41 protein-coding genes are annotated in these 43,980 nt (G+C 70.5%); 15 read left to right on the forward strand and 26 right to left on the reverse strand.

Annotation, left to right across the window (positions count from 1 at the left end):
- The 3 genes from ACWGJB_RS45745 to ACWGJB_RS45755 form a co-directional block, all read left to right on the forward strand.
- The coding region (locus ACWGJB_RS45745; RefSeq protein WP_453385960.1) for a sugar phosphate nucleotidyltransferase at positions 1-527 on the forward strand (527 nt) is incomplete at its 5' end.
- 289 nt (positions 528-816) lie between these two features.
- Positions 817-1,977 carry a 4-hydroxybenzoate 3-monooxygenase gene (locus ACWGJB_RS45750; protein WP_453385961.1) on the forward strand — a complete coding sequence of 387 codons (1,161 nt, stop codon included), beginning with the start codon at positions 817-819 and terminating at the stop codon, positions 1,975-1,977.
- A gap of 57 nt (positions 1,978-2,034) precedes the next feature.
- Positions 2,035-3,645, forward strand: a complete 1,611-nt coding sequence (locus ACWGJB_RS45755) for a methyltransferase (RefSeq protein WP_453385962.1) — start codon at positions 2,035-2,037, stop codon at positions 3,643-3,645.
- 302 nt (positions 3,646-3,947) lie between these two features.
- Here the strand turns inward: ACWGJB_RS45755 and ACWGJB_RS45760 are convergent, their stop codons facing one another.
- From ACWGJB_RS45760 to ACWGJB_RS45795, 8 genes are all read right to left on the reverse strand, one after another.
- Positions 3,948-5,633: a pyridoxal phosphate-dependent aminotransferase gene (locus ACWGJB_RS45760; RefSeq protein WP_453385963.1), complete on the reverse strand. Its 1,686-nt coding sequence runs from the start codon at positions 5,631-5,633 to the stop codon at positions 3,948-3,950.
- Positions 5,634-5,868: 235 nt separating this feature from the next.
- Positions 5,869-7,023 (reverse strand): aldose epimerase family protein, encoded by a 1,155-nt coding sequence (locus ACWGJB_RS45765; protein WP_453385964.1) that lies wholly within the window; start codon positions 7,021-7,023, stop codon positions 5,869-5,871.
- 161 nt (positions 7,024-7,184) lie between these two features.
- Positions 7,185-8,429 carry a multiple monosaccharide ABC transporter permease gene (gene mmsB, locus ACWGJB_RS45770; protein WP_453385965.1) on the reverse strand — a complete coding sequence of 415 codons (1,245 nt, stop codon included), beginning with the start codon at positions 8,427-8,429 and terminating at the stop codon, positions 7,185-7,187.
- The gene (mmsA, locus tag ACWGJB_RS45775; RefSeq protein WP_453385966.1) at positions 8,426-9,976 is read right to left on the reverse strand and encodes a multiple monosaccharide ABC transporter ATP-binding protein; all 1,551 of its coding nucleotides are present in this window, start codon (positions 9,974-9,976) and stop codon (positions 8,426-8,428) included. The genes mmsB and mmsA overlap by 4 nt, the downstream gene beginning before the upstream one ends.
- A 43-nt stretch (positions 9,977-10,019) precedes the next feature.
- On the reverse strand, positions 10,020-11,129 hold the full coding sequence (chvE, locus tag ACWGJB_RS45780; protein WP_453385967.1) for a multiple monosaccharide ABC transporter substrate-binding protein: 1,110 nt from the start codon (positions 11,127-11,129) through the stop codon (positions 10,020-10,022).
- A 105-nt stretch (positions 11,130-11,234) separates the two neighbouring features.
- The gene (locus ACWGJB_RS45785; protein WP_453385968.1) at positions 11,235-12,212 is read right to left on the reverse strand and encodes a hypothetical protein; all 978 of its coding nucleotides are present in this window, start codon (positions 12,210-12,212) and stop codon (positions 11,235-11,237) included.
- 112 nt (positions 12,213-12,324) lie between these two features.
- Positions 12,325-13,329, reverse strand: a complete 1,005-nt coding sequence (locus tag ACWGJB_RS45790; protein WP_453385969.1) for a zinc-dependent alcohol dehydrogenase — start codon at positions 13,327-13,329, stop codon at positions 12,325-12,327.
- On the reverse strand, positions 13,326-14,483 hold the full coding sequence (locus ACWGJB_RS45795; RefSeq protein WP_453385970.1) for a mandelate racemase/muconate lactonizing enzyme family protein: 1,158 nt from the start codon (positions 14,481-14,483) through the stop codon (positions 13,326-13,328). Before ACWGJB_RS45795 ends, ACWGJB_RS45790 begins: the two co-directional genes overlap by 4 nt.
- Before the next feature lie 201 nt (positions 14,484-14,684).
- Here ACWGJB_RS45795 and ACWGJB_RS45800 point away from each other — a divergent pair, with 201 nt between their 5' ends.
- Together ACWGJB_RS45800 and ACWGJB_RS45805 are read left to right on the forward strand one after the other, a co-directional pair.
- Positions 14,685-15,536 (forward strand): SCO2400 family protein, encoded by an 852-nt coding sequence (locus ACWGJB_RS45800; RefSeq protein ID WP_453385971.1) that lies wholly within the window; start codon positions 14,685-14,687, stop codon positions 15,534-15,536.
- A gap of 122 nt (positions 15,537-15,658) precedes the next feature.
- Positions 15,659-16,132, forward strand: a complete 474-nt coding sequence (locus ACWGJB_RS45805) for a carboxymuconolactone decarboxylase family protein (RefSeq protein ID WP_453385972.1) — start codon at positions 15,659-15,661, stop codon at positions 16,130-16,132.
- A gap of 43 nt (positions 16,133-16,175) precedes the next feature.
- Here ACWGJB_RS45805 and ACWGJB_RS45810 read toward each other — a convergent pair whose 3' ends face one another.
- Positions 16,176-16,625: a MarR family winged helix-turn-helix transcriptional regulator gene (locus tag ACWGJB_RS45810; protein ID WP_453385973.1), complete on the reverse strand. Its 450-nt coding sequence runs from the start codon at positions 16,623-16,625 to the stop codon at positions 16,176-16,178.
- A 90-nt stretch (positions 16,626-16,715) separates the two neighbouring features.
- On the opposite strand from ACWGJB_RS45810, the gene ACWGJB_RS45815 reads away from it, so the two are divergent.
- Positions 16,716-17,714 carry an NADP-dependent oxidoreductase gene (locus ACWGJB_RS45815; RefSeq protein ID WP_453385974.1) on the forward strand — a complete coding sequence of 333 codons (999 nt, stop codon included), beginning with the start codon at positions 16,716-16,718 and terminating at the stop codon, positions 17,712-17,714.
- A 94-nt stretch (positions 17,715-17,808) separates the two neighbouring features.
- Positions 17,809-18,228 (forward strand): organic hydroperoxide resistance protein, encoded by a 420-nt coding sequence (locus tag ACWGJB_RS45820; RefSeq protein WP_453385975.1) that lies wholly within the window; start codon positions 17,809-17,811, stop codon positions 18,226-18,228.
- 164 nt (positions 18,229-18,392) lie between these two features.
- Here ACWGJB_RS45820 and ACWGJB_RS45825 read toward each other — a convergent pair whose 3' ends face one another.
- Positions 18,393-19,553: a serine hydrolase domain-containing protein gene (locus tag ACWGJB_RS45825; RefSeq protein WP_453385976.1), complete on the reverse strand. Its 1,161-nt coding sequence runs from the start codon at positions 19,551-19,553 to the stop codon at positions 18,393-18,395.
- Positions 19,554-19,745: 192 nt separating this feature from the next.
- Between ACWGJB_RS45825 and ACWGJB_RS45830 the strand changes: the two genes are divergently transcribed.
- Positions 19,746-20,546, forward strand: a complete 801-nt coding sequence (locus ACWGJB_RS45830) for an EI24 domain-containing protein (protein WP_453385977.1) — start codon at positions 19,746-19,748, stop codon at positions 20,544-20,546.
- On the opposite strand, the gene ACWGJB_RS45835 is transcribed toward ACWGJB_RS45830, so the two are convergent.
- Complete coding sequence (locus tag ACWGJB_RS45835; protein WP_453385978.1) at positions 20,536-21,771, reverse strand: pyroglutamyl peptidase; 1,236 nt, start codon at positions 21,769-21,771, stop codon at positions 20,536-20,538. The two genes, ACWGJB_RS45830 and ACWGJB_RS45835, sit on opposite strands and share 11 nt — an antisense overlap.
- A gap of 76 nt (positions 21,772-21,847) precedes the next feature.
- On the reverse strand, positions 21,848-22,780 hold the full coding sequence (locus tag ACWGJB_RS45840; RefSeq protein ID WP_453385979.1) for a LysR family transcriptional regulator: 933 nt from the start codon (positions 22,778-22,780) through the stop codon (positions 21,848-21,850).
- 59 nt (positions 22,781-22,839) lie between these two features.
- Here ACWGJB_RS45840 and ACWGJB_RS45845 point away from each other — a divergent pair, with 59 nt between their 5' ends.
- Positions 22,840-23,223 carry a RidA family protein gene (locus ACWGJB_RS45845; RefSeq protein ID WP_453385980.1) on the forward strand — a complete coding sequence of 128 codons (384 nt, stop codon included), beginning with the start codon at positions 22,840-22,842 and terminating at the stop codon, positions 23,221-23,223.
- Between the two features lie 217 nt (positions 23,224-23,440).
- Here the strand turns inward: ACWGJB_RS45845 and ACWGJB_RS45850 are convergent, their stop codons facing one another.
- Positions 23,441-24,415: an aldose epimerase family protein gene (locus tag ACWGJB_RS45850; RefSeq protein ID WP_453385981.1), complete on the reverse strand. Its 975-nt coding sequence runs from the start codon at positions 24,413-24,415 to the stop codon at positions 23,441-23,443.
- 23 nt (positions 24,416-24,438) lie between these two features.
- Positions 24,439-25,338, reverse strand: a complete 900-nt coding sequence (locus ACWGJB_RS45855) for an SGNH/GDSL hydrolase family protein (protein WP_453385982.1) — start codon at positions 25,336-25,338, stop codon at positions 24,439-24,441.
- Between the two features lie 267 nt (positions 25,339-25,605).
- Here ACWGJB_RS45855 and ACWGJB_RS45860 point away from each other — a divergent pair, with 267 nt between their 5' ends.
- Positions 25,606-26,100 carry a DUF3145 domain-containing protein gene (locus tag ACWGJB_RS45860; RefSeq protein WP_123977426.1) on the forward strand — a complete coding sequence of 165 codons (495 nt, stop codon included), beginning with the start codon at positions 25,606-25,608 and terminating at the stop codon, positions 26,098-26,100.
- 222 nt (positions 26,101-26,322) lie between these two features.
- On the opposite strand, the gene fabF is transcribed toward ACWGJB_RS45860, so the two are convergent.
- The 5 genes from fabF to fasR form a co-directional block, all read right to left on the reverse strand.
- Positions 26,323-27,585 carry a beta-ketoacyl-ACP synthase II gene (gene fabF / locus ACWGJB_RS45865; protein WP_453385983.1) on the reverse strand — a complete coding sequence of 421 codons (1,263 nt, stop codon included), beginning with the start codon at positions 27,583-27,585 and terminating at the stop codon, positions 26,323-26,325.
- A 116-nt stretch (positions 27,586-27,701) separates the two neighbouring features.
- Positions 27,702-27,950: an acyl carrier protein gene (locus tag ACWGJB_RS45870; protein WP_453385984.1), complete on the reverse strand. Its 249-nt coding sequence runs from the start codon at positions 27,948-27,950 to the stop codon at positions 27,702-27,704.
- Positions 27,951-28,041: 91 nt separating this feature from the next.
- The gene (locus ACWGJB_RS45875) at positions 28,042-29,073 is read right to left on the reverse strand and encodes a beta-ketoacyl-ACP synthase 3 (RefSeq protein WP_453385985.1); all 1,032 of its coding nucleotides are present in this window, start codon (positions 29,071-29,073) and stop codon (positions 28,042-28,044) included.
- Between the two features lie 17 nt (positions 29,074-29,090).
- The gene (locus tag ACWGJB_RS45880; RefSeq protein ID WP_453385986.1) at positions 29,091-30,011 is read right to left on the reverse strand and encodes an ACP S-malonyltransferase; all 921 of its coding nucleotides are present in this window, start codon (positions 30,009-30,011) and stop codon (positions 29,091-29,093) included.
- A gap of 89 nt (positions 30,012-30,100) precedes the next feature.
- Positions 30,101-31,306: a fatty acid biosynthesis transcriptional regulator FasR gene (gene fasR, locus ACWGJB_RS45885; RefSeq protein WP_351731556.1), complete on the reverse strand. Its 1,206-nt coding sequence runs from the start codon at positions 31,304-31,306 to the stop codon at positions 30,101-30,103.
- 73 nt (positions 31,307-31,379) lie between these two features.
- Between fasR and ACWGJB_RS45890 the strand changes: the two genes are divergently transcribed.
- Complete coding sequence (locus ACWGJB_RS45890) at positions 31,380-32,033, forward strand: pirin family protein (protein WP_453386023.1); 654 nt, start codon at positions 31,380-31,382, stop codon at positions 32,031-32,033.
- A gap of 195 nt (positions 32,034-32,228) precedes the next feature.
- Here ACWGJB_RS45890 and ACWGJB_RS45895 read toward each other — a convergent pair whose 3' ends face one another.
- Together ACWGJB_RS45895 and ACWGJB_RS45900 are read right to left on the reverse strand one after the other, a co-directional pair.
- A complete protein-coding gene (locus ACWGJB_RS45895) occupies positions 32,229-33,053 on the reverse strand; it encodes a serine hydrolase domain-containing protein (RefSeq protein WP_453385987.1) in 825 nt (274 codons plus the stop codon).
- Between the two features lie 19 nt (positions 33,054-33,072).
- Entirely contained in the window at positions 33,073-33,543 is a 471-nt protein-coding gene (locus ACWGJB_RS45900) for a GNAT family N-acetyltransferase (RefSeq protein ID WP_453385988.1), read from the reverse strand.
- 106 nt (positions 33,544-33,649) lie between these two features.
- Between ACWGJB_RS45900 and ACWGJB_RS45905 the strand changes: the two genes are divergently transcribed.
- Positions 33,650-34,117: a MerR family transcriptional regulator gene (locus ACWGJB_RS45905; protein WP_453385989.1), complete on the forward strand. Its 468-nt coding sequence runs from the start codon at positions 33,650-33,652 to the stop codon at positions 34,115-34,117.
- Between the two features lie 7 nt (positions 34,118-34,124).
- Here ACWGJB_RS45905 and ACWGJB_RS45910 read toward each other — a convergent pair whose 3' ends face one another.
- The 3 genes from ACWGJB_RS45910 to ACWGJB_RS45920 form a co-directional block, all read right to left on the reverse strand.
- A complete protein-coding gene (locus tag ACWGJB_RS45910) occupies positions 34,125-34,985 on the reverse strand; it encodes a DUF4429 domain-containing protein (RefSeq protein ID WP_453385990.1) in 861 nt (286 codons plus the stop codon).
- 67 nt (positions 34,986-35,052) lie between these two features.
- Positions 35,053-36,270, reverse strand: a complete 1,218-nt coding sequence (locus ACWGJB_RS45915; RefSeq protein ID WP_453385991.1) for an alpha/beta hydrolase — start codon at positions 36,268-36,270, stop codon at positions 35,053-35,055.
- A 101-nt stretch (positions 36,271-36,371) separates the two neighbouring features.
- Entirely contained in the window at positions 36,372-37,007 is a 636-nt protein-coding gene (locus tag ACWGJB_RS45920; RefSeq protein ID WP_453385992.1) for a TetR family transcriptional regulator, read from the reverse strand.
- A gap of 66 nt (positions 37,008-37,073) precedes the next feature.
- Between ACWGJB_RS45920 and ACWGJB_RS45925 the strand changes: the two genes are divergently transcribed.
- Both ACWGJB_RS45925 and ACWGJB_RS45930 read left to right on the forward strand, forming a co-directional pair.
- Positions 37,074-38,693 carry an MFS transporter gene (locus ACWGJB_RS45925; protein ID WP_453385993.1) on the forward strand — a complete coding sequence of 540 codons (1,620 nt, stop codon included), beginning with the start codon at positions 37,074-37,076 and terminating at the stop codon, positions 38,691-38,693.
- Positions 38,694-38,954: 261 nt separating this feature from the next.
- Positions 38,955-39,242 (forward strand): small hydrophobic protein, encoded by a 288-nt coding sequence (locus tag ACWGJB_RS45930; protein ID WP_453386024.1) that lies wholly within the window; start codon positions 38,955-38,957, stop codon positions 39,240-39,242.
- Between the two features lie 79 nt (positions 39,243-39,321).
- On the opposite strand, the gene ACWGJB_RS45935 is transcribed toward ACWGJB_RS45930, so the two are convergent.
- A complete protein-coding gene (locus ACWGJB_RS45935; RefSeq protein WP_453385994.1) occupies positions 39,322-40,170 on the reverse strand; it encodes a potassium channel family protein in 849 nt (282 codons plus the stop codon).
- Between the two features lie 114 nt (positions 40,171-40,284).
- Complete coding sequence (gene aceE, locus ACWGJB_RS45940; protein WP_453385995.1) at positions 40,285-43,032, reverse strand: pyruvate dehydrogenase (acetyl-transferring), homodimeric type; 2,748 nt, start codon at positions 43,030-43,032, stop codon at positions 40,285-40,287.
- A gap of 414 nt (positions 43,033-43,446) precedes the next feature.
- On the opposite strand from aceE, the gene ACWGJB_RS45945 reads away from it, so the two are divergent.
- Positions 43,447-43,884, forward strand: a complete 438-nt coding sequence (locus ACWGJB_RS45945; protein WP_351692127.1) for a DUF3052 domain-containing protein — start codon at positions 43,447-43,449, stop codon at positions 43,882-43,884.
- The last annotated feature ends 96 nt before the right edge of the window (positions 43,885-43,980 follow it).

Consider the following 43,980-nt stretch of genomic DNA (forward strand, 5'->3'; position numbering starts at 1 on the left):
TGCTCTGGCCGGACGACGTGTTCGTCGCCGACGTCCCCCGCTCCCAGCAGCTGATCCGCGCCTACGAGCAGACCGGCTGCCCGGTGCTGGCCCTGCTGCCGATGGACCCCGCCGACTCCCAGCGCTACGGCGTGCCCATAGTCAAGGAGGACCTCGGTGAGGGCCAGCTGCGCATCACCGGCCTGGTGGAGAAGCCCGCGCCGGCCGACGCCCCGTCCCCGTACGCGGCCATCGGCGGTTACGTCATCACCCCCGGCATCATCGACGAACTGCGTGAACAGACCCGCCGCTGGTACGAGCACCGCACCGGCGAGGTCTACCTGACCGACGCCATCAACGCCTACGCCGCCAGCCGGGCCGTGTACGGACAGGTCATCCAGGGCCGCTGGTACGACACCGGCAACCCGGCCGACTACCTCGTCGCCCAGATGGCCTTCGCCCTCGCCCACCCCGAGTACGGGCCCGTCCTGCGCGGCCTGGTCCGCGGGCTCGACGAGGAGCTGGAGGGCGAGCCGGATACGGTATGATCGTCTCAGAGCTGGTCGCCGCAGAACCCGGTGGCTGGTGCTGCGTTGGTGGTCCAAGGAAAGACGCCCCGCTTCCTGCGGGGAAATGCAGGTGCAAGGCCTGCCCGGCGCTCCATCCGATGCCCGTCCGCATGACTGCGGACGGGCATCGCGACGTTCGCCCCCTCGGCCTCTTGCCTCTCGTCGCCCTGGGCAACCCTTTCGGGCTAATCATCCCGCTCTGGCCGCCTGTATCCAGGATCCGGCTGATATGAAACCTCCTGGCAAGAAGGAAACTTCGGGGGCGGGTATGACAACGGCACAGGTCGGTGCAGTGATCGTCGGCGCCGGACCGGCAGGGCTCGTACTGGGGAATCTGCTTCTGGACCGCGGTGTCGACTGCGTGATCCTGGAGCGGCGCGCCCGGGAAGCGGTGGAGGGCCGGGCCAGGGCCGGTTTCCTCGCCCCCCACTCGGTGCGGATCCTGACGGAGAACGGCCTGGCGGCCGGCCTGCTCGCCCGCGGGCAGACCCACACGACCTGCCTGTTCCGCAGCGACCGGGGCGAATTCACCCTGGACTACGGAAAGTTGGGCCTCGGCGAGCCGCACACCGTCTACCCCCAGCAGGAACTCGTACGGGACCTGATCGCCGAGTACCTGCGGCGCGGCGGGGAGATCCGGTTCGGCGCCGAGGGCGAGGACGTCACCGACGGCCGGGTACGGGTGCGCGGCGGCACGGACGTCACCGGGCGGTACGTCGCCGGATGCGACGGACACCGGGGGATCGGCCGCGCCGCGATGACGGCCCACGGCACCCGGACCGCCCGCTGGGACCACGGTGTCTCCTGGCTGGCCGTCCTCGTCGCGGCCCCGCCCAGCCTGTCGGCCGTCGGATACGCCCTGCACGAGCGGGGGTTCGCCGGCCACATGGCCCGCACCGCCTCCGTCACCCGCTACTACCTGCAGTGCCCGCGCGGCACCGACCCCGCCGAGTGGAGCGAGGACCGGATCTGGACGGAGCTGGCGACCCGGATGCGGACGGCCGAGTTCGGGCCGCTGTGCGAGGGCGCCGTCCTGGAGAAGACGCTCGTCGACCTGCGCTCCGACGTACTGGAGACCCTGGGCGCCGGACGGCTGTGGCTGGCCGGTGACTCCGCCGGGCTCATCAGCCCGTCCGCGGCCAAGGGCGCCAACCTCGCGATCCTGCAAGCCGAGTCGCTCGCCCGCGCCCTTGCACAGGCTGTGGTAACCGGCGACGAGGCCGGCCTCGCCCGGTACGCCGGTGACTGCCTGCCCCGCATCTGGCACGCCCACGAGTTCTCACAGTGGATGAGCACCCTGCTGCACGGCCCCGACGGCGACGACGACACGGCCCGCTACGGGCGGGCGCTGCAGTACGCCCGCCTGGAGAGCCTCCGCACGTCCCGCTCCCACCAGGACTTCTTCGCCGAGAACTACACCGGCATCTGACCCCCGGGACCCACAACCCCCGGTTTCTCCCCACCCCACGATCAACGGGAACCCTTCATGAACCTCTCCGTCGTTCAAGCATGTCTGACGGAAACCGACCTGGAACGGATCCAGCACGCGGCCGGTCACGTCCGCGACCACGACACCGACCGGGTCCTCGCCGACCTGCTGCCCGATCTGACGGCCGAGGAGCGGGCCGACGTCTGCCGCCATCTCGTCTACGACCACACCGCCGTGCTGGTCTTCCCCGCCTCCCTCGACGCGCTCCCCGACGAACTGCGGCGCGCCGGGCTGGAACCGGGACCCGTCACACCGAGCGTGGTGGTACGCGGACGGCTGGCCCGGCGGTACGGCCCGGCCGTCGCCGACAGTCCGGTCGGGATCGTGCACGTGCCCGTCGCCGGGCGGACCGTGGAGATCTTCGCGCTGCCCGTACCGCCCGGCTCCCCGCTGGAGACGGTCGCCGCCGACGAACGCGCCGCCGGCCACGAGTCCCACCACGCGTTCGCCGTGACCGCACCGGGACGGGTGATCCCGGCCGGCCTGCGCACCCTGCTGACCGAACGCGCGGGCGCGGTCCCGGACGGCGGCGGCTACAACAAGCACGAGAACGTCACCGTCCTCTACTTCCGCACCGCCCACCACCGCCGCTTCGAACTCCGCCTCCCCGGCCGCCACGACCCGGTGCCGGACGCGACCCTCTCCCTCCTCGGCGTGATGACCGGCGCCTGGGCCACCCAGGCCGTCCGCTCCATGGCCGAACTCCGCATCGCCGACCACCTCGCCGCCCGGCCGGGCCTGGACGCCGACACCCTCGCGGACCACACCGGCACCGACTCCGACGCCCTGCGCCGGCTCCTGCGCTACCTGGCCACCCTGGGCCTGCTGACCGCCTCGGCCGACGGCACCTACCACCTCACCGCCCTCGGCGAGCCCCTGCACACCGGCACTGAGTTCTCCCTGCACCCGCTCGCGCTGCTGTACGGCGGCCCGTTCTACGACTCCTTCGCCGGCCTGACGTACGCCGTACGCACCGGGCAGGAAGCTTTCGCCCACCGCTACGGACAGCACCACTTCCCCTACTTCGCCGAGCACCCCGAACTCGGCGACCTCTTCCACCGGGCGATGGCCGCCAGCGCGGAGATGTTCACCCCGGTCCCCGACCTGGTCGACTTCTCCGGCGTACGGCGCGTGGTGGACGTCGGCGGCGGCAACGGCGCGCTGCTCGGCGGGGTGCTGCGGACCCACGGCCATGTCGAGGGCGTCCTCCTGGAGCGACCGGAAGCCCTGGAGGCGGCCCGGACCGAACTGGCCGACCTGACCGGCCGCTGCACCTTCGCCGCCGGGGACTTCACGGAGTCCGTACCGGAGGGCGGCGACGTCTACCTCCTGTCCCGCGTCCTGCACGACTGGGACGACGAACGCTGCGTGACCATCCTGCAGCGCTGCGCCGAGGCGATGCGCGAGGGCAGCCAACTGCTCGTTGTGGAACGCCTGTTGCCCGGCAGCACAGCGGCAGCCTGGGACGTCCACATGCTGTGCAACGTGGGCGGCCGGGAGAGGGAAGAGGCCCATTACGGGCGCCTGCTGGAGGGGGCGGGCTTCAAGCCGACGGCCTGCTACGCGCTCCCCCTCGGAGCGTCGCTGTTGCACGCCGTGCGGGGCTGAGCGCTCCGCTGGTTGCGCGGTCCGTTCACCGCGGGCCGGTGGGGGCCGGCCGCACAGTTCCCCGCGCCCCTCACGGGGCACGGTTCCACCAGCCACGGCGACTTGTGACCCCGCGGGGATCAGGCGCCACGACAGGGGCGCGGGGCTGTGTCGATGTGCGGCTACCGCCGCGTGGGCGCGACCAGGCGGAGCGACATTTGACCCCGCCCAGATCAAGCGGCCCTGCAAGGGGCGCGGGGAACTGCGCGACCAGCCACAACGGCGCCGCACCAGTCCACGCGCCGCACCCCTACGGCGCCCGGCTACCCCGCCTGCCCCATCCCCGCCGCATTGGGCCAGCTCTGCGCGTTCGGCCACCCCGTGGCCGGCGCCGGGGCCAGTCCGGGCGGCGGAGGCGCCGGCGCGGTCATGCCCCGCACCTGCGCGGCGGTCAGTCCGCCCCGCGCCGGAACCCCGGTCGGGGTGGGCCCGGCCGGAGCGGGCGGCGGCACGGGCACCGGTGCCTGCATGGGCATCTGCATCGGGGGCGCCTGCATCGGCGCCTGCATCGGCGGTGCCTGCATCGGTGCCTGCATGGGCGCCTGCATCTGGGCCACCATCGGCTGAGGCTGCTGCAGGGCGGCCGCTGCCGCCGGCATCGGCATCCCGGCCGGCGGACCGGCGACGGGGAGCGGCATGCCGACACCGGCGGCGGGAGCGGCGGCGAGACCCGGCCCCATGGCCGGCGCCGCGGCGAGACCCGGGACGGGCCCCATGCCGACGGCCTGGGCGAGCTGCATGCCCGCTCCGTTGGTCTCGCTCACCAGCCGGTCCACCGCCGCCGTACCCGAGCTGTAGCTGGTCCCATTGCCCAGCTCGGGCACGGCGGCTCCCCTCCTGGACCCGTAGAGCACCTGCTCCATGGCGGACACCAGGCGACGCACGTCCACCTCGGGGCGCACCACGAGCCTCAGGAAGCGACTGGACGAACCGATCTTGTTGCCGCACTCGCGGACCAGGATGCGGTGTTCGGTGAGCATCCGGTCCCGGACCACCGTGCCCTCGGCACCGACGGGAAGCCGTACGAAGAGGAAGTTGCCCTGCGAGGGGTAGACGGTCAGACCCGGCAGGACGGAGAGCTGGCTGGCCATCTCCAGCCGGTCCTTGCGGACCTGGAGCAGGCTCTGCGCGTACTCGGCGCCGTGCTCCTTGAGCATGAAGACGACGTACTCGGCGAACGCGTTGAGGTTCCACTTCGGCAGCATCGAGCGGACCTTGCCGGCCAGCGAGGGGTTGGCGACCATGTAGCCGAACCGGATCCCGTGCAGACCGAAGTTCTTGCCGAGGCTGCGCAGCACGATGACGTTCGGCCGGAGCATCGCCTCCTGGACGACGCTGGGCTCGGCCTCGGCGTCGGCGAACTCCAGGAACGACTCGTCGATGACGATCAGGTCCAGGTCGGCCATGGCGTCCATGAACTGCACCAGGGCCTGCTTGTGGAGGAAGCCGCCGTCGGGGTTGTTGGGGTTGCAGATGACGGCGACCCTGGTGCCCCGCTTGCGGATGAACTCGGCGTACTGCGCGAGGTCCAGGGCGAAGCCGTTGGACTCCTGGAGCGGGAACATGTCGACGCGCTTGCCGGTCTCCATCGGCTGGTCGGTCCAGCGGCCGAAGGTGGGGACGGGGACGGCGAGGGACTCGCGGACCAGCAGGTGGTCGATCCAGGTGATCAGCTCGGTGGAGCCGTTGCCCATGGCGACGGCCTGCGGCGGGAGCTGGAGGAGCTGGCAGAGCTCGGCGGTGATGGTGTCGGCGCTGCTCGGATAGAACGTGATGATGTCCTTCAGTCTGGACGCCATCGTTTCCATCATCGCCGGGGTGGGGAAGTACGGATTGCAGGGAATGCAGAAGTCGACGGGACCGGCCCCCTCGCCCCCCTCACGGGTAAGCGCCGCCATCGACGGGCTGTGCGCGCCGCTGCGGAACAACGAGGTGACGTTGCCTGCCATTGAACCTCCGTATGAGGCGGGCCCGGTGGGGACGACCGGGCCCGTCGTCTGGGGTGGCCCGCGCGGGGGAGCACGGGCCGCCTTTGAGTACGGAGTCACGCGTGACGCTGTTCAACGGATGTGAAAGAAACGTGAGTTTCAGCGCCCCGTAAGGGGCGCGGGCCTGTGTCGATATGCGGCTGCCGCCGCGTGGGCGCGACCAGCCCCTTACCAGCCGCGCCCACGCCGTCTCACCTCAGGCGCCGAACGAATGAACCGTCCGCGTCCGGTAGACCTGCCCCGGCCGAAGCACCGTCGACGGGAAGGCCGCGTGGTTCGGCGAGTCGGGGAAGTGCTGTGTCTCCAGGCACAGTCCGTCGCCCTGCCGGTAGGTGTGGCCGGAGGTGCCGATGAGGGTGCCGTCGAGGAAGTTGCCCGAGTAGAACTGCAGGCCCGGCTGGTCCGTGGCGATCTTCAGGGTACGGCCGGAGCGCGGGTCGCGCAGGGTGGCGATGTGCTCCGGCTTTGCCGTGACGCCCTTGTCGAGGACCCAGTTGTGGTCGAAGCCCTTGGCCTGCACCTGCTGGGGGTGACCTGCGCGGATGTCCCGGCCGACCGGCTTGCCCTTGCGGAAGTCGAAGGGGGTGCCGGAGACCGTGGCCAGTTCGCCCGTCGGGATCAGACCCGAGTCGGTGGGCGTGTAGCGGCCGGCGGCGATCGTCAGCTCGTGGTCCTCGATCGTGCCCGTGCCCTCACCGGCGAGGTTCCAGTAGGTGTGGTTGGTGAGGTTGACCACGGTCGGCTTGTCGGTTGTGGCCTCGTAGTCGATGATCCAGTCGCCGTGCCGGTCGAGGGTGAAGGTGACCTTCGTCCTGAGGGTCCCCGGGTAGCCCATCTCGCCGTCGACGCTCGTGTAGTGGAGGTGCAGGCCGACGTCGGAGCCCGAGGTGAAGCCCTCGATGTCCCAGACCTTCGTGTTGAAGCCCTTGGCGCCGCCGTGCAGGCTGTTGACGCCGTCGTTGACGGAGAGCTGGTAGCTCTTGCCGTCGAGGGTGAACTGGCCCTTGGCGATCCGGTTCCCGTACCGGCCGATGGTCGCGCCGAAGAAGGTGGTTCCGGCGACGTACGCGGCCAGGTTGTCGTAACCGAGCGACACGTTGGCGTACTTACCGTGCCGGTCCGGGATCTCCAGGGACTGGATGATGCCGCCGTAGGAGAGGACCTTGAGGCGGGTGCCGCCGTTCTCCAGGGACCAGCGGTAGACCTTCGTCCCGTCGGCGAGGGTACCGAAGAGCTCCTTCACCGGCTTCCTGCCTCCCGAGGAGGCCTCGGCGGTACCCGTGCCGAGGGTGGTGGCGGCTATCCCCGCCGCCGCGGCTCCCGCGATGACCGTGCGTCTGTTCAGTTCCATCTAGCGGCTCCTTGAAAAGAGAGTTGAAAGTCGCCCGCCGGATCCCGCGCCCCGTAGGGGCGCGGGGGTGTGTCGAATGTGCGGCTGCCGCCGCGCGGGCGCGACCAGCCCCCACCGGCCCGCAGTTTTCATTCGGCCTTCCAGCGGAGCGCCTGCGCTGACTACGAACCGGACTTGCGCTTGTTCCACACGTCGAATCCGACCGCGGCGAGGAGGGCGAGGCCCTTGATGACCTGCTGCCAGTCGGTGCCGACACTGAGGAGGTTCATGCCGTTGTTCAGCACGCCGAGGACGAGACCGCCGATGATGGCACCGAGGATGGTGCCGACACCGCCGCTCATGGAGGCGCCGCCGATGAACGAGGAGGCGATCGCCTCCAGTTCGAAGCCGTCGCCCGCCTTCGGCGAGGCCGCGTTCAGCCGGGCGGCGACCACCAGACCGGCCAGGGCCGCGAGCACGCCCATGTTCAGGAAGACGTAGAAGGAGACCTTCCTGTCCTTGACGCCGGACAGCTTGGCCGCCGGCAGGTTGCCGCCGATCGCGTAGATGTGCCGGCCGAAGACCGCGTTGCGCATCACGTAGCCGTAGCCGACGACCAGCGCGCCCAGGACGATCAGGATGATCGGGGCACCCTTGTAGCTGGCGAGCAGCAGGGTGAGGACGAGGATGGCGGCGATCAGCGCGGTCAGCTTGAGCAGGAACAGCCGGGTGGGCGGCACGTCCAGGGCGAACTCCTGCTGGCGGCGCCGGTCCCGGAACTCCTGCCAGACCACGGCGGCGATCAGCACGACACCCAGCAGCAGCGTGATGTTGTGGTAGTTGGTGTGCGGGCCCACCTCGGGGAGGAAGCCGTTGCCCAGCTTCTGCAGGCCGTTCGGGAACGGGCCGATGGTCTGGCCCTGGAGCAGGATCTCCGTGAGACCGCGGAACAGCAGCATCCCGGCGAGGGTGACGATGAACGACGGTATGCCCAGGTAGGCGATCAGCACGCCTTGCAGCGCGCCGGCCACGGCACCCATCGTCAGACACAGGATCAACGCGACCGGCCAGGGCACCCCGTGATTGACCGTCAGCACGGCCGCGAAGGCGCCCACGAACGCCGTCAGCGAGCCGACCGACAGGTCGATGTGGCCGGCGATGATCACCATCATCATGCCGATGGCGAGGATCAGGATGTAGCTGTTCTGCAGGACCAGGTTGGAGACGTTGCGCGGCAGCAGCAGGTCCCCGTCGGTCCACACCGCGAACAGGGCGACGATCAGACCGAGCGCGATCAGCATGCCGTACTGGCGCATGTTGCGGCGCAGTCCGTCGAGCACCAGCCGGATCAGGCCGGTGCCGTCTGCCGATCCGCTCTTGCCCGGCGGCGCGGGCGCCGGGCTCTTGGCGGTGACATCCGTGCTCATCGCGTTACCTCTTTGTCCTTCGTCATATGGCGCATCAGCACTTCCTGCGTGGCCTCGGCCCGGGGCACCTCACCGGTCAGCCGGCCCGCGGCCATGGTGTAGATGCGGTCGCACATGCCGAGCAGTTCGGGCAGCTCGGACGAGATGAAGACGACCGCCTTGCCCTGGGCGGCGAGCTGGTCGATGACCGTGTAGATCTCGTACTTGGCGCCGACGTCGATCCCGCGGGTCGGTTCGTCCAGGATCAGCACGTCCGGGCCCGCGAAGATCCACTTGCTGAGGACGACCTTCTGCTGGTTGCCGCCCGACAGCTTGCCCACCGGCTCGAAGACGGTCGGAGCCTTGATGTTCATGGACGTGCGGTAGCCCTCGGAGACCTGCCGCTCCTCGTGCTCGTCCACGATCCCGCGCTTGGCGACCTTGTTCAGCGCGGTCAGTGAGATGTTGCGGTTGATGGTGTCGATGAGGTTGAGGCCGTAGTGCTTTCGGTCCTCGGTGACATAGGCGATGCCGTGGCCGACCGCCTCGGCGACCGACTTGGTACGGATCTCGGTGCCGTCCTTGAGGACCGAGCCGCCCGCGTACCGGCCGTAGGACCGCCCGAAGACGCTCATCGCGAGTTCGGTCCGGCCCGCGCCCATCAGCCCCGCGATTCCGACGATCTCGCCGCGCCGGACATGGATCGACACGTCGTCGACGACCTTGCGCTCCTGGTCGATCGGGTGCCGCACGGTCCAGTCGCGGATCTCCAGGGCCGGTGCCGCGTCCTCTTCGCCCTCGTAGGGGGTGCGCTCGGGGAAGCGGTGGTCGAGGTCGCGGCCGACCATGCCGGAGATGATCCGCTCCTCCGTCGTCTCCGCCGACTTCACGTCGAGGGTCTCGATGGAGTGACCGTCGCGGATGATCGTCACCGAGTCGGCGACCCGGCGGATCTCGTTGAGCTTGTGCGAGATGATGATCGAGGTGATGCCCTGGTTCTTCAACTCCAGGATCAGGTCGAGGAGTTTGCCGCTGTCCTCGTCGTTCAGAGCCGCGGTCGGCTCGTCGAGGATGAGCAGCTTCACCTTCTTCGAGAGCGCCTTCGCGATCTCCACCAGCTGCTGCTTGCCCACGCCGATGTCGGTGACGCGGGTCTCCGGGTGGTCGTCCAGACCCACCCGGCGCAGCAGCTCGGTGGCGTGCCGCAGGGTCTCCCGCCAGTCGATGAACCCGCCTTTGGCGTGTTCGTTGCCGAGGAAGATGTTCTCCGCCAGCGAGAGGTACGGCGACAGCGCCAGCTCCTGGTGGATGATCACGATGCCGCGCTGCTCGCTCGCCCGGATGTCACCGAACTCGCACGGCTCGCCCTCGAAGAGGATCTCGCCCTCGTAACTACCGTGCGGATGGACGCCGGAGAGGACCTTCATCAGGGTCGACTTGCCGGCGCCGTTCTCCCCGCAGATGGCGTGGACCTCGCCCTGACGGACGGTCAGGGTGACGTCCGAGAGCGCCTTGACACCGGGAAAGGTCTTGACGATCGAGCGCATTTCCAGGACGGGTCCCGCCATGGTCTGCCTTCCAATCAGTGATGGTCGATCAGGGGTCGGCGGATTACTTGAGCTCGGCGTCGGTGTAGTAGCCACCCTTGACCAGGACGTCCTCGTAGTTGGACTTGTCGACGCTCACCGGCTGGAGCAGGTAGGCGGGGACGACCTTGGACCCGTTGTCGTACGTCTTGGTGTCGTTGACCTGCGGGGTCTTCTTGTTCAGCACGTCGTCGACCATGGTCGCGGCGACCTTGGCGAGCTGCCGGGTGTCCTTGTAGACGGTCTGCGTCTGCTCGCCCGCGATGATCGACTTCACCGAGGCCAGCTCGGCGTCCTGCCCGGTGATGACAGGCAGCGGCTGGCTGCTGGACCCGTAGCCGTCCGACTTCAGCGCGGCGAGGATGCCGATCGAGATGCCGTCGTACGGCGAGAGCACCGCGTCGACCTTGGCGGACTTGTAGGAGGAGGTGAGGATGTCCTCCATACGCGCCTGTGCGGTCGCGCCGTCCCAGCGCAGGGTGGTGACCTTGTTCAGCGCGGTCTGGCCGGACTTGACCACCAGCTCCTTCTTGTCGATGTACGGCTGGAGCACGCTCATCGCGCCGTTGAAGAAGTACTTGGTGTTGTTGTCGTCGTTCGAGCCGGCGAACAGCTCGATGTTGAACGGGCCCTTCTTGCCGCTGTCCAGGCCCAGCTTGTGCACGATGTACGTGCCCTGCTCGACGCCGACCTTCTCGTTGTCGAAGGACGCGTAGTAGTCGACGTTCTTGGTGCCGAGGATCAGCCGGTCGTAGGCGATGACCGGGATGTTGGCGTCCGCGGCCTCCTGGAGCACGTTGTTCAGGGACTTGTTGTCGATGGCCGCGATGATCAGGCCCTTGACGCCCTGCGTGATCAGGTTCTCGATCTGGGAGACCTGGGTGTCCGGGTTGTCCTCGCCGTAGACCAGCTTGGTCTTGTAACCCTTGGACTCCAGGTTCTTGACGACGTTCTTGCCGTCGGCGATCCAGCGCTCGGAGGACTTGGTCGGCATCGCGATGCCGATCGTGCCGCCCTTGGCGCTGCCGCTGCCCTCCTTGCTGCCGCCCTCACCGCTCTGCCCGCAGGCGGAGAGGGTGAGAGCGAGCGAGGCGGCCCCGGCTATGAGAGTGAGGGCGCTTCTACGAGTGCGCATAGTGATCGGTCCCTGTTCTTCTCGTCGTTGAGAGGTTGAAGCGCCCCGAAGGGGCGCGGGGAACTGCGCGACCAGCCACAACGGACCCGCAGTTCCCGACGTTCATCAGGCAGAACCCTCGGTGGGGAACCGGTTGAGAACCCCCGGCAACCGGGACCCCAGCGGCGCCATCTCCCCGTCCGCCCCGTGCCGGGCGAGCAGGTCCAGGGCGAGCCGCCCCCGCCGCACCCGCTCCCGCGCCGTGTCCAGGGTCACGTCCCGCAGATGGGTGCCCCACGGGTAGATGCCGGGAGCCTTGGACAGGCCGAACTTCAGGTAGATCGGTGCGCCGCGTCGGATCAGCTCGGCGACCTCGTACATCCGGATGTAGCCGCCGAGGTCGTCGGGGGCCTCGATGTACATGTCCATGGGGGCGCCGGACACCCGGCGGATCTCGGTGAGGTGATCGAGCGTCAGATCGCTCGGCACGTTGACGGAGTCGGCGCCGAGGTGCTCGAAGACGGAGTACGACGCCGGGTTGACCGGCCCGACGAGCGCGGACACCTTCAGCGTGGTGTCGGCCGGGATGATCCCGGCCTGCCGGGCCCGGTGCAGCGTCCACAGCACGCCCTCGTCGGCGACGAGCAGACACTTGACGCCCAGCTCCGTCGCCCGCACGGCGTCTTCGACGCATCCGGCGACCGCGTCGTGGCCACGCGCGCGCAGTCCGGCCCCCCGCGAGTCGGAGCGCACGGAGCCGCCGATGTCCCAGGTGCCGCGCGGACCGGTGAACAGGCAGAGCTCGATGTCACGCTCGTTCGTCGCCTCGACCATCTCGGTGATCTCGGCGTCGGTGAGCATCCACACGCCGCTGCCCTGGCTGATCCGGTGGATCGGCACGTCCAGCCGTGACGACTCCTTGAGTACGACGGCCAGCGCCTCGGGACCCTCGCAGGAGGGGATCTCGGTGCGCCACTTGCCGCCGCCCGGGAAGGTGTGGGCGGAGGCGTCGGCGGGGTCGAGGGCGGGTGCGCCCAGACCGAGGGCGGTGAGTGCCTGCTCACCGGGTCGGCGGGCCGCCGTAACGGAAGCGTCGGTCGTCACAAGCTGTCCTTCGTGTTCGGTATTTCGGACAAGGTTCGCGGCTCGGGGCGGCAAAAGGCTTGGTGGTACGCCGGCCACGGCGAGGTCAGGGCACGCCGCGGCCGGCGTACGACTAGGGGCGGAGCAGCACCTTGCCCACCTTCGGATCACCGGCTCCCACCAGCTCGATGGCCTGGGGGAACTCGGTCAGCGGCAGCTCGTGCGTGACCAGCGGCAGCGGATCGAGGAGCCCGGCCCCGAAGACCCGCACCGTGTGCGACCAGGCGTCCGGCGGTGCCCCGAAGACGGTGTGCACCTCCAGCTGCCGTACGACGAGATCGGTGGGGTCCAGGCCCTCGGCGCCGGCGGCCGGGATACCGGTCAGGACCAGGCGCCCGCCGCGCCGGAGCAGCGCGGCGGCGGTGCGCGCGGCGGACGCGGACCCGGCGGTCTCGATGACGACGTCGAAGTCGTCGGGAAGCTCCTGGTCCTTGGTACGGAAGTCGGTCGCCCCGAACTGCCGGGAGAGCGCCTCCCGGTCGTTCCGGGTCCCGACCACCAGCAGTTCGCCCGGCGAGATCGCCTTCAGGAACTGCACGGCGAACATCCCGAGCGTCCCGGTGCCGACCACCGCGACCCGCTCGCCCGGCTGCGCGTTGCCCTTCAGCGCGGCCGCCGCGATACAGGCGGCGGGCTCCAGAAGGGCGGCGGCGGTGAGGTCCGCGTCGTCCGGCAGGGCGTGCAGCAGCCGGGCCGGGAGCGTGAGCGTGGCGGCCATGGCGCCCGGCTGGGTGAACCCGGTCTCCTCGTACCCGTCGGTGCACAGAGTGGTCTCGCCGGCGTGGCAGCGGTCGCAGACCTGGCAGTTCCGGAACCCCTCGCCGACGACCTTGCGGCCGACCAGACTTCCAGGGACCCCGGCGCCGACCGAGCGCACCGTCCCCGACCACTCGTGGCCCGGCGTCAGCGGGTACCGGACGTACCCCTCGGGCCGGTTCCCCTGGTACACCTCGCGGTCGCTTCCGCAAATCCCGACCGCGTGCACGGCGACCAGCGCCTCGCCGGGGCCGGGCTCGCGAGGCGTGTGCTCCTCCACCCGGTGGCTGCCCGGCGCCTCGACGACGATCTGGGAGCTCACTTGGACCCCTTGGGCCTGCGCTGCTCCCAGCCGTCGGCCCAGAGGTCGAAGCGGGCCTGCTGCTGCGGGAACTCGGCGGCGGCGTCGGCGTCGAACTCCACCCCGAGGCCGGGTGCGTCGGACAGCTGGAAGTACCCGTCGACGACCTCCGGCGCGCCCTTGACCACCTTCTTGATCTCGGCGTCGGCGAAGTCGTTGAAGTGCTCCAGGATCTTGAAGTTCGGGGAGGTGAACCCGACCTGGAGGGAGGCGGCGGTCAGCACGGACCCGCCGACGTTGTGCGGGGCGATCAGTACGTAGTGCGTCTCGGCGGTGGCGGCCAGCTTCCGCGTCTCCCAGATTCCACCGATATGGCCGACGTCCGGCTGGATGATGTCCACGGCCTGGCTCTCGAAGAGCTCGCGGAACTCGATGCGGTCGTGGATGCGCTCACCGGTGGCGACCGGGATGTCCACCTTGGCGGCGACCTTCTCCAGCGCCTTCAGGTTCTCCGGCGGGCAGGGCTCCTCCAGCCAGGCCGGTTTGAAGGGTGCCAGCTCGCGCGCGAGCCGTACGGCCGTCGCGGGGGAGAAGCGGCCGTGCATCTCCAGCATCAGCTCGGCGTCCGGCCCGATGGCGTCCCGCACGGCCTCGATCAGCGACACGGAGTACAGCGTCTGTTCGTGGTCGAGCTCGAAGTGCCCGGTCCCGAACGGGTCGATCTTCAGCGCCCGGTACCCGCGCTCGATCACCCCCTGGGCGGCCTTGTGGTAGGCCTCCGGCGTTCGCTCGGTCGTGTACCAGCCGTTGGCGTACGCCTTGACCCGGTCGGTGACCTTCCCGCCGAGCAGCTGCCACACCGGCACGCCCAGGGCCTTGCCCTTGATGTCCCAGCAGGCCATCTCGATCACGGCGATGCCGGACATGACGATCTCGCCCGCCCGGCCGTAGTCGCCGTACTTCATCCGGCGTACGAGGTCTTCCACTGCGAACGGGTCCGAACCGAGAATGTGGTTGGCCTCGGCCTCCCGCAGATAGCCGATCAGCGCGTCGGTGTGCCCGAGCATCCGGGTCTCGCCGACTCCCGTGATCCCTTCGTCGGTGTGCACCTGGACGTACGTCAGGTTGCGCCACGGCGTCCCGACCACGTGTGTGCTGATTCCGGTGATGCGCACGGCAGTTGCCCCTCAGCTGTTCGAGATTTCGTCACACGTTCGAAATGCTGGCGTGACAGTAAGGACGGGGCGGCGGGGGTGTCAATGGGGCGAACGGGTAACGGTTTCGGCAAGACTTTCGACAGCTTTTTCGGTCCCCCACAGAACCTTCACAGGGCCGGGTGGTTAAGTGACCGGTGGGGAACTTAGTCTTCCCGCGTCATGGACTACTGCCACCCGTGCCGACGGCACCTCAACGGCGCCCTCGCCTGTCCGGGGTGCGGCACTCCCGCCGAGACGCTACGCGCGTCCGCGCCGGAAGCGACGGCCCCGGCCGCGACCGGTGAAACCCCTTACCCGGAGCCGGATTTCCCCGGCGACGGCCACGGTGACACCGACACCGGCACGGACGGCGACGGCTACGACGACGAGGGCGAGGGCGACGAGCCCCTGCCGGGCGGCCGGGCGGACCGGCGACGGGCGGCGCGCGGGCGTGGCGGCCGGAGCCGGGGGCGAGCCGCCGAGAGCCTCTCCGAGGGCGTCGAGGAACCGTCCGGGGCCGACGGCAGCCGTCGCGACCGCAAGGCCGCGGCCCATCGCCGGCGGCGCCGCAGGATCCTGCTCGTGAGCGCGGCGTGCGTACTGGCGGCTGGCGCCCTGAGCCTCGCCGAACTCGGCACGGACGCCATACCGTTCACCAGCCCCGGCCCGGCCTCCGCGGGCGGCGACACCGCCGACGGCGGCACGTCGACGTCGTCCCCGGGTGCGACGGCCGAGCCGCTGGGAGACACGTCCGGCGCGACCGGCCCGGCGAGTTCGGCCTCCGCGGACCCTTCCGCCTCCCCGTCCCCGTCCGCGTCGAAGGACAAGGCGTCCGACTCCCCGTCGGCGTCCCCGAAGGACACCTCGGCACAGTCGGCGACGACGGGCCCGGGCACCGGCCCGCAGACACCGACGGCGGCACCGACATCCACGGCGGCCTCGACACCGACGGCGAACCCGACGACCTCCAACCCGAGCCCGACCCCGTCGCAGAGCCACTCGTGCACGCGGTTCCTGTGGTGGTGCTCCTAGGGCGACCCGCGCCCAAAGGTCTACCGAAGCAAACCCAGCAAATCCCCGGTCACCGTGTCACATCCGCAGAACCCGCTCCGTCATAGGTGTGTATCCCGCTGAACCCAACGGAGGAACACACCATGGAAGCCCGTCTGAACCTCTTCGCCAGCCCCATCGCCAACAAGCTGATCAAGGCCTTCAACGGCGCGGGCAAGGCCGCCGAGGGGACGTCGATCCCCGCCGCCACCCTGGAACTGGTCAAGATCCGCGCCAGCCAGATCAACGGCTGCGGCTTCTGCCTCGACATGCACACCAAGGACGCGGCGGCCGCCGGCGAGACCCAGCAGCGCCTCCACATGGTCGGCGCCTGGCGCGAGGCGACCGTGTTCACCGAGGCCGAGCGCGCCGCGCTGGAGCTGGCCGAGCAGGGCACCCGGATCGCCGACGCGGCGGGCGGGGTCCCCGACGAGGTGTGGGAGAACGCGGCCAAGCACTACACCGAAGAGGAACTCGTCGCGCTGGTGGCGACGATCGCCCTGATCAACGCCTACAACCGGCTGAACGTCATCTTCCAGCAGCCGGCCGGCGACTACCGCCCCGGCCAGTTCGCGTAACCGTCCGAGGGGGGCTGCCGGCCGACCTCGGCGGCGGCCCCCGCTAAGCGTCCAGCATCCGCCGCAGCAGATCCCGCAGCGTCAGCCGCTCCGCGTCCGACAGCCCCGCCAGCGGCTCGCGCGCGAAGCGCAACCCGTCGCGCAGCTCGCGGGCGACCCGGCGGCCCTCGTCCGTCGCCGCGGCCAGCTTCACCCGGCGGTCGGCCGGGTCGGGCCGCCGCTCCGCGAGCCCCCGCGCCTCCAGCCGGTCCACGATCCCCGTCACGTTCGACGGCTCGCACTTCAGCTTCTGGGCCAGCTTCCGCATCGGCAGCGGCTCCAGCGAGAGCAGGCTGAGCAGCCGCGCCTGCGCCCCGGTGAGCGCGTGCTCGCCCGCCGCCTCCTCGTAGTCCGCGTAGAAACGGGACACGACATCACCGATCAGCTCGACGACCTCCAGGGCCAGGGCGTCGGGGCGCCGGGTCTTGGCTGGACTGGACTGTGAGGACGACATGCGCCCAAGAGTACCCCGTTACTTGACATCCTGAAATATTAAGGAGCATGGTTGTTTCAGGTACTGAAGTAATCAGGAAAGGCGCACGTCATGATCAACCGCGAGTGGCACCTGCAGAGCCGTCCCGTCGGCTGGCCGAAGCCCGAGGACTTCGCCCTGGTCGAGGCGGAGGTCCCGGTACCGGGTGAGGGGCAGGTACTCGTGCGGAACAAGTACCTCTCGGTCGACCCGTACATGCGCGGCCGGATGAGTGCCGCCAAGTCGTATGCCGCCCCCTTCGAGCTCGGCAAGGTCATGCAGGGCGGCGCGGTCGGCGAGGTCGTCGAGTCGAACGCCGAGGGCATCGCGGCCGGCGACCACGTCCTGCACTTCTTCGGCTGGCGCGAGTACGCGGTCATGGACGCGAAGAACGCCGTCAAGGTCGACGCGGCGGCGGCGCCCCTGTCGACGTACCTCGGCGTCCTCGGCATGACCGGCCTCACCGCCTACGCGGGCCTGCTGCGTACCGCCTCCTTCAAGGAGGGCGACTCGGTCTTCGTCTCCGGTGCGGCCGGCGCGGTCGGCAGCCAGGTCGGCCAGATCGCGAAGCTCAAGGGCGCCTCGCGGGTGATCGGCTCGGCCGGCTCCGACGAGAAGGTCAAGCTGCTGGTCGAGGAGTACGGCTTCGACGCGGCCTTCAACTACAAGAACGGTTCCGTCGCCGAGCAGCTGCGGGCGGCCGCGCCCGACGGCGTCGACGTCTACTTCGACAACGTGGGCGGCGACCACCTGGAGGCGGCCATCGGGCAGCTGAACCGGGACGGCCGGATCGCGGTCTGCGGCATGATCTCCGTCTACAACAACACCGAGCCCGCCCCCGGCCCGAAGAACCTCGCCCGTCTCATCCAGACCCGCGGCCGGATCGAGGGCTTCCTGGTCGGCGACCACTACGACCTGCAGCCGCAGTTCGTCGTCGAGGTCGGCCCGTGGGTGGCCTCCGGGCAGCTGAAGTACGGCGAGACGGTCGTCGAGGGCATCGAGAACAACCTGGAGGCGTTCCTCGGGGTCCTGCGCGGCGACAACACCGGGAAGATGATCGTCAAGCTGTAGGACTGCCTACGCTTTCCGGCATGCGGTAACTTCTTTCCGAACCGTCGTCGATCGTGGGCGCGAGTCGCGGCGGACCGAGGAGAGAAGAAACCGCATGCCCATTCAGCAGTCCGACGTCCTGTACACCGCCGTCGCCACGGCCGAGAACGGCCGCGACGGCCGGGTCGCCACGGACGACGGCCGGATCGACGTCGTCGTGAACCCGCCGAAGGAGATGGGCGGCAGCGGGGCCGGGACCAACCCGGAACAGCTGTTCGCCGCGGGATACAGCGCGTGCTTCCAGGGGGCGCTGGGGGTCGTCGCCCGGCAGGCCGGGGTCGACGTCTCCGGTTCGACCGTCACCGCGAAGGTGGGACTCGGGAGGAACGAGGAGGGGTTCGGGCTCGTCGTGGAGATCTCCGCGGTGATTCCGGGCGTCGACGAGGGGGTTGCCCGCGACCTTGTCGAGCAGGCTCACCAGGTCTGCCCGTACTCGAAGGCGACTCGCGGAAACATCAGCGTGACGCTGGTCTGACGGCGCTCGTTGCGCTGTGGGGAGGCCGCACCCTTGGACGTGGGGTGCGGTCTCTCGTCTGCGGGGTGCGGAATCAGTGCCGGTGCGGGTGGTCTGTGGTTGCTCGCGCCCACGCGGCGGAGCCGCACATCGATACAGCCCCGCGCCCCTTGGGTGAGTTGCGCTCAGCGGGTTTCAAGTGCTGCCTCGTGTACGGCTTTCGCCAGGGCGTTGTTCTCGGGTGCCGCTCCGCCCGGGAAGGCGAACCGTCGGCGCGTGTAGCCGTAGGCGACCCCGCTTCTCGGGTCCGCGAACGCCTGGGAGCCCGCCGCGCCGCTGTGGCCGATCGTGCCCGCGCCCAGGAACGGGTGCCAGGTGTCCGCCGTCGCCTGGAAGCCCAGGCCGTACGACTTGTGGGCACGCGCCACCAGGTCGTACCCCACCGAGTGGAACTGGCCGAACTCCGCGACCGTGTCGTCCTTCAGCAGCGGCGCCTTGCCGTCGATCTCGCTGAGCAGCGCCGCGTACATCCCGGCCAGGCCGCGCGCCGAGGCCACCCCGCCGAAGGACGCCGGGCCCCTGGCCCGGACCCGCGGGTCGTTGGGCAGGGCCGCCAGGTCCATGGGCTCGGCCGCGTGCCCGTTGAAGGCGATCCCGGCGAGCGTCCGCGGGCCGGACGGGAGGGCGTCGAGCAGCGCCTGCTGCTCCGGTGTCGGCCGCATCGCCTGGGTCGTGCGGAAACGCGGCTCGTGCGCGGCCGGCAGGCCCAGGAAGAAGCCGAGGCCGTACGGTGCCCGGACCCGCTCCTCGTACACGTCCTGGAGGGTACGGCCGGTCGCCCGCCGTACCACCTCGCCGGTGAGGGCCCCGATGACGAGGGCGTGGTAGCCGAAGGCGGTGCCGGGGCGCCAGAACGGCCGCTGGTCGGCGAGGCGTTCGGCCATCGCCCGGTCGTCGGTCAGCTCCTGCGGGCTGAACCCGGTGTCGGTGCCGACCAGGCCCGCCCGGTGCGCGAGCAGGTCCCGCAGGGTCAGCGTGCCCTTGCCCTCCGCGGCGAACTCCGGCCAGTAGTAGGTGACTTTACGGTCCAGCTCCAGCGTGCCGTCCTGCACCAGCATCGCCACGACGAGATGGGCCGCGCCCTTGGTGGACGAGAACACGCCGTAGAGGGAGTCCCCGTCGGCCCCCTCGCCGGCCCACAGGTCGACGACCCGCCGACCGTGGACGTACGCACACAACTGTCCCTCGTAGTCGGTCGGTTCGCCGGCGACGAAGGCGGCGAACTCCTCGCGCACTCCCTCGAAGCCCTCCGCGACCGTGCCCCGGACGGTGATCTCCTGCGTCATCCGCTCTCCTCAACCGAGCCGCCGCAAGCAGCTCCCATGGTGAACAACGCCCTGCCCTCTGGTTCCTGAGAATCGGTACGGCGGGATGCACCCGTTCGACTCAACAGCGACCAGGGGGTCTTGGTGGCACCACTGTCCCGGTGGGTCCACACCCCCACTGCGCCCCGGGACCGCACCGGTAAAGTTTTCGCCATGCGTGATCTCGGGGTGGGCTTCGGATATCTGCTCAAGGGCCAGCGGTGGGTCGGCCGGCACGGCAAGCAGTACGGCTTCGGTCTGCTGCCCGGCCTGATCGCCTTTGTCCTCTACGCGGCGGCACTGGTCGCCCTCGCGATATGGGGAGAGGACTTCGTCGCCTGGGCCACCCCGTTCGCCGACGACTGGTCCAGCCCCTGGCTCGGCCTCTTCCGCGGCTTCCTCACCGCCGTGCTCTTCGCCCTCGGCCTCCTGCTCGCGGTCCTCACCTTCACCGCCGTCACGCTGCTGATCGGCCAGCCCTTCTACGAGAACCTCTCCGAGAAGGTCGACGCGGACGTCTCGCCCGACGGCACCGCGCCAGAGTCCGGGCTGCCGTTCTGGCGCGAGCTGTGGATCTCGGCCCGCGACAGCCTGCGCGTTCTGCTCCGGGCCGGCCTGTGGGGCCTGCTGCTCTTCGCCCTCGGCTTCCTGCCCCTCGTCGGGCAGACCGTCGTACCGGTCGTGGGGTTCTTCGTGACCGGCTTTTTCCTCACCGAGGAACTCGCCGCCGTCGCCCTTCAGCGCCGGGGCGTCGACCTGCGCGCCCGGCTCGCCCTGCTGCGCTCCCGCAAGACCCTGGTGTGGGGCTTCGGCACCCCGCTGGGCCTCGCCTTCCTGGTCCCCTTCGTCGCGGTGTTCCTGATGCCGGGCGCGGTCGCGGGCGCCACCCTCCTCGCCCGCGACCTGCTGGGCGAGGAGACGGCGCAGGAGGACCCGGATCAGGACCGGGACCAGGACCGGCGGGTCACTTCCTGAAGCTCGCGTCCGCCGCCACGGTCACGATCGCCCGCACCTGGTCGATGATGTCCACCCGGTTGCGCACGAACTCCGGATCGGTCACCTCGGTGGTGTTCCCGGCCCCGAACTGCAGCACCGGCGTGTGCACATGCCCGCCGGGCAGGCTGTCGTGCAGCCCCAGCCGGTCGCGCAGCAGCGTGGCCCGGTAGGCGATCTCGTTGGACAGATAGTCCCCGCCGCCCCCGGCCCGTGCCGTGGACCCGGGAGTCGGCCCGTCCGCCCGTACGACGGCCTCCGTGCTGCCTGCCGGGATCTCGGTCACCTCGGTGTGGTCGTACACCGGGAACCGTCCGGTCGGCGCCGCCACGATCGCCGCGTACGGCAGGGTCGTGGTCGTCCACTGCGGCTGCGAGGCCGGGTCGGCGACCGGGACGGTCTCCGTCCGGCTCACGTTGTCGTTGTCGGGGAACCCGCCCCGCCAGGCCCCGTTGGTGCGCTCCACGTCGAACCGCCCGACCCGCCCCTGGCTCACGGTCGTGAACAGGTCCACCTTCGGCAGATACGGCCGCAGCGTCCGCTCCACGGTCCCCTGCGCGAAGTCGTCCCACCGCACCGGGAAGACGGCCGTCTCCACCCGCGCGGGCCCCTTTGCCGTCTGTACGACCGTGCCGTCGAGGGCCAGCGCACTCGCCCCGGACGGGTTGGAGATCCTGATGTCCCGGTCGAGCGTGAACGGGTCGAACCCGGTGACCAGGATCCGCCGCACACCCTTGCCGGGGTACCGGATGTCGGTCTGCCCCCGCGAGGTCCGCTCCAGCACGTCGAGCAGCGCCGCCCGCTGCCGCTCGCTCAGCCCGAACCCCGGCTCCCAGGTGCGCACGTCACGGGTCATCCCGAGCCGCGCCCAGTACAGCGGCCGGTCGTCGTCCCGGCTGATGTCACCGGAGACCGGCCCCCGCCCCTGCGCCCGGTCCACGGCCCGCCGCCACAGCGCGGACCCGTGCCGTACGACGATCCGCCGGGCCTGTGCGTACGACCGTGCGCCGTCGAGCGCCCGCGCGAACTCCGGTGCCACGGCGTCGAACCCGGACCGCCGGAGTATCTCCTGAGGCACGGCCCGGTCCAGCCGCTGCTCCTCGACGGTGGGGGAGGGCGCGGTGGCCGCGTGTGCGGCGCCCGGGGCAAGCGCCCCGGCCAGCAGGGCGATTCCAAGGACACCGATCCGAACGCGCAGCGAATTCAAGAGAGTTGGCCTTCCGTCGCAGTGGGGTGCGTGGTGCCGTCCGGGCCGCAGTATCGCTTGCGGGACGCGGTGTGGTCTACGCCAGGGGGAGCGACCGGGCCACCTCCCGGAGCACGGTCACGAACGCCTGTCCGGCCGGGGACGGGGACCGGCCGCGTACCGTCGCCGCGTACACGGCCCGTGCCGGGGCGCCTTCGTCCAGCACCGGCAGCAGCACGATGTCCGGGCGTACGGCGATGGCCGCCAGCGCCGGCACCAGGACCACTCCGAGCCCGGCGGCGACATACCCCTGCTTGGCGGTCCACTCGGCGACGACATGGGCCACCCGCGGCCGGAAACCCTGCCGCAGGGCCGCGTCCAGCAGGGTGCCCTCGGGCCGGGGGCCGCCGGAGATCCACTCGGCGTCGGCGAGCTGGGCCAGCCGCACCGCACCGGAGCGCGCCAGCGGATGCGCCGCCGGGACGGCCACGTACAGCGACTCGTCGAGCAGATGATGGAGGTCGTACGCCTCCAGCGGGGCGTCGCCGGTCGTCGAGACGATCGCCAGGTCCAGCCGCCCGGCGGCCAGCCGGTCCAGCAACGCCGGAGTGAGGCCCTCCTCGCGCCGCAGCGCCACGCCGGGATGGCGGGCGCGGAAGGCGGCCAGGGCGCGGGGCACGAGGGCCGCGTCCGCCGTCGGGAACGCACCGAACCGCAACCGCCCGCCGGTCAGTTCACGCAGCGCCGTCAGCTCCCCGACCGCCTCGCGCAGCGACCCGGTGACCGCCTCGGCGTGCGGGACCAGCGTCCGGCCGGCCTCCGTGAGCCGTACGCCCCTCGGCAGCCGGTCGAAGAGCGGGGCGCCGCCGAGCGCCGACTCCAGAGCGGCGATCTGCCGGGACACGGCGGACTGTGTCCACCCGAGCCGGCGCGCGGCCACGGTGAACGAGCCACCGCCGGCCACCTCCAGAAAGACGCGCAGCCAGGTGCTGGAGATGTCAGGGACCTCATACTGATGCGAGTCACGCATGGCAGTCATGCTAGACATTCGCTTGTCGCATTCCGGCGCCGGTTCTAGCGTCGGTGGACATGCAGATCACCCTGGACAACCCAGCCGACGCTCCCCAGCCCGCGAGCCCCTACTACTCCCAGGTCGCCCGCGTCGAACACGCCGACGGCAGCGCTCTGCTGTTCGTCTCCGGTCAGATCGCCGAGGGCGCGACCCTCGCGGAGCAGACCCGAGGAGTCTTCGAGGGCCTCGCCGCGCTGCTCCGCGCCCACGGCGCGACCCTGGGCGACGTCATCAGCATCCGCACGTATCTGACCGACATCTCCCAGCTGGCCGAGTACGGCACCGTACGCCGGGAGTTCCTCACCGGCACTCCGCCGACCAGCATGACGTTCGAGGTGTCCCGGCTGTTCCGGCCGGAGGCCGTGGTGGAGGTGGAGGCCGTGGCGGCGGTGGCCGGCTGAGGCCGTACCGGGGGCACCGTCGGGGTCCCGCGGCGGGCGTCCGGGATGTGGGACGGCTCGTGGGTGTTTGTGAAGGGGTTGTACGGGATAGCTGTGGGGAGGGCGGTCACCGGCCGTCGGCCCACAGCCGCGGCTAGGGTCTGAGCCGGGACCTGTCCCCCCTGAGCAGCCCCGGTCCGGGACCTGACCCCTGGACCGGGGCTTGCGGCTGTCTCGGTCAGTCCCGCACCCCGAAGCCGTACACCGTCTCCGAGCGGTACACCGTGCCCGGGTCGAGGCGGGTGCTCGGGAACTCCGGGCGGTTGGGGGAGTCAGGGAAGTGCTGGGTCTCCAGGGCGATGCCGTCGCCCGGGGCGAACGGGCCGCTCAGGTGCTCGGCCGTGTAGAGCTGGACGCCGGGCTCGGTGGTGGCCACGGTGAGGGTGCGGCCGGAGCCCGGGTCGTGCAGCTCGGCGATCTCGGCGGGGGAGTCGGTGACGCCCTTGTCGAGGACCAGGTTGTGGTCGTAGCCGGAGCCCACCTTGCGGGCCGTACGGAAGTCGAAACGGGAGCCGGAGACGTCCGCCAGGACGCCGGTCGGGATCAGGTCGCCGTCGACGGGGGTGTACCGGGAGGCGGCGATCCGGAGTTCATGGCCGCCCGCGTTCCCGGAGCCCGCGAGGTTGAAGTAGCTGTGGTTGGTGAGGTTCACGACGGTCGGCGCGTCGGTGACCGCCTCGTAGGAGACGCGCAGCGCGCCGGACGCATCCAGCGTGTACGTCGCCGTGAGCTCCAGCCGCCCAGGGAAGCCCTCCTCCCCGTGCGGGCTCACCCGCGTCAGCCGCACCCCGTGCTCGACGCCCTCGGCCTCCCACACCCGCTTGTCGAAGCCGCCGGCGCCGCCGTGCAGGGAGTTGGGCCCGTTGTTCGGCTCCAGGGCGTAGGTCACGCCGTCCAGCGGGAAGCGGGCGTGCGCGATCCGGTTGGCGTAGCGGCCGACCAGGGCGCCGAAGTACGGGCCGGGATGCTCCAGGTAGCCGTCCAGGCCGGTGAACCCCAGCACCACGTCCGCCGTCCGCCCGTCCCGGTCCGGGACCTCGACCGACTGCACGATTCCGCCGTACGACAGGACCCGCACCCGGGTCCCCGCGCGCTCCAGCGTCCAGCGGTGCACCTCGGTGCCGTCGGAAAGTGCGCCGAAAAGTTCGCTCATGAGGGAAACCCTAAGCCAAGGGTCTAGTCCACCGGGTCCGCCGCCGTGATGGTCCGGTAGGCGATCGCGGCGAGCTTCGACTGGCCGTCGGTGCTCGGGTGGAACCAGTCCCAGTGACTCAACTGATCCGTGCCGAAGCGGTACTCGTACACCGCCCCGCCGTCGAAACGGCACCGCCGGTCCTTGGCGCAGACCTCCGCCAGCACCTTGTTGTACTCCTCGACCCGCTGCTGCACCTTGTCCCGGCGCAGGGTCGCCACACTGGTCAGATCGTCGGCGTCGCCCAGCATGGAAGGGCAGATGCCCAGTTTCCAGATCTGCTTGCCCAGCGGGTTGGTCCGCCCCTGCGACCACAGCCGCTTCAGATTCGGCACGCTCGACACGTACACCTGCGTCTTCGGCAGCGCCTTGCGCAGGGTGCCCAGCGCGTCCTCGAACTGGGCGCGGAAGGCGGCCACCGAGGTCATCGCCCGTACCGACGTACGACAGGCGTCGTTCGCACCCGCCATCACCGTCACCAACTGCGGCCTGCGTGCCGCCGCCTCGGCCATCTGCCCGGAGAGGTCGGCCATCCGGGCGCCCGTCTCGGCGTAGTTCCAGCTGTGGTCGGCCGCCCCGGTCCGCCCCAGCAGCCGTACCGCCAGACTGTCCACCTGGTCGCTGGTGCCGGTCGCCCAGGACACCTCCGGGCAGTCCGAGAGCACCGTGCACGCGTCGAAACCACGGGTGATGGAGTCGCCGACGGCCGCGATCGAGGACGGGCTGCGGTCCCACACCGACACCGCCCGGGGGGCCTGCTTCCGGCCGCCGTCGCCCGCCGAGGACGAGCCGCCGATCACATCACACCCGGCCAGCGCCAGCGCGGCGGTCGCGGCGACGACACCGATCAGGGCACGCGCACGCCGGCATCGCTGCTTCCGCATACCCCGCTGGTCCTCTCCGTCGGCTGGTCAGGTCGGCTGGTTGGTGCCCCTCCATAACAACGCACGGGAGTTCCCACCCCCCCGCCCTGCAACGGTCCACCCCCGTACAAGCGTCCCCCTGGGTGAATGGCAGGGGTTTCCTGGCTGTGGGACCGACGGTACGTCACACTCCTTGCACCGCCGCACGGTAGCCTCGCCATCAACGCGGCCTTCGTGTCACTGCCGCCAGCCAGCCAGCAAGATGTCCCGCTCTGCCCGGAGGTTCCGGTGACGACACGTGGAGTTCTGTACGTGCACTCCGCGCCGCGCGCGCTGTGCCCGCACGTCGAGTGGGCCGTCGCCGGGGTGCTCGGCACGCGCGTCAACCTCGACTGGATCCGGCAGCCGGCGGCCCCCGGCACCTGGCGCTCCGAGTTCTCCTGGCAGGGCGAGGTAGGCACCGCCTCCAAACTCGCCTCCGCACTGCGCGGCTGGCACCTGCTGCGCTTCGAGGTCACGGCCGAGCCCTGCGCGAAGGCCGAGGGCGAGCGCTACAGCTGCACCCCCGATCTGGGCATCTTCCACGCGGTCACCGGAATCCACGGCGACATCCTGATCCCGGAGGACCGCCTGAGGGCCGCGATGACCCGCTCACAGCGCGGCGAGACCGACCTGGAGGCCGAGATCGCCAAACTCCTCGGCAAGCCCTGGGACGACGAACTGGAGCCGTTCCGGTACGCCGGCGAAGGCGCCCCGGTGCGCTGGCTCCACCAGGTGGTCTGACGCCGGATGCCGCGGCGCCGTCGTGGCTGATCGCGCCCACGCGGCGGTAGCCGCACATCAAATACAGCCCCGCGCCCCCAAAAGACCAGGGGCGAGCGCCCCTTTAGGGGCGCGGGGAACTGCGCGACAAGCTCCCACCGGCGGGTCAGCCGACAACGAAACGCAAAGTGGCCCGAACTCCAACAGGGAGTCCGGGCCACCCGCCGTTCACGGCGACGAACCTCACACGGTCCTGAACGCGAGCGCCACGTTGTGCCCACCGAACCCGAACGAGTCGTTCAGCACGGCGATCCGCCCCTCGGGCAGAGCACGCGCCTTACCCGACACCACATCCGCGTTGACCTCGGGGTCGAGGTTGTCCAGGTTGATGGTCGGCGGAGCCGTACGGTTCACCAGCGCCAGGATCGACGCGACGGTCTCGATACCGCCCGCACCGCCCAGCAGGTGACCCGTCATCGACTTCGTCGCCGAGATGGCCATGTGGTCGACGTCGTCGCCGAACACCTTCCGCAGCGCCTTGATCTCGGCCACGTCACCCTGCGGCGTCGACGTCGCGTGCGCGTTGACGTGCACGATCTCGGCCGGCTTCAGATCCGTGTTGTCGAGCAGGTTCTGCAGCGCGTGCGCGATGCCGTTGCCCGAGGGCTCCGGCTGCGTGATGTGGTGCGCGTCGGCGGAGATGCCCTGCCCGACCGCCTCGACGTAGATCCGCGCCCCGCGCGCCTTCGCGTGCTCCTCGGACTCCAGGACGATCACGCCCGCGCCCTCACCGAGGACGAAGCCGTCACGGCCGGAGTCGTAGGGACGCGACGCACCCTCGGGGTCGTCGTTGTTCTTGGACATCGCCATCATGTTGCCGAACGCCACGATCGGCAGCGGGTGGATCGCCGCTTCCGTGCCGCCGGCCACGACGATGTCCGCACGCCCGGTGCGGATCATCTCGATGGCGTACCCGATGGCCTCGGCGCCGGAGGCGCAGGCCGACACGGGCGTGTGCACACCGGCGCGCGCACCCAGCTCGATACCGACGTTCGCGGCCGGCGAGTTGGGCATCAGCATCGGCACGGTGTGCGGGGAGACACGGCGTACGCCCTTCTCCTTGAGCACGTCGTACTGGTCGAGCAGGGTCGTCACACCGCCGATGCCGGAGGCGATGACGGCGCCGACCCGGTCGGGGTTGGCGGACGAGTCCTCACCGGCCTTGGCGGTGAAACCGGCGTCCTTCCAGGCCTCCTGGGCGGCGATCAGCGCGAACTGCGCGGACCGGTCCAGCTTGCGGGCCTGCGGGCGCGGGATGATCTCGCCCGGTTCGACGGCGATCTGTGCCGCGATACGGACGGGCAGCTCGGCCGCCCAGTCCTTCTCCAGGAGGCGGACACCGGACTTGCCGGCGGTCAGGGCCTCCCAGAACGAAGCTGCGTCGCCACCCAGCGGTGTGGTTGCGCCGATACCGGTGACGACCACGGTGCGATTGGTCGGGCTCACGGGAATTCTTTCTCCAACGGATACGGGATTCGACGGCGCCACCGCCGGGTGGCGGGGCCTCGCAGTCCGGGAACCTGCCGGGTACCCGGGCATGCCGCCCGGGACCCGGCGGGAACTCAGTCCTGGTGCTTGAGGATGTAGTTGGTGGCGTCCCCGACGGTCTTCAGGTTCTTGACGTCCTCGTCCGGGATCTTGACGTCGAAGCGCTCTTCGGCGGCGACGACGACCTCGACCATGGACAGCGAGTCGACGTCCAGGTCGTCGGTGAAGGACTTGTCCAGCTGGACGTCCTCCGCGGGGATCCCGGCGATCTCGTTCACGATCTCGGCGAGACCGTCGACGATCTCCTTCTCAGTGGCGGCCATGTCAGGCGCTCCTTCTTAGATGTTCCAGACGGTTGCTGCGGTGTTGCTGGCGGCGTTTCCGGTACCGGATGCATGATCCGGCACGGAGTGCCTAGGGGAGGGTAACGACAGTGGCGGCGTAGACGAGACCCGCCCCGAACCCGATGACGAGCGCGGTGTCGCCGCTCTTCGCCTCTCCGGTCGCCAGGAGCCGCTCCATCGCGAGCGGGATCGAGGCGGCCGAGGTGTTGCCGGTGGTGCGGATGTCACGGGCGACCGTGACGTGCTCCGGCAGCTTGAGAGTCTTCACCATCGAGTCGATGATCCGCACATTGGCCTGGTGCGGGATGAAGACGTCCAGGTCGTCCGCGCTGATTCCGGCCGCGTCCAGCGCCTGCTGAGCGACCTTCGCCATCTCGAACACGGCCCAGCGGAACACCGCCTGGCCCTCCTGCGTGATCGCGGGGAACTTGATGTTCCCGGCGCTGTCGAGGGGGAGGTTGGTGACGTCGCCGACGTGGAACCGGTCCCAGGGCACGGTCTGCTTGATGGTCTCCGACTTGTCGCCCTCGGAGCCCCACACCGTCGGGCCGATCGCCGGCTCCTGCGAGGGGCCGACCACGACCGCGCCCGCGCCGTCGCCGAACAGGAAGGCCGTGGCCCGGTCCTCCAGGTCGGTCAGGTCGCTGAGCCGCTCCACGCCGATGACGAGCACGTACTCGGCGGAACCCTCCACCACCATGCCCTTGGCGAGCGTCAGGCCGTAGCCGAAGCCCGCGCAGCCGGCGGAGATGTCGAAGGCGGCGGCCTTGTTCGTCCCCAGCTTGTCGGCGATCTCGGTCGCCACGGCCGGGGTCTGGCTGAAGTGCGAGACGGTCGAGACGACCACGGCGCCGATCTGCTCGGCGGAGACGCCCGCGTCCGCGATCGCCTTCCCGGACGCCTCGATCGACATCGCGGCGACCGTCTCCTCGGGGCCCGCCCAGTGCCGGGTCTCGATGCCGGAGCGCGACCGGATCCACTCGTCGGACGAGTCGATCGTCTCCAGGATCACCTCGTTGGGCACCACGCGGGTCGGGCGGTAGCCGCCGACGCCGAGGATGCGCGCGTACGGGGCACCCTTGCTGGGCTTGATCTTCGACATCGCAGTGGGCTCCTAATTCAGCTGTGCTCGGCGATGAGCTCGCGGGCCGCGTCGAGGTCGTCGGGGGTCTTCAGCGCCAGCGTCTTCACGCCGGGCAGCGCGCGCTTGGCCAGGCCGGTCAGGGTGCCGCCGGGGCACACCTCGAGGAGGGCGGTCACGCCGAGCTTCTGGAAGGTCTCCATGCACAGGTCCCAGCGGACCGGGTTGGCGACCTGCCCGACCAGCCGCTCCACGATCTTGTCGCCGGAGGCGACGGCCCGCCCGTCCCTGTTGGAGACGTAGGTGAGCTTCGGATCGGCGGGGATGAGCTCCTTGGCGGCCTCGGCCAGCTTGTCGACCGCGGGCGCCATGTGATGCGTGTGGAAGGCACCGGCGACCTTGAGGGCGACGACCTTGCGGACGCCCTCGGGCTTGTCCTCGCTCAGCGCGGCGAGCTGCTCCAGGGTGCCGGCGGCCACGATCTGACCGGCGCCGTTGATGTTCGCCGGGGTCAGGCCCAGCTTCTCCAGGTGCGCGACCGACACGTCCGGGTCGCCGCCGAGCAGCGCCGACATACCGGTCTCGGTGATCGCGGCGGCCTCGGCCATCGCCATACCCCGCTTGCGGACCAGGCGCAGCGCGTCGGTGTCGTCCAGGACGCCCGCGAAGGCGGCGGCGGTGATCTCACCGACACTGTGCCCCGCGACCGCGCCCGGCGCGATGTCCGTCATGGCACCGAGTGCCGCGCCGGACAGGAGCCCGGCGGCGACGAGCAGCGGCTGCGCGATCGCGGTGTCCCGGATCTCGTCCGCGTCGGCGTTCGTGCCGTAGTGCACCAGATCGAGCCCGATGGCGTCGGACCATTCACGCAAACGGTCCTGGGCACCGGGGAGTTCGAGCCAGGGAGTCAGGAAGCCAGGCGTCTGGGCGCCCTGGCCGGGAGCGACGAGTACGAGCACTCTCACACTCTCTCTTGGGGAACCCCACGGCCGCCCGTGGGGACAGGGACGAAGAACACGAGGGGGTTTTGTGGACCCCCGACAAAATCCTATGGCTGGGGATCTCCATCGACCAGACGCCCCAGGATCAGCGCGATCCGCAGCGTGAAGGCGGATCGTACATCGGACGGCGACCATCCGGTGACGTCAGTCACACGTCGAAGCCGGTAGCGCACGGTGTTCGGGTGGACGAAGAGCATCCGGGCCGCGCCCTCCAGGCTGCTCGCCTGTTCCAGATAGACGCTCAGCGTTTCCAGCAGCGCCGAACCCGCTTCTTCCAGCGGTCTGTAGATCTCCTCCACCAACTGCTCGCGCGCCCCCGGATCGCCTGCCATGGCGCGTTCCGGAAGCAGGTCGTCCGCCAGCACCGGCCGCGGCGCGTCCTGCCAGGCGGAACAGGCCTTCAGCCCCGCGGCGGCGGCCTGCGCGGACCGGGTGGCGGCCAGCAGATCGGGTACGACGGGCCCCGCGACCACCGGACCGGCGGCATAGGGCCCGATCAGCGACTTGGCGACGGCCAGCGGGTTGTCGTTGCCGCCCGCGATGACCACGAGCCGGTCCCCGAGCACCCCGGTGAGGACCTGCAGCTTGGCGTGCCGGGCGGCCCGCCGGATGGCCTCGACGGTCAGCTCGCTGTCCCCGTCGGGGGCGGTGCCGAGTACGACACACACATGCTCGGGCGAGTTCCAGCCCAGCGCGGCGGCCCGGCTCACCGCCCCCTCGTCGGCCTCCCCGCTCAGCACCGCGTTGACGACCAGCGACTCCAGCCGGGCGTCCCAGGCACCGCGTGCCTCGGCGGCCTGCGCGTACACCTGGGCGGTGGCGAAGGCGATCTCCCGGGCGTAGACCAGCAGCGCCTCCCGCAGCACCCGCTCGTCGCCGGGGGCCGCCACCTCGTCGATGGCGCTCTCCATGACCTCGATGGTCGTCCGCACCATCTCCACGGTCTGCCGCAGCGTGATCGCCCGGGTCAGCTCACGCGGGGCGGTCCCGAAGACGTCGGTGGAGATGGCCTGGGGTGCGTCGGGGTGCCGGAACCACTCGGTGAAGGCCGCGATACCCGCCTGGGCGACGAGCCCGATCCAGGAGCGGTTCTCCGGGGGCATGGCCCGGTACCACGGCAGGGTCTCGTCCATCCGTGCGATGGCCTGGGCGGCGAGACTGCCGGACGACTTCTCCAGCCGCTTCAGGGTCGCGGAGTGCTGGTGGACTGCATGAGCCGAGGGGTCGGACTTGCGCGTTACGGGTTCGGGCACGGGGACAAGACTGCCTTATCCGGACGGGAGCGTGCGCCGCCGGGTGCCGACTGCGGTCTACGGTGGTTCCGTGATGGACGTACGGCGCGCGACTGAGCGCTACCCCGGAGGAGACCCGGCAGCCGGAATCGAGTCCCGCCACGCCTTCTCCTTCGGGCCGCACTACGACCCCGACAACCTCCGCTTCGGCGCGATCATCGCGTGCAACGAGGAGCGCCTGGCACCGGGCGCCGGCTTCGACGAGCATCCGCACAGCCACACCGAGATCGTGAGCTGGGTGGTCGAGGGCGAGCTGACCCACCGGGACTCGGCGGGCAACGAGACGGTGGTGCGCCGGGGAGACGTGCAGCGGCTGAGCTCGGCGGGGGGCGTCCGCCATGTGGAGCGCAACGCCGGGGCGGAGCCGCTGGTGTTCGTCCAGATGTGGCTGGCCCCGGTACGCCCCGGCGGCGAGCCGTCGTACGACATCGTCCGCGGCATCGCCGACTCCACCCCGTACGCGGTCCCGGAGGCCGGCGCGATGCTGCACGTCCGCCGTCTGGGAGCGGGGGAGCGGACGGCGGTGCCGGACGGGGCGTATGTGTACGTGCACGTGGTGCGGGGGGAAGCGCGGGTGGGCGGGGAGCCGTTGGGGGCGGGGGACTCGGTGCGGGTCGCCGACGCGAAGGACCTGGACGCGTCGGGGATCACGGACGCGGAGTTGTTGCTGTGGGAGATGGCGGGGTAGCGACGGTCGTTGTCCGGCCGCGGGCCCGGTGGGGGCCGTTCGCGCAGTTCCCCGCGCCCCTCATGGGGCCGCTGCAGCCGCCGTTTCTTCTCAGCTCATCCAGCCGCGGGCAGGCGTGCCGCGGGGCGGCACGGGTGGGCGCGGGCGGCAACCTGTCAGCGCCGGTAAGCGTCCCCCCCCGGGCCCCGGCAGGGCTCAGCCGCGCAGCTCCGCCAGCACCGAGTCCGTGAACGCCGGCCACACTTCGACCGCCCAGGGGCCGAACGCACGGTCCGTCAGGGCCACGGAGGCCACGCCCGCTTCGGGGTCCACCCACAGGAACGTCCCCGACTGGCCGAAGTGGCCGAAGGTGCGGGGGGAGGATGAACCGCCCGTCCAGTGCGGGGACTTGGAGTCCCGGATCTCGAAGCCCAGGCCCCAATCGTTCGGGTTCTGGTGGCCGTACCCCGGCAACACGCCCTTCGTCCCGGGGTATTGGACGGTCAGCGTCGCCTCGGCCACCGTCCGCGGGTCCAGCAGCCTCGGCGCCTGCAACTCCGCCGCGAAGCGGAGCAGGTCGGAGACCGAGGAGGCGCCGTCCTTCGCCGGTGACCCTTCGAGGGACGTCGACGTCATGCCCAGCGGCTCAAGCACCGCCTGCCGCAGATACTCGCCGAACGGCATCTCCGTCGCCTTGGCGACATGGTCCCCGAGCACCTCGAACCCGGCGTTGGAGTACAGCCGCCGCTCCCCGGGCGGCGCCGTCACCCGGTGTTCGTCGAAGGCCAGCCCCGAGGTGTGCGCGAGCAGATGCCGTACCGTCGACCCCTCGGGACCGGCCGGCTCGTCGAACTCGACCGCCCCCTCCTCGTACGCGACGAGCACCGCGTACGCGGCGAGCGGCTTGGTCACGGAGGCCAGCGGGAAGCGCTGCCCGGCCGGACCGTGGGTGCCGAGGACCGTCCCGTCGGCCCGTACGGCACCCGCCGCCGCGGTGGGGACCGGCCAGTTCTCGATCAACGCAAGGCTCTGCAAGGACATGCCGACGAGCCTAAGCGGATCAGAGCGTCAGGGTCATCGTGGGGTCCGGCTTGTGGACGAAGCCGAGCGCGGCGTAGAGGGGCTCGGCCTCGGCGGACGCGGTCAGCATGACCTGCCCGGCGCCCCGCTCGCGGAACCAGGCCAGCAGTTCCGCCATGCACGCGCGCGCGTACCCGCGGCGACGCGCGTCCGGGTCGGTGGCCACGCTGAAGACGTATCCGGAGCGCCCGTGCGGACTGGACGCCTTGCCGATCCGGTAGTCGAGGGTTCCGACGACCAGCGCGGCCAGTGCCCCCGGCCGGTCCGGGTGGTCGACGACGAACGCGGCGAAGTCCCCGTCCGGCTCGCCCAGTCTCTCCCGGAGCCCCGGCAGCGCCAGGGCGTGCCAGTGGGTGGTGGCGTCCCCACCGGGCAGTGCGTCGATCATGATCTGGCGCAGACGCAGCACTTCCGGTGCGTCCTCGGGCCTGGCACGGCGTACGAGACTCATACCCGCGCACGGTAGTCATCGGCCGTCCCCCGCGTCGCCCGCATTTCTTACCGTCTTACCGGGTTCCGCTTGCTTCGAGCGCACTCCAAGGTCATAGCGTTGGGTCATGACGGTGATGCAGACCTCGACCGCGGCGCCCACTCAGCAGTCCGACCGCGCACCCGCCGACATCTGTTCCGCTCCGCCCCGCCGGCATCCGCGCCCCGAGGGCCAGGACCACTACACGATCAGCGAGGTCGTCGCCTTCACCGGACTGACCGCCCACACCCTGCGCTGGTACGAGCGGATCGGGCTGATGTCCCACATCGACCGCTCCCACACCGGCCAGCGCCGCTACAGCAACAGCGACCTGGACTGGCTGGACTTCGTGACCAAGCTCCGGCTGACCGGGATGCCGGTGGCGGACATGGTCCGCTACGCGGAGCTGGTACGGGAGGGCGACGGCACCTACGCGGAGCGCCGGGAGCTGCTGGAACAGACACGCAGGGACGTCGTGGCCCGGATCGCCGAGCTGCACGACACCCTGTCGGTGCTGGACCGGAAGATCAGTTTCTACGGGACGGGCGGGAGCTGAGGCGCCCTCACAGCTCGGCCAGCAACTCCGCCTTCTTCGCGGCGAACTCCTCGTCGGTGACCAGCCCCGCCTCGTGCAGTTCGCCCAGATGCCGAATCCGCTCCGCGACGTCGGCGGGGTCCCGCCGGCCCGCCGACGCCGGCAGTGCGGCCCCGCCCTTGGCCCGTACCGCCTCCAGGACCGCCGCGGCGAACGGCAACGACTCGTGCACCGGCCCGTACCCGAGCCCGAACACCACGGTCGCGGGATCCTGGTCGGCCGGGACCGCGGGCGCCGCCCCCGTCAGGTCCCCGCGGCGCAGCAGCCGCAGATGCCCCTCGAAGACCTCCGGGGACCGCCACTCCACGCCCCCGAGGTCGGCCACCGCGAAGCGCTGGTCGCCGGCCTTCCACTTGGCCGTCGACGCGCCCGTCCACGACCAGCGGAAGTGCACGGCCCGGCCGTCGAAGCTCGCCTTGCCGTCGTACGCCTTGAACTGCCGGGGCGCCTCGGGCGCGGCCACCAGAAACCTTTCGGCCGGTTCGGACGCGGACTCGGTGAGCAGCGGCCGCAGTTCGTCGGCGTAGTACTCCGCGAGGGTCTCCCGCTCGGCCGGGAGGACGAGCCGGTAGGGGTCGCTGCCGTCCTTCAGCTGCCCGGCGGCGGCCTCCATGAGGGGATCGGCGCCCGGGCGCGGCTCGGCTCGCAGGACCACGGTGCCCCGTTTGCCGGGAGCGAGCGTCACCCCCGCGAGCGCGGCGAACGGCACCCGGCGTTCCCCCAGCGTCTGGAAGAGCCTGGGTGTGCGAATCCCCCGTTCGTAGCGGATGAGCACGGAGTCGGACTCGAACTCCCAGGCGGCATGAAATCCGGCCAGTACGTCACCCATGCGGCTCATCGTATGCGGCACGTGCTTCCCAGTCCCATCCCCGCGCATACCGCACTTCCTGCTGTCTCTACGCGCGTCCGGCCATCAACGTGCCGGACAAACCCGCCCGGCACCCGTCATCGTCGTGGGCACACGTCACCGCGCCGTACGCGCCAACCCCGATGTCGGCGAGGTTGCGCAGGCTGTCCGTGCCCGGCTCGAAGTAGCCGGCGTGTCCCTGTGCGTCGTGCGCCGACAGCACCCGTGCCCCGAAGGAGGAGGAGACGGGGTCGGCGCCGTGGCCGAGTCCGCCGAGCTCCAAGTAGGGGACGTCCTGGATCCAGTCGGTGGCGTCCCGCATCGCCCACACCCGGGCCGAGGTGTCCAGGTGCGAGGCGTTCTCGACCCGCATCCCGGGGCTGGCGGCCACCGCTATGTCGGACACCCGGTCCGGCATGTCGTGCGCGGCCACCCCGCAGACCACCGAGCCGTAGCTGTGGCAGAACATCGACACCGGCGCCTCGCCGGGCAGCGCGCCCAGCAGCGCGTTGAGGCGTACGGCGCCCTGCGCGGCGGCCGTGCCGGTCGCCGCGCCCACGCCGAGACCGTCGGGCGCGGTGTAGTCGGCCCAGGCGATCACCGCCGTACGGGTCGAGGGGCTCGCCGTGTGCTCCGCCTTGTACAGCGCCTTGGCCATGCCGACCGGGGCGGTGTACTGACGGTTCGTCCGCTGGAAGGTGAGCAGGTCGGTGTCGACGCCGGGGACGACGACGGAGATCCGCTCGGCCCTGGTGAGGTCGCCGAACACCTCGGCGACCCGGCCGCTGCCGTCCGGGTCGAAGGCGAGGATCTGCCGGCCCTTCGCCATCAGCGCCTCGTAGCGGTGCATCCGGCGGCCCGCGTCCTGCTGTCCGGCCGCGGTGAGCCGTGGGTCGTGCATACGTTTCTTCTCGACGGCGCGCTGCTGGTCGAGGGCGATGTGGTTGGCCCGGTAGCGCAGGGCGGCCGGGGCACCGTTCATGTTGCCGACCGCGAGCGGGTAGCGGTGCATGAGCCGGTCGCGCTCCTGCACGGTGAGCGTGGCGAAGAAACGGGTGAGCAGCGCGGGGGACGCCTCCGGGTCCGGCAGGTGGAGACCGCGCAGCCTGCCGTGCTCCCACTTGTCGAGGGAGGTCTGCATGGCGGTGGTCTCGCGGTGCGTGCGCATGGCCGTCCAGCCGGTGGTCGCGAGCATCACGAACACCACGGCCAGGGCGAGCAGCGCGCGCCAGACGTTCAGTGGCGGGGAGGTGTCGAAGGAAGTCACTGGGAGGACACACTAGGAGAACGAAGGGGTCTCGCGGTAACTGAGTGACAGTTATCACGTTTCGGCAAACGTGTGGCCGATCACGACTCGTGTGGCCCGTCTCAGATCGCGGGGCGCTCGCGCCAGTTCCCGGTGAGCGCCGGTCCCACCTGGTCGAGGTACGACGCGGTGAGTTCGCGGATCGCCGTGACGCTGAAGTCGTCGCCGACCGACCAGTGCCGCTCGGTGACCCGGATGACCGCGCCGAACACGGCGACCACGAGCCGGGGCCGCGGGTCGGTGTCCGGGTCGACGCCCTCCCGCTCGGCGATGATCCGCGCGATCTCCTCCTCCGTCTCCGACTGGCGCCGCAGATGGGCGGCGAACAGCACCGGCGTCGCCTCGATCATCTTGTACGTGCGCATCAGCAGTTCCACCGGGACGTACCGCTCGATGGCCTCCTCGATGCTGTCCCAGCTGTCCATGACGGACCGGCGCAGCGCCTCCAGCGGGGGCTCAACGGCCGGGCGCCGGCGCACCGCCTCGACGTAGTGCGCCTCGGTGAGCCGTGGCACGAAGAAGGCCACGTCCTCCTTGCTGGCGAAGTAGCGGAAGAAGGTGCGCTGCGAGACGTCGACGGACTCGGCGATCTCGTCGACGGTGGTGTGCTCGTAGCCCCGGGTCACGAACAGCTCCAGCGCGTTGCGCAGCAGCGCGTCCCGGGTGCGCTGTTTCTTGCGTTCGCGCAGCGTTTCCATGTCTGACAGTTACTGACTAGTGATTTTGTTTGTCAACTGTCAGCGGCTGTCACTAGCCTCGATCGTATGACTAGTCAGACCACGATCGACACGGCGGGGTCGGGGGACGTAACACCTACAGCCCTGCCGGAACAGCCGCCGGCCTCCGGCCTGCGCGGCCACCCCTGGTTCACCCTGATCACCGTCGCCGTCGGGGTCATGATGGTCGCCCTCGACGGCACCATCGTGGCCATCGCCAACCCGGCGATCCAGAAGGACCTCGGCGCCACCTTCGCCCAGGTGCAGTGGATCACCAACGGCTACTTCCTCGCCCTCGCGGTCTCCCTGATCACCGCAGGCAAGCTCGGTGACCGCTTCGGCCACCGCCAGACCTTCCTGATCGGCGTCGTCGGCTTCGCGGCCGCCTCGGGCGCCATCGGCCTGTCCGACAGCATCGGCCTGGTCGTCACCTTCCGCGTCTTCCAGGGCCTGTTCGGCGCACTGCTGATGCCGGCCGCGCTGGGCCTGCTGCGGGCCACCTTCCCGGCCGAGAAGCTCAACATGGCGATCGGCATCTGGGGCATGGTCATCGGCGCCTCCACCGCGGGCGGCCCGATCCTCGGCGGTGTGCTGGTGCAGCACGTCAGCTGGCAGTCGGTGTTCTTCATCAACGTGCCGGTCGGCCTGCTCGCCCTCGTCCTGGGCGTCCTGATCCTGCGTGACCACCGCGCTGAGAACGCGCCGCGCTCCTTCGACCTGCTCGGCATCGCCCTGCTCTCCGGCGCGATGTTCTGCCTGGTCTGGGCGCTCATCAAGGCGCCGAGCTGGGGCTGGGGCGCCGGCCTGACGTGGACGTTCATCGCCGTGTCGGTGCTGGGCTTCGCCCTCTTCTCCTTCTGGGAGACCAGGGTCAAGGAGCCGCTGATCCCGCTCACCCTGTTCCGCTCGGTCCCGCTCTCCGCGGGCGTGGTCCTGATGGTCCTGATGGCCATCGCCTTCATGGGCGGCCTGTTCTTCGTGACGTTCTACCTCCAGAACGTCCACGGCATGGACCCGGTGGACGCCGGCCTCCATCTGCTGCCCCTCACCGGCATGATGATCGTCGGCTCCCCGCTGGCCGGCGCCGCGATCACCAAGCTCGGCCCGCGGATCCCGCTGGCCGGCGGCATGGCGGCCACCGCGATCGCCATGTACGGCATGTCCACCCTGAAGGCGGACACCGGCAGCGGCGCGATGTCCATCTGGTTCGCCCTGCTCGGCCTCGGCCTCGCGCCGGTCATGGTCGGCGCCACCGAGGTCATCGTCGGCAACGCGGCGATGGAGCTGTCCGGTGTGGCCGGTGGTCTCCAGCAGGCCGCGATGCAGATCGGCGGCAGCCTCGGTACGGCCGTGCTGGGCGCCGTGATGGCCTCCAAGGTCGACAGCGACCTGCCGGGCAACTGGGCCGACGCGGGGCTGCCGAAGCTGACCGACGCGCAGCTGGCGCAGGCCTCCGAGGCGGTCCAGGTCGGTGTCGCGCCGGTCGCCAAGGGGACGCCCGCGGAGATCGCCGCGAAGATCTCCGACGTCGCCCACGACACGTTCATCTCCGGCATGAGCCTCGCCTCGTTGGTCGCGGCGGGTGTGGCGGCGGTCGCGATCCTGGTCGCGCTGCTCACCAAGCGCGGCGAGAACGCGGACGCCGGCGCGGGCGTCGGGCACGTCTGACGCGGGTTCAGCGCACCGCGCAGGCCGGTATGTCCGGTTTCTTTTGGCGGAGTTCCCCTATCAGGGTGACCCCGCTAAAGATTCCTCGCACTCGGCGCGCGCCGCAGGTCACAGTGGGTCAAGTCCTCCGCAGGGCATGGGAGGGCAGCCGGGCCGCGGCGCGCTGCTGGAGGGGGGCAGCGCGCGGGCAGGTCTGCGGACGCGGAACAGGGGTACCCGGTCATCGCACCCGAACAGTCCATGGAGACCAGGGAGTTGATGATGGCGAGCTTCGGGCAACGAACACGCGGATACCCCCGTTCACGCGGCCGGGCAGGTGCGCGGACCGGGCTGGACCGTGGCACGCTCGGAATCATCGGCACGATATTCGCCGTGGTCGGCTTCTTCGCACTGGGGATCGTGCTGGGGCCGGCGGCACTGGTGTGCGGCTGGCTCTCCATGGGCCGGGTATGGAACCCGAAGAGTTCCATACCGGCGCTGGTGGCGGTGGTGCTGGGAGCGATCGACACGCTGCTGGCACTGCTGTGGCTGGGTGGCGTCTCGCTGTAGCTGCGGCCCGGTGGGGGTCGCTCGCGCCCACGCGGCGGAGCCGCAAATCGACACAGCCCCGCGCCCCTGAAGGGGCGCCTCAGCCGCGGGCGGTCGCGCCTCCCCCAGAGCCCGAAAGGCCTGGGGGGACCCCCAGGTGGCACGGGGGGGCGCAGCGGCACCCGGTCAGCGCCGGTGAGCGCAACGCCGTGACCTCGGCCCCCACCCCCTCGCGCAGGGCAGCGACCTCCGCCCGGAGCGCCCGTACTTCCTCGGTCAGCATCCCGATCGCCTCCGTCTGCCGGCGCTCCTCCACGTCGTCCTTCTCGAACCGTGCGATGAACCATGTCGCGATGTTCGCCGTCACCACACCCAGCAGGGCGATCCCGGACAGCATCAGGCCGACCGCGATCATCCGGCCCAGCCCGGTCGTCGGTGCGTGGTCGCCGTACCCCACCGTCGTCATCGTCGTGAACGACCACCACAGGGCGTCACCCAGCGTCCGGATGTTCCCGTTCGGAGAGTCCCGCTCCACCGACAGCACGGCCAGCGACCCGAACATCAGCAGTCCGACGACCGCGCCCACCACATACGTCGTCAGCTGGATCTGCGAGGCCATCCGGGCCCGCCGCCCCACCAGCGTCAGCGTCGCGACGAGCCGCAGCAGCCGCAGCGGCTGGAGCAGCGGCAGCACCACCGCGCACAGGTCTATCCAGTGGGTCCGCACGAACTCCTTGCGCCGGGGCGCCAGAGCCAGCCGTGCGAGGTAGTCGAGAGCGAACGAACCCCACACCACCCACTCCGCCACCGTGCACGCGGCGGTGAGGTCATGCCCTGCGGAACTGTCCACGATCGGCAGCGCGTAGGCGACGGCGAAGGCCACCGCGAGCGCCAGCAACGGCCGTTGGGTGAGCTGTTCCCAACGCGCCTGCGCGGACTGTTCCTCCATGTGCGCATCGTAGGCATCGTCCGCGCCCCAAAGGGGCGCGGGGAACTGCGCGACCGGCCCCCACCGGACCCGCAGCTCCCCACCGCCTGCCCCGGCCGAAGCCGAGCGCAGCGGCTACGCGTCGCCGCCCGCCGCGCCCGGGTGCGCCGCCGTCACGTCCAGCAGCTGGTAGCGGTCGATGGCCTGCTTGAGCACCGAGCGGTCGAGCCTGCCCTCACGGGCCAGCTCGGTCAGCACCGCGACCACGATCGACTGCGCGTCGATGTGGAAGAACCGGCGCGCCGCACCGCGCGTGTCGGCGAAGCCGAAGCCGTCGGCGCCCAGCGACTGGTACGTGCCCGGCACCCAGCGCGCGATCTGGTCCGGAACCGATCGCATCCAGTCGGACACGGCCACGAACGGACCCTCGGCGCCGCTCAGCTTGCGCGTCACGTACGGGGTGCGCTGCTCCTCCTCCGGGTGAAGGAGGTTGTGCTCCTCGCAGGCCACGGCCTCGCGCCGCAGCTCGTTCCAGGAGGTGGCGGACCAGACGTCGGCCTTCACGTTCCAGTCCGTGGCGAGGATCCGCTGCGCCTCGATCGCCCAGGGCACGGCGACACCGGACGCCATGATCTGCGCCGGGACGGTGCCGTCCGTGCCCGCGCTGATCCGGTGGATGCCCCTGAGGATGCCCTCGACGTCCACGTCGGCCGGCTCGGCCGGGTGCCGGATCGGCTCGTTGTAGACGGTCAGGTAGTAGAAGACGTCCTCGCCGTGCGGGTGCTCGGCGTCGCCGCCGTACATCCGGCGCAGGCCGTCCTGGACGATGTGCGCGATCTCGTACGAGTACGCGGGGTCGTAGGCCACACAGCCAGGGTTCGTCGAGGCGAGCAGCTGGGAGTGGCCGTCGGCGTGCTGGAGGCCCTCACCGGTCAGGGTCGTACGGCCGGCGGTCGCGCCCAGGACGAAACCGCGCGCCAGCTGGTCGGCCATCTGCCAGAACTGGTCGCCGGTGCGCTGGAATCCGAACATCGAGTAGAAGACGTAGACCGGGATGAGCGGCTCGCCGTGGGTGGCGTAGGCCGAGCCCGCCGCGATCAGCGAGGCCGTGCAGCCGGCCTCGGAGATGCCGTCGTGCAGCATCTGGCCGGTCGGCGACTCCTTGTAGGCGAGCAGCAGGTCGCGGTCGACCGACTCGTACTGCTGGCCGAGCGGGTTGTAGATCTTCGCGCTCGGGAAGAAGGAGTCCATGCCGAAGGTGCGGTACTCGTCCGGCGCGATCAGTACGAAGCGGCGGCCGAGCTCCTTGTCCCGCATGAGGTCCTTGAGGAGACGGACAAAGGCCATGGTCGTCGCGATGGACTGCTGGCCGGTGCCCTTCTTCACGGTCGCGTACGTCTTGTCGTCCGGCAGGGCGAGCGGTTGGGAGCGCACGACGCGGGTCGGGACGTAGCCGCCGAGCCCCTTGCGCCGGTCGTGCATGTACTGGATCTCCTCCGAGTTCCGGCCCGGGTGGTAGTACGGCGGCACGCCGGACTCCAGCTCCTGGTCGGAGATCGGCAGGTGCAGCCGGTCCCGGAAGCCCTTGAGGTCGGCGACCGTCAGCTTCTTCATCTGGTGCGTGGCGTTGCGGCCCTCGAAGTTCGGGCCCAGCGTCCAGCCCTTGATCGTCTTGGCCAGGATGACCGTCGGCTGGCCCCGGTGCTCGGTGGCCGCCTTGAACGCCGCGTAGATCTTGCGGTGGTCGTGGCCGCCGCGGCCCAGGTGCAGGATCTGGTCGTCGGTCATGTGCTCGACCATCGCGCGCAGCCGCTGGTCGTCGCCGAAGAAGTGGTCGCGGATGTACGCGCCGGACTCGGTGGCGTAGGTCTGGAACTGGCCGTCCGGCGTCGTGTTCATCCTGTTGACCAGCACGCCGTCACGGTCCTGGGCGAGCAGCGGGTCCCAGGTGCGGTCCCAGACCAGCTTGATCACGTTCCAGCCGGCGCCCCGGAAGACCGACTCCAGCTCCTGGATGATCTTGCCGTTGCCACGCACCGGGCCGTCGAGCCGCTGGAGGTTGCAGTTGACGACGAAGGTCAGGTTGTCCAGGCCCTCGCGGGCGGCGATGGACAGCTGGCCGAGCGACTCCGGTTCGTCCATCTCGCCGTCGCCGAGGAATGCCCAGACGTGCGAATTCGAGGTGTCGGCGATCCCGCGCGCGTGCATGTAGCGGTTCATCCGCGCCTGGTAGATCGCGCCGATCGGGCCGAGGCCCATCGACACCGTCGGGAACTCCCAGAAGTCCGGCATGGAGCGCGGGTGCGGGTAGCTGGAGAGGCCGTTCGGGTATTTCGACTTCTCCTGGCGGAAGCCGTCCAGCTGCTCCTCGCCGAGCCGGTCGAGCAGGAACGCGCGCGCGTAGATACCGGGGGAGGCGTGGCCCTGGAAGAAGACCTGGTCGCCGCCGTGGCCGTCGTCCTTGCCGCGGAAGAAGTGGTTGAAGCCGACGTCGTAGAGGGACGCGGAGGAGGCGAAGGTGGCGATGTGGCCGCCGACGCCGATGCCCGGACGCTGTGCGCGGGAGACCATCACGGCCGCGTTCCAGCGGGTCGCGTTGAGGACCTTGCGCTCGATCTCCTCGTTGCCCGGGAAGAACGGCTCCGCGCGGGTGGGGATCGTGTTGACGTAGTCCGTGCTGCGCATCTCGGGTACGGCCACCCGCCGCTCGCGGGCGCGCTCGATCAGGCGGAGCATCAGGTAACGGGCCCGTTCCCGGCCGCGCTCGTCCACGGCGGCGTCGAGCGAGTCGAGCCACTCCTGGGTTTCCTCGGGATCGAAGTCAGGAACCTGACTCGGAAGGCCGCCAATGATGATCGGGTTGCGATCGGATCCGGAAGCCACGCTGTTCCTTACCTGTCAGAGGGGCACTGATTCCCTGCGTTTTCCTGCATATCCCTGCGCCGCTGTCCATCGTCCACCTCGGGGCAGCGCACGTCATCTCTACCGTGAGGTAACTCGGTCCCGGCCAAAACGCAACGATACGCCCGGGGTGTGACGTGTTTGGCAAACTCGTTCGACCGACGTATGTGAGGATGATTCCGAAAGGAACATAGCGGGCAAAAGGGAGTGGTGTGTGCCACACCTGTCTGCGATACGGTGCCGGGAGTTGCGGCGACACGGCCGGGATCGTCACCGTTTCGGCGGTCTGAACGGCCGGGTACTTGCGCGATCCGTCCCGCCCGTGTGGACTACGGCCAATGCTTCGCGCACGCGCGTGGCTGAGTTAATCAACAAGACATGATCAGGAGGCAACCCGTGAGCGCGACCGCGGACCACGCGGAGGAGCGGACCACCCCTGCCGTCAGGCTGGGGTTCCAGCCAGACCAGGTGGTCCAGGAGATCGGCTACGACGACGACGTCGACCAGGAACTCCGCGAGTCCATCGAAGACACCATCGGCACCGAGTTGGTGGACGAGGACTACGACGACGTGGCCGACGCCGTGGTGCTGTGGTTCCGTGAGGATGACGGCGACCTGACGGACGCGCTGGTGGATGCCGTCACCTACATGGAGGAAGGCGGCTGGATCCTGCTGCTGACTCCGAAGACGGGCCGTGACGGCTACGTCGAGCCGAGCGACATCGGCGAGGCGGCCACGACCGCCGGCCTCTCGCAGACCAAGAGCGTCAGCGTGGGCAAGGACTGGAACGGCAGCCGGCTGCTGACCCCGAAGGGCGCCGCCAAGAAGCGCTGAGCCCCGACCGGGGGGGGGGCCGCGCGCCCCCGCCGCCGCCCCCCGCGCCCGCGGGGCCCCCCCCCAGGACCCCCCCCAGCTGGGGGACCACCCCCA

The organism is Streptomyces sp. NPDC054813 (genome assembly GCF_053611365.1).

What these genes read in the sequence shown, in the direction of transcription:
- ACWGJB_RS45905 (WP_453385989.1), top strand. Translation starts at nt 33,650, where the DNA reads ATGACGGTGATGCAGACCTCGACCGCGGCGCCCACTCAGCAGTCCGAC.
- ACWGJB_RS45855 (WP_453385982.1), bottom strand. Translation starts at nt 25,338, where the DNA reads ATGCGGAAGCAGCGATGCCGGCGTGCGCGTGCCCTGATCGGTGTCGTC.
- ACWGJB_RS45750 (WP_453385961.1), top strand. Translation starts at nt 817, where the DNA reads ATGACAACGGCACAGGTCGGTGCAGTGATCGTCGGCGCCGGACCGGCA.
- ACWGJB_RS45830 (WP_453385977.1), top strand. Translation starts at nt 19,746, where the DNA reads ATGCGTGATCTCGGGGTGGGCTTCGGATATCTGCTCAAGGGCCAGCGG.
- ACWGJB_RS45760 (WP_453385963.1), bottom strand. Translation starts at nt 5,633, where the DNA reads ATGGCAGGCAACGTCACCTCGTTGTTCCGCAGCGGCGCGCACAGCCCG.
- ACWGJB_RS45800 (WP_453385971.1), top strand. Translation starts at nt 14,685, where the DNA reads ATGGACTACTGCCACCCGTGCCGACGGCACCTCAACGGCGCCCTCGCC.
- ACWGJB_RS45890 (WP_453386023.1), top strand. Translation starts at nt 31,380, where the DNA reads ATGGACGTACGGCGCGCGACTGAGCGCTACCCCGGAGGAGACCCGGCA.
- ACWGJB_RS45850 (WP_453385981.1), bottom strand. Translation starts at nt 24,415, where the DNA reads ATGAGCGAACTTTTCGGCGCACTTTCCGACGGCACCGAGGTGCACCGC.
- ACWGJB_RS45810 (WP_453385973.1), bottom strand. Translation starts at nt 16,625, where the DNA reads ATGTCGTCCTCACAGTCCAGTCCAGCCAAGACCCGGCGCCCCGACGCC.
- mmsB (WP_453385965.1), bottom strand. Translation starts at nt 8,429, where the DNA reads ATGAGCACGGATGTCACCGCCAAGAGCCCGGCGCCCGCGCCGCCGGGC.
- ACWGJB_RS45935 (WP_453385994.1), bottom strand. Translation starts at nt 40,170, where the DNA reads ATGGAGGAACAGTCCGCGCAGGCGCGTTGGGAACAGCTCACCCAACGG.
- ACWGJB_RS45815 (WP_453385974.1), top strand. Translation starts at nt 16,716, where the DNA reads ATGATCAACCGCGAGTGGCACCTGCAGAGCCGTCCCGTCGGCTGGCCG.
- ACWGJB_RS45805 (WP_453385972.1), top strand. Translation starts at nt 15,659, where the DNA reads ATGGAAGCCCGTCTGAACCTCTTCGCCAGCCCCATCGCCAACAAGCTG.
- ACWGJB_RS45825 (WP_453385976.1), bottom strand. Translation starts at nt 19,553, where the DNA reads ATGACGCAGGAGATCACCGTCCGGGGCACGGTCGCGGAGGGCTTCGAG.
- ACWGJB_RS45910 (WP_453385990.1), bottom strand. Translation starts at nt 34,985, where the DNA reads ATGGGTGACGTACTGGCCGGATTTCATGCCGCCTGGGAGTTCGAGTCC.
- ACWGJB_RS45875 (WP_453385985.1), bottom strand. Translation starts at nt 29,073, where the DNA reads ATGTCGAAGATCAAGCCCAGCAAGGGTGCCCCGTACGCGCGCATCCTC.
- ACWGJB_RS45755 (WP_453385962.1), top strand. Translation starts at nt 2,035, where the DNA reads ATGAACCTCTCCGTCGTTCAAGCATGTCTGACGGAAACCGACCTGGAA.
- ACWGJB_RS45895 (WP_453385987.1), bottom strand. Translation starts at nt 33,053, where the DNA reads ATGTCCTTGCAGAGCCTTGCGTTGATCGAGAACTGGCCGGTCCCCACC.
- ACWGJB_RS45840 (WP_453385979.1), bottom strand. Translation starts at nt 22,780, where the DNA reads ATGCGTGACTCGCATCAGTATGAGGTCCCTGACATCTCCAGCACCTGG.
- ACWGJB_RS45870 (WP_453385984.1), bottom strand. Translation starts at nt 27,950, where the DNA reads ATGGCCGCCACTGAGAAGGAGATCGTCGACGGTCTCGCCGAGATCGTG.
- mmsA (WP_453385966.1), bottom strand. Translation starts at nt 9,976, where the DNA reads ATGGCGGGACCCGTCCTGGAAATGCGCTCGATCGTCAAGACCTTTCCC.
- ACWGJB_RS45900 (WP_453385988.1), bottom strand. Translation starts at nt 33,543, where the DNA reads ATGAGTCTCGTACGCCGTGCCAGGCCCGAGGACGCACCGGAAGTGCTG.
- ACWGJB_RS45845 (WP_453385980.1), top strand. Translation starts at nt 22,840, where the DNA reads ATGCAGATCACCCTGGACAACCCAGCCGACGCTCCCCAGCCCGCGAGC.
- ACWGJB_RS45920 (WP_453385992.1), bottom strand. Translation starts at nt 37,007, where the DNA reads ATGGAAACGCTGCGCGAACGCAAGAAACAGCGCACCCGGGACGCGCTG.
- ACWGJB_RS45925 (WP_453385993.1), top strand. Translation starts at nt 37,074, where the DNA reads ATGACTAGTCAGACCACGATCGACACGGCGGGGTCGGGGGACGTAACA.
- ACWGJB_RS45820 (WP_453385975.1), top strand. Translation starts at nt 17,809, where the DNA reads ATGCCCATTCAGCAGTCCGACGTCCTGTACACCGCCGTCGCCACGGCC.
- ACWGJB_RS45930 (WP_453386024.1), top strand. Translation starts at nt 38,955, where the DNA reads ATGGCGAGCTTCGGGCAACGAACACGCGGATACCCCCGTTCACGCGGC.
- ACWGJB_RS45765 (WP_453385964.1), bottom strand. Translation starts at nt 7,023, where the DNA reads ATGGAACTGAACAGACGCACGGTCATCGCGGGAGCCGCGGCGGCGGGG.
- chvE (WP_453385967.1), bottom strand. Translation starts at nt 11,129, where the DNA reads ATGCGCACTCGTAGAAGCGCCCTCACTCTCATAGCCGGGGCCGCCTCG.